Origin of the sequence: Pseudomonas sp. NPDC089743 (assembly GCF_044748785.1) — a bacterium.
Classification (GTDB): domain Bacteria; phylum Pseudomonadota; class Gammaproteobacteria; order Pseudomonadales; family Pseudomonadaceae; genus Aquipseudomonas; species Aquipseudomonas putida_X.
Window position 1 is genome coordinate 55,772 of record NZ_JBIVGS010000001.1, and the last position, 56,288, is coordinate 112,059.

At 59.4% G+C, this 56,288-nt stretch carries 54 protein-coding genes and 2 pseudogenes (2 of these 56 running past the window's edge); 20 read left to right on the forward strand and 36 right to left on the reverse strand.

Going from position 1 to position 56,288, the window contains the following annotated elements:
- Positions 1-13: the 5' end (the start) of a PLP-dependent aminotransferase family protein gene (locus ACIPZC_RS00260; protein WP_400623978.1), read on the reverse strand. Its footprint begins 1,514 nt before the window's first position; 13 of the gene's 1,527 nt are visible here — the first part of the coding sequence; its start codon is at positions 11-13; the stop codon falls past the left edge of the window.
- 89 nt (positions 14-102) lie between these two features.
- On the opposite strand from ACIPZC_RS00260, the gene ACIPZC_RS00265 reads away from it, so the two are divergent.
- From ACIPZC_RS00265 to ACIPZC_RS00275, 3 genes are read left to right on the forward strand one after another with little or no spacing between them, the layout of a single operon-like run.
- The gene (locus ACIPZC_RS00265) at positions 103-732 is read left to right on the forward strand and encodes an FMN-binding negative transcriptional regulator (RefSeq protein ID WP_400623981.1); all 630 of its coding nucleotides are present in this window, start codon (positions 103-105) and stop codon (positions 730-732) included.
- A gap of 12 nt (positions 733-744) precedes the next feature.
- Positions 745-1,191, forward strand: coding sequence for a GNAT family N-acetyltransferase (locus tag ACIPZC_RS00270; RefSeq protein ID WP_241806820.1), 447 nt, complete (start codon positions 745-747; stop codon positions 1,189-1,191).
- A 14-nt stretch (positions 1,192-1,205) separates the two neighbouring features.
- Positions 1,206-1,880, forward strand: coding sequence for a GNAT family N-acetyltransferase (locus tag ACIPZC_RS00275; RefSeq protein ID WP_400623985.1), 675 nt, complete (start codon positions 1,206-1,208; stop codon positions 1,878-1,880).
- Positions 1,881-1,883: 3 nt separating this feature from the next.
- Here the strand turns inward: ACIPZC_RS00275 and ACIPZC_RS00280 are convergent, their stop codons facing one another.
- Positions 1,884-2,783: a homocysteine S-methyltransferase family protein gene (locus ACIPZC_RS00280; RefSeq protein WP_400623987.1), complete on the reverse strand. Its 900-nt coding sequence runs from the start codon at positions 2,781-2,783 to the stop codon at positions 1,884-1,886.
- Between the two features lie 105 nt (positions 2,784-2,888).
- Between ACIPZC_RS00280 and ACIPZC_RS00285 the strand changes: the two genes are divergently transcribed.
- Complete coding sequence (locus ACIPZC_RS00285) at positions 2,889-3,710, forward strand: ABC transporter substrate-binding protein (RefSeq protein WP_241806823.1); 822 nt, start codon at positions 2,889-2,891, stop codon at positions 3,708-3,710.
- Positions 3,707-4,528, forward strand: a complete 822-nt coding sequence (locus ACIPZC_RS00290; protein ID WP_241806824.1) for an amino acid ABC transporter permease — start codon at positions 3,707-3,709, stop codon at positions 4,526-4,528. The genes ACIPZC_RS00285 and ACIPZC_RS00290 overlap by 4 nt, the downstream gene beginning before the upstream one ends.
- A gap of 136 nt (positions 4,529-4,664) precedes the next feature.
- Here ACIPZC_RS00290 and oadA read toward each other — a convergent pair whose 3' ends face one another.
- Positions 4,665-6,473, reverse strand: coding sequence for a sodium-extruding oxaloacetate decarboxylase subunit alpha (gene oadA / locus ACIPZC_RS00295; RefSeq protein WP_241806826.1), 1,809 nt, complete (start codon positions 6,471-6,473; stop codon positions 4,665-4,667).
- A gap of 98 nt (positions 6,474-6,571) precedes the next feature.
- On the reverse strand, positions 6,572-7,987 hold the full coding sequence (locus ACIPZC_RS00300) for an acetyl-CoA carboxylase biotin carboxylase subunit (protein ID WP_012316877.1): 1,416 nt from the start codon (positions 7,985-7,987) through the stop codon (positions 6,572-6,574).
- Between the two features lie 205 nt (positions 7,988-8,192).
- Here ACIPZC_RS00300 and ACIPZC_RS00305 point away from each other — a divergent pair, with 205 nt between their 5' ends.
- Complete coding sequence (locus ACIPZC_RS00305) at positions 8,193-9,140, forward strand: LysR family transcriptional regulator (protein ID WP_400624809.1); 948 nt, start codon at positions 8,193-8,195, stop codon at positions 9,138-9,140.
- Here the strand turns inward: ACIPZC_RS00305 and ACIPZC_RS00310 are convergent.
- Positions 9,082-9,300, reverse strand: a complete 219-nt coding sequence (locus ACIPZC_RS00310) for a PA3496 family putative envelope integrity protein (RefSeq protein WP_349975550.1) — start codon at positions 9,298-9,300, stop codon at positions 9,082-9,084. The genes ACIPZC_RS00305 and ACIPZC_RS00310 overlap by 59 nt on opposite strands.
- Before the next feature lie 112 nt (positions 9,301-9,412).
- Positions 9,413-10,279 carry a transcriptional regulator HexR gene (hexR, locus tag ACIPZC_RS00315; RefSeq protein WP_012316879.1) on the reverse strand — a complete coding sequence of 289 codons (867 nt, stop codon included), beginning with the start codon at positions 10,277-10,279 and terminating at the stop codon, positions 9,413-9,415.
- A gap of 103 nt (positions 10,280-10,382) precedes the next feature.
- On the opposite strand from hexR, the gene zwf reads away from it, so the two are divergent.
- The 5 genes from zwf (at position 10,383) to ACIPZC_RS00340 (ending at position 16,106) form a co-directional block, all read left to right on the forward strand.
- Positions 10,383-11,825 carry a glucose-6-phosphate dehydrogenase gene (zwf, locus tag ACIPZC_RS00320; protein ID WP_400623993.1) on the forward strand — a complete coding sequence of 481 codons (1,443 nt, stop codon included), beginning with the start codon at positions 10,383-10,385 and terminating at the stop codon, positions 11,823-11,825.
- Between the two features lie 141 nt (positions 11,826-11,966).
- Complete coding sequence (locus tag ACIPZC_RS00325) at positions 11,967-12,284, forward strand: hypothetical protein (protein WP_267819708.1); 318 nt, start codon at positions 11,967-11,969, stop codon at positions 12,282-12,284.
- A 135-nt stretch (positions 12,285-12,419) separates the two neighbouring features.
- The gene (uvrD, locus tag ACIPZC_RS00330; RefSeq protein ID WP_267819710.1) at positions 12,420-14,609 is read left to right on the forward strand and encodes a DNA helicase II; all 2,190 of its coding nucleotides are present in this window, start codon (positions 12,420-12,422) and stop codon (positions 14,607-14,609) included.
- Positions 14,610-14,729: 120 nt separating this feature from the next.
- Complete coding sequence (locus ACIPZC_RS00335; RefSeq protein WP_241806833.1) at positions 14,730-15,584, forward strand: Tim44 domain-containing protein; 855 nt, start codon at positions 14,730-14,732, stop codon at positions 15,582-15,584.
- A 114-nt stretch (positions 15,585-15,698) separates the two neighbouring features.
- On the forward strand, positions 15,699-16,106 hold the full coding sequence (locus tag ACIPZC_RS00340) for an SMI1/KNR4 family protein (RefSeq protein WP_012316884.1): 408 nt from the start codon (positions 15,699-15,701) through the stop codon (positions 16,104-16,106).
- 87 nt (positions 16,107-16,193) lie between these two features.
- Here the strand turns inward: ACIPZC_RS00340 and ACIPZC_RS00345 are convergent, their stop codons facing one another.
- Positions 16,194-17,954 (reverse strand): cation:proton antiporter, encoded by a 1,761-nt coding sequence (locus tag ACIPZC_RS00345; protein ID WP_400623998.1) that lies wholly within the window; start codon positions 17,952-17,954, stop codon positions 16,194-16,196.
- A gap of 321 nt (positions 17,955-18,275) precedes the next feature.
- On the opposite strand from ACIPZC_RS00345, the gene ACIPZC_RS00350 reads away from it, so the two are divergent.
- Positions 18,276-18,761 carry an acyl-CoA thioesterase gene (locus ACIPZC_RS00350; protein ID WP_241806836.1) on the forward strand — a complete coding sequence of 162 codons (486 nt, stop codon included), beginning with the start codon at positions 18,276-18,278 and terminating at the stop codon, positions 18,759-18,761.
- On the opposite strand, the gene pdxY is transcribed toward ACIPZC_RS00350, so the two are convergent.
- A complete protein-coding gene (gene pdxY / locus ACIPZC_RS00355; RefSeq protein WP_400624001.1) occupies positions 18,758-19,630 on the reverse strand; it encodes a pyridoxal kinase PdxY in 873 nt (290 codons plus the stop codon). The two genes, ACIPZC_RS00350 and pdxY, sit on opposite strands and share 4 nt — an antisense overlap.
- Before the next feature lie 120 nt (positions 19,631-19,750).
- Between pdxY and ACIPZC_RS00360 the strand changes: the two genes are divergently transcribed.
- On the forward strand, positions 19,751-20,143 hold the full coding sequence (locus ACIPZC_RS00360) for a DUF3301 domain-containing protein (RefSeq protein ID WP_241806838.1): 393 nt from the start codon (positions 19,751-19,753) through the stop codon (positions 20,141-20,143).
- On the opposite strand, the gene ACIPZC_RS00365 is transcribed toward ACIPZC_RS00360, so the two are convergent.
- The 3 genes from ACIPZC_RS00365 to zigA are packed head-to-tail and all read right to left on the reverse strand — an operon-like array spanning position 20,144 to position 22,986.
- A complete protein-coding gene (locus tag ACIPZC_RS00365) occupies positions 20,144-21,115 on the reverse strand; it encodes a CobW family GTP-binding protein (protein ID WP_400624004.1) in 972 nt (323 codons plus the stop codon).
- 39 nt (positions 21,116-21,154) lie between these two features.
- A complete protein-coding gene (locus ACIPZC_RS00370; RefSeq protein ID WP_400624007.1) occupies positions 21,155-21,781 on the reverse strand; it encodes a DUF1826 domain-containing protein in 627 nt (208 codons plus the stop codon).
- A complete protein-coding gene (gene zigA / locus ACIPZC_RS00375; protein ID WP_267819724.1) occupies positions 21,778-22,986 on the reverse strand; it encodes a zinc metallochaperone GTPase ZigA in 1,209 nt (402 codons plus the stop codon). Before zigA ends, ACIPZC_RS00370 begins: the two co-directional genes overlap by 4 nt.
- 111 nt (positions 22,987-23,097) lie before the next feature.
- Between zigA and ACIPZC_RS00380 the strand changes: the two genes are divergently transcribed.
- Positions 23,098-23,478, forward strand: coding sequence for a glutamine synthetase (locus tag ACIPZC_RS00380; protein WP_349975555.1), 381 nt, complete (start codon positions 23,098-23,100; stop codon positions 23,476-23,478).
- Between the two features lie 347 nt (positions 23,479-23,825).
- Here the strand turns inward: ACIPZC_RS00380 and ACIPZC_RS00385 are convergent, their stop codons facing one another.
- Positions 23,826-24,353, reverse strand: coding sequence for a DUF3617 domain-containing protein (locus tag ACIPZC_RS00385; protein ID WP_400624012.1), 528 nt, complete (start codon positions 24,351-24,353; stop codon positions 23,826-23,828).
- A gap of 130 nt (positions 24,354-24,483) precedes the next feature.
- Here ACIPZC_RS00385 and cls point away from each other — a divergent pair, with 130 nt between their 5' ends.
- The gene (gene cls, locus ACIPZC_RS00390) at positions 24,484-25,923 is read left to right on the forward strand and encodes a cardiolipin synthase (protein ID WP_400624015.1); all 1,440 of its coding nucleotides are present in this window, start codon (positions 24,484-24,486) and stop codon (positions 25,921-25,923) included.
- Positions 25,924-25,961: 38 nt separating this feature from the next.
- Here the strand turns inward: cls and cfaB are convergent, their stop codons facing one another.
- A complete protein-coding gene (gene cfaB, locus ACIPZC_RS00395) occupies positions 25,962-27,146 on the reverse strand; it encodes a C17 cyclopropane fatty acid synthase CfaB (RefSeq protein WP_349975558.1) in 1,185 nt (394 codons plus the stop codon).
- A gap of 199 nt (positions 27,147-27,345) precedes the next feature.
- Between cfaB and lpdA the strand changes: the two genes are divergently transcribed.
- Positions 27,346-28,746 carry a dihydrolipoyl dehydrogenase gene (gene lpdA / locus ACIPZC_RS00400; RefSeq protein ID WP_400624019.1) on the forward strand — a complete coding sequence of 467 codons (1,401 nt, stop codon included), beginning with the start codon at positions 27,346-27,348 and terminating at the stop codon, positions 28,744-28,746.
- 523 nt (positions 28,747-29,269) lie between these two features.
- Here lpdA and ACIPZC_RS00405 read toward each other — a convergent pair.
- A complete protein-coding gene (locus tag ACIPZC_RS00405; protein ID WP_400624022.1) occupies positions 29,270-30,109 on the reverse strand; it encodes a DUF3800 domain-containing protein in 840 nt (279 codons plus the stop codon).
- A 1,157-nt stretch (positions 30,110-31,266) separates the two neighbouring features.
- Positions 31,267-31,485, reverse strand: a pseudogene (locus tag ACIPZC_RS00410) (transposase domain-containing protein); the annotation flags it as partial.
- Between ACIPZC_RS00410 and ACIPZC_RS00415 the strand changes: the two are divergent.
- On the forward strand, positions 31,400-31,837 hold the full coding sequence (locus ACIPZC_RS00415) for a hypothetical protein (protein ID WP_400624834.1): 438 nt from the start codon (positions 31,400-31,402) through the stop codon (positions 31,835-31,837). The pseudogene ACIPZC_RS00410 and the gene ACIPZC_RS00415 sit on opposite strands and share 86 nt — an antisense overlap.
- A gap of 209 nt (positions 31,838-32,046) precedes the next feature.
- On the opposite strand, the gene glmS is transcribed toward ACIPZC_RS00415, so the two are convergent.
- From glmS to rpmH, 21 genes and pseudogenes are all read right to left on the reverse strand, one after another.
- Positions 32,047-33,882 carry a glutamine--fructose-6-phosphate transaminase (isomerizing) gene (glmS, locus tag ACIPZC_RS00420; RefSeq protein ID WP_400624025.1) on the reverse strand — a complete coding sequence of 612 codons (1,836 nt, stop codon included), beginning with the start codon at positions 33,880-33,882 and terminating at the stop codon, positions 32,047-32,049.
- A 2-nt stretch (positions 33,883-33,884) separates the two neighbouring features.
- Complete coding sequence (locus ACIPZC_RS00425) at positions 33,885-34,661, reverse strand: DeoR/GlpR family DNA-binding transcription regulator (RefSeq protein WP_241806852.1); 777 nt, start codon at positions 34,659-34,661, stop codon at positions 33,885-33,887.
- A gap of 233 nt (positions 34,662-34,894) precedes the next feature.
- On the reverse strand, positions 34,895-36,262 hold the full coding sequence (gene glmU, locus ACIPZC_RS00430) for a bifunctional UDP-N-acetylglucosamine diphosphorylase/glucosamine-1-phosphate N-acetyltransferase GlmU (RefSeq protein ID WP_400624029.1): 1,368 nt from the start codon (positions 36,260-36,262) through the stop codon (positions 34,895-34,897).
- A 121-nt stretch (positions 36,263-36,383) separates the two neighbouring features.
- Positions 36,384-36,803, reverse strand: a complete 420-nt coding sequence (locus ACIPZC_RS00435; protein WP_012316945.1) for a F0F1 ATP synthase subunit epsilon — start codon at positions 36,801-36,803, stop codon at positions 36,384-36,386.
- Positions 36,804-36,847: 44 nt separating this feature from the next.
- Positions 36,848-38,224 (reverse strand): F0F1 ATP synthase subunit beta, encoded by a 1,377-nt coding sequence (gene atpD, locus ACIPZC_RS00440; RefSeq protein ID WP_400624034.1) that lies wholly within the window; start codon positions 38,222-38,224, stop codon positions 36,848-36,850.
- Positions 38,225-38,251: 27 nt separating this feature from the next.
- Positions 38,252-39,112 carry a F0F1 ATP synthase subunit gamma gene (gene atpG, locus ACIPZC_RS00445; protein WP_012316947.1) on the reverse strand — a complete coding sequence of 287 codons (861 nt, stop codon included), beginning with the start codon at positions 39,110-39,112 and terminating at the stop codon, positions 38,252-38,254.
- A 48-nt stretch (positions 39,113-39,160) separates the two neighbouring features.
- Positions 39,161-40,705: pseudogene (gene atpA / locus ACIPZC_RS00450) on the reverse strand (F0F1 ATP synthase subunit alpha).
- Positions 40,706-40,726: 21 nt separating this feature from the next.
- Complete coding sequence (locus ACIPZC_RS00455; RefSeq protein ID WP_039605254.1) at positions 40,727-41,263, reverse strand: F0F1 ATP synthase subunit delta; 537 nt, start codon at positions 41,261-41,263, stop codon at positions 40,727-40,729.
- A 12-nt stretch (positions 41,264-41,275) separates the two neighbouring features.
- Positions 41,276-41,746, reverse strand: a complete 471-nt coding sequence (locus ACIPZC_RS00460; protein ID WP_003260032.1) for a F0F1 ATP synthase subunit B — start codon at positions 41,744-41,746, stop codon at positions 41,276-41,278.
- Between the two features lie 56 nt (positions 41,747-41,802).
- Positions 41,803-42,060, reverse strand: a complete 258-nt coding sequence (gene atpE, locus ACIPZC_RS00465) for a F0F1 ATP synthase subunit C (protein ID WP_003097235.1) — start codon at positions 42,058-42,060, stop codon at positions 41,803-41,805.
- Between the two features lie 143 nt (positions 42,061-42,203).
- Positions 42,204-43,073, reverse strand: coding sequence for a F0F1 ATP synthase subunit A (gene atpB, locus ACIPZC_RS00470; protein ID WP_241806857.1), 870 nt, complete (start codon positions 43,071-43,073; stop codon positions 42,204-42,206).
- Between the two features lie 16 nt (positions 43,074-43,089).
- On the reverse strand, positions 43,090-43,497 hold the full coding sequence (locus ACIPZC_RS00475; protein WP_241806858.1) for a F0F1 ATP synthase subunit I: 408 nt from the start codon (positions 43,495-43,497) through the stop codon (positions 43,090-43,092).
- Positions 43,498-43,645: 148 nt separating this feature from the next.
- Positions 43,646-44,518 (reverse strand): ParB/RepB/Spo0J family partition protein, encoded by an 873-nt coding sequence (locus ACIPZC_RS00480; protein WP_241806859.1) that lies wholly within the window; start codon positions 44,516-44,518, stop codon positions 43,646-43,648.
- 9 nt (positions 44,519-44,527) lie between these two features.
- Positions 44,528-45,319: a ParA family protein gene (locus ACIPZC_RS00485; protein ID WP_012316952.1), complete on the reverse strand. Its 792-nt coding sequence runs from the start codon at positions 45,317-45,319 to the stop codon at positions 44,528-44,530.
- Between the two features lie 18 nt (positions 45,320-45,337).
- Positions 45,338-45,988 carry a 16S rRNA (guanine(527)-N(7))-methyltransferase RsmG gene (gene rsmG, locus ACIPZC_RS00490; protein WP_241806860.1) on the reverse strand — a complete coding sequence of 217 codons (651 nt, stop codon included), beginning with the start codon at positions 45,986-45,988 and terminating at the stop codon, positions 45,338-45,340.
- Positions 45,985-47,877, reverse strand: a complete 1,893-nt coding sequence (gene mnmG / locus ACIPZC_RS00495; RefSeq protein WP_400624042.1) for a tRNA uridine-5-carboxymethylaminomethyl(34) synthesis enzyme MnmG — start codon at positions 47,875-47,877, stop codon at positions 45,985-45,987. The genes rsmG and mnmG overlap by 4 nt, the downstream gene beginning before the upstream one ends.
- 515 nt (positions 47,878-48,392) lie before the next feature.
- Positions 48,393-49,763, reverse strand: coding sequence for a tRNA uridine-5-carboxymethylaminomethyl(34) synthesis GTPase MnmE (gene mnmE, locus ACIPZC_RS00500; protein WP_241806862.1), 1,371 nt, complete (start codon positions 49,761-49,763; stop codon positions 48,393-48,395).
- Positions 49,764-49,849: 86 nt separating this feature from the next.
- Positions 49,850-51,532: a membrane protein insertase YidC gene (gene yidC / locus ACIPZC_RS00505; protein ID WP_400624045.1), complete on the reverse strand. Its 1,683-nt coding sequence runs from the start codon at positions 51,530-51,532 to the stop codon at positions 49,850-49,852.
- Positions 51,533-51,534: 2 nt separating this feature from the next.
- Positions 51,535-51,780: a membrane protein insertion efficiency factor YidD gene (gene yidD / locus ACIPZC_RS00510; protein WP_241806864.1), complete on the reverse strand. Its 246-nt coding sequence runs from the start codon at positions 51,778-51,780 to the stop codon at positions 51,535-51,537.
- Complete coding sequence (rnpA, locus tag ACIPZC_RS00515; RefSeq protein WP_080516507.1) at positions 51,773-52,177, reverse strand: ribonuclease P protein component; 405 nt, start codon at positions 52,175-52,177, stop codon at positions 51,773-51,775. Before rnpA ends, yidD begins: the two co-directional genes overlap by 8 nt.
- Before the next feature lie 13 nt (positions 52,178-52,190).
- Complete coding sequence (gene rpmH / locus ACIPZC_RS00520; RefSeq protein ID WP_003253163.1) at positions 52,191-52,325, reverse strand: 50S ribosomal protein L34; 135 nt, start codon at positions 52,323-52,325, stop codon at positions 52,191-52,193.
- A 582-nt stretch (positions 52,326-52,907) separates the two neighbouring features.
- Here rpmH and dnaA point away from each other — a divergent pair.
- The 3 genes in view from dnaA to recF are tightly spaced (at most 40 nt apart) and all read left to right on the forward strand, a layout consistent with a single transcriptional unit that may run on beyond the window.
- Positions 52,908-54,443: a chromosomal replication initiator protein DnaA gene (gene dnaA / locus ACIPZC_RS00525; RefSeq protein WP_400624049.1), complete on the forward strand. Its 1,536-nt coding sequence runs from the start codon at positions 52,908-52,910 to the stop codon at positions 54,441-54,443.
- Positions 54,444-54,483: 40 nt separating this feature from the next.
- The gene (dnaN, locus tag ACIPZC_RS00530; protein ID WP_012312006.1) at positions 54,484-55,587 is read left to right on the forward strand and encodes a DNA polymerase III subunit beta; all 1,104 of its coding nucleotides are present in this window, start codon (positions 54,484-54,486) and stop codon (positions 55,585-55,587) included.
- A 15-nt stretch (positions 55,588-55,602) separates the two neighbouring features.
- Positions 55,603-56,288 carry the 5' portion of a DNA replication/repair protein RecF gene (gene recF, locus ACIPZC_RS00535; protein WP_400624054.1) on the forward strand. It continues 418 nt past the right edge of the window, so only the first 686 of its 1,104 coding nucleotides appear in the window; it begins with the start codon at positions 55,603-55,605; the stop codon falls past the right edge of the window.

Sequence of the window (56,288 nt, forward strand, 5' to 3'; positions counted from 1 at the left end):
GGTGCTCGCTCATCGCATTGGACCTATCAAAATCATCGTCAATGGCTCTTAACCTGAACCAATAGCCTGCCTACGATGGAGCCAATCGACAAGGATCGGCTCATGTACAACAGCAAACCGCACCAGGAACACAACCTTGAGCGCCTGCATCAACAGATGCGCGAAACCCGCCTGGCCCTGCTCGTCACCCACGGCGAACACGGCCTGCTGGCCAGTCACATACCCGTGTTGATCGATGCCAGCGAAGGTGAGTTGGGCACCGTTTACGGCCATCTGGCCCGTGCCAACCCTCAGTGGCAGGCCTTGGAGCAAGGTGTAGAAGCCTTGTTGGTATTCACCGGCCCAGACGCTTATGTCAGCCCCAGCTACTACCCGAGCAAGCTCGACAACCCCAAGGTGGTACCCACCTGGAACTACCTGGCGGTGCATGCCTACGGCGCCGCTGAGGTGGTGCAAGGCGGCCCCGACCTGCTGGATATCGTCAGCCGCCTGACCGACCTGCACGAACAAGGGCGCAGCGCCCCATGGAAAGTCACCGATGCACCCAGCGATTACATCGAAGGCATGCTCCGCGCCATCGTCGGCTTCCGTCTGCCCATCGCGCGGCTGCAGGGTGCACGCAAACTCAGCCAGAACCGCTCGGCGCAGGACATGGAAGGTGTGCGCCAAGGCTTGGCCAGCAGTACCGACCCGCTCAACAATCAACTGGCAGCGCAGATGCGTACGCCCTGAAGGAACATCCCCATGCCGAACATCATCCTGCGCCCCGTCAGCGCCAACGACCATGCTGCATGGCTGCACCTGTGGCAGGCCTACCTGCGCTTTTATCAAACCGAACTGGCCGATGAAGTCAGCGCCGTGACATGGCAACGCATCCTCGACCCACAGGAGCCGACCCACTCGGCACTGGCCTGGCTCGATGGCAAGGCGGTAGGCATGGTCAACTGGATCTATCATCGAACCAACTGGAGCATTGGTAACGCCTGCTACCTGCAGGACCTGTACGTTGACAGCGAGCAGCGCGGCCTGGGCGTTGGCCGTCAACTGATCGAACGGGTCAACGCCAGTGCCAAAGCGGCCGGCTGCTGCAAGGTGCACTGGCTGACGCATGAAACCAACACGACCGCCATCGGCTTGTACGAGCAGGTCGCAGAGCGACCCGGCTTCATCCAATTTCGCCAAACGCTGTGAGACGGGAGCAACGCATGAGTCAACCAAGTAACTGGCAACCTGCAGCCCTGCCCCAGGCCGAGCCGCTTGAAGGGCGTTTCATCCGTCTGGAGAAGCTCGACCCGGCGCGGCATGCCGACGATCTCTGGGAGGTGCTGCAAGGTCCGCACTGCGATCCCGCACTGTGGGACTACCTGCCCTATGGCCCGTTCGCCGAGCGTGGTCCGTTCGATCAATGGCTTGCAGACAATGCTGCCAGCCGCGATCCGCTTTTTTACAGCGTCATCGACCGCAGCAGCGGCCAGGTACAAGGCATGCTCAGCCTGATGTCGATCGTGCCTGCCCATGGCCGCATCGAGATCGGGCATATCGCCTTCGGTGCAGCCATGCAACGCTCCCCCAAAGGCACCGAGGCGGTATACCTGCTGGGCAAGCTAGGGTTTGAACTGGGTAATCGCCGGCTGGAATGGAAGTGCAACAACGCCAATACCCGCTCCAAGCGCGCAGCAGAGCGCTTTGGCTTCACCTACGAGGGTGTGTTCCGCAATCACATGGTGATCAAGGGCCAGAACCGCGACACGGCCTGGTACTCGATTATCGATGAGGAGTGGCCTGCCGTGGCGGCGGCTTTCGAGCGCTGGCTGAGTGCCGACAACCAGCGCCCCGAAGGTCAGTCGAAAACGCTGGAAGCCTGTCGCGAGCAGGGCTGAAGTTCAGCTCAGGTTACGCTTGAGCTCAGCGATGTGCTCTGGGCCGATGCCACAGCATCCGCCAAGCAGGCTGGCACCACGCTGGCGCCAGTCCTGGGCCCAGCTCAGGTAACCCGGCGGGTCGAGGTCTTCGCGCAACTCATCCAGGCCATCGTTGGCGGTGGCGTCCTTGGGTTGCGGCGGGAACGCGTTGGCATAGGCGCCGATGGCGATGTCCACACCCTGGCGCTCGAACACTTCGCGCGCGGCGTCGATGGCAGCACCGATCACTTCCGGCTGGCTGCAGTTGAACAGCATGGCTTTGACGCCCAGCCTTACCACCGCTTCGGCAGCTGCGCTCACAGTTTCACCAGAGCGCAGCATCGGTACGTCGCCGACCTCTTCATCCTGCAAGGTGAACGACACCCACAGCGGCTTGCCGTCTGCAGGCAGCTGGGCGGCAATTGCCTGCACTTCTGCGATCGCACTCTGGGTCTCGGCCAGCCACAGATCCACATACGGTGCCAAGCCCACCACCAATGGGAGCAGGACCTCAGCCACACGCTGCGGCTCGAACAGGTCAGGGCGGTAGGAGCCGAACAGCGGTGGCAATGAACCAGCGACTCGCACTGGCCGTGGGCTGGCATCCGCCGCCGTACGCGCCAGCTGACCAGCGGTGGCGGCCAGGGCGAAGCCTTCATCGGCGAAGCGGCCTTCACCAATGTGGAATGGCACCACTGCATAACTGTTGCTGGTGATCACCCCGGCACCGGCTTCGATATAAGCGGCATGCACCGCCACTACGGCGTCCGGCGCTTCGCTCAGTGCAAGTGCCGACCACTCCGGCTGGCGGAACGGCGCGCCTCGGCGCTGCAGCTCCCGACCCATACCGCCATCAAGAATTTCCAACGTCCGGTCGCCCATATAACTTCCGCTTATATTGATATGAATAATATTCACTGGTGGCTTTAAGCTTATAACTATTAAATATCGAAATCTGTTTTTTTAACAACTTTTTCAGGTGTCTTCATGCGTTTGCCCTCCTTGCTTTGCGCAGGCCTTCTGGCCCTCAGCGCCACCTCTGCAGCCTTTGCCGGTGCCACACTGGACCGCGTCGAGTCGCGCAAGGAAGTCGTCAACGTATTGATGGAGAGCTACCCACCGTTCTCCTTCCTCAATGACCAGAACCAGCTCGATGGTTTTGACGTCGATGTCGCCAAGGCGGTCGCGGCCAAGCTCGGCGTAAAGCTGCGGCTGGAAACGCCCTCCTGGGATGTCATTGCTGCGGGCCGCTGGAGTGGTCGCTACGACCTGTGCATCTGTTCGATGACGCCGAGCAAAGCCCGCGCCCAGGTGTTCGATTTCCCGGTCGAGTACTACGCTTCGCCTGCGGTGATCGTGGTCAATGCCAAGGATGAGCGGATTCACTCGGCCAAGGACCTCAACGGCCTCAAGGTCGGCCTGACCAGTGCCTCCAGCTACGAGAGCTACCTGAACAAGAACCTGGTGATCGAAGGCGCGGAAGACAAGAAAATCGAGTACCCCTTCGATTTTGTCCAGATTGCCCCCTATGACACCGACAACGTCGCCTTCCAGGACCTCGGCCTGGGAGCAGGCGTGCGCCTGGATGCGATCCTGACCAACCTGGTGACCGCGCAACCACGCCTGGATCAGGACAAGCGCTTCAAACTGGCAGGCGAGCCGCTGTACGAAGAGCCCAACGCGGTCGCCATCGAGAAAGGCGACCCGGAGTGGGACGCCAAGCTGCGCCAGGTGTTCGCCGAGCTGAAGGCCGATGGCACGCTGGCCAAGCTGTCGCAGAAGTGGATCGGCGCCGACATCAGTAAATGAGCGCCCATCAACCTGCCCCCAAACCCGTCGCCGCCTCGACGGGTTCAAGCCTTTTCGGCTTTCGCACCCGTCTGTACCTGACGTGGCTGGTGTTGCTGCTGCTGTTCGTGGGCTTCTTTCTCAGTTTTGATCTGAAATTCTCGATCATCGTCGAGAAATTCCCCAACCTGGCAGGCTTCAAGCTAGGGCCCAACGGGTTCCTCCAGGGCGCTGCGCTGACCCTGTTCCTGTGCTTGTGCTCCATGGTGATATCGGTGCTGCTGGGCTTTGCCGCCGCCCTGGCGCGGTTATCAAACAGCGCGCTACTGTTCGGCGTGGCGAGCTTCTACACCTCGTTCTTCCGCGGCACGCCACTGCTGATCCAGATCCTGTTGATCTACCTCGGCTTGCCCCAAGTGGGCCTGGTGCCAGGTGCAATCGCAGCGGGCATCATCGCCCTGTCGCTCAACTATGGTGCTTACCTGAGCGAAATCTTCCGGGCCGGCATCATTGGCGTTGCCGTGGGCCAGCGCCAGGCAGCGCTCGCCCTGGGCATGCGCCCGGTGGCGATCTTCTGGCACATCACCCTGCCGCAGGCCATGCGCACCATCATCCCGCCGACCGCCAACCAGTTCATCTCGATGCTCAAGGACTCGTCGCTGATTTCGGTGATGGGTGTCTGGGAAGTGATGTTCCTGGCCCAGTCGTATGGCCGCTCAAGCTATCGCTACCTGGAGATGCTGACGACAGCTGCGGTGATCTACTGGGTGTTGTCGATCCTGCTCGAACTGGCCCAGGCCAGGCTGGAGCGGCATTTTGGCAAGGGCTATCAGCGCTAGGCCCAGCTGCGCCGAGTGATGCGTGAGCTGGCCTTCAGATCGAGCGCCGCGCGCTTCGCCAAGGGCCTGACAGCCACGCAAAAAAAGGGGAGCATCCGCTCCCCAGAGGTTAACCGCTTGTAGATGAGGGCTTATGTCAGCCCTCGATCTCGATCAGGATCTCACCCGGCGTCACGCGATCGCCCTTGGCCACGTGGATGGCTACGACCTTGCCGGCGATGGCCGCCTGCACTTCGGTTTCCATCTTCATCGCTTCGGTGATCAGCACCGCCTGGCCGGCCTTGACGGTGTCGCCTTCCTTGACCAGCACATCGACGATGTTGCCCGGCATGGTCGTGCTGACGTGGCCTGGCGCGCTGGCCTGCTTGCGCTTGCTGCTGCCGCCGCCGACAAATTCGTTGAGGGGCTCGAACACCACTTCTTCCGGCATGCCGTCGATCGACAGGTAGAAGTGGCGTTTGCCTTCTGCCTTGACGCCAACGCCAGTGATGTCGACGCGGTAGGTTTCACCGTGCACGTCGATGACGAACTCGGTCGGCACGCCTTCCCCACCCGGGGCGGCGACTGCACCGGCTTCCGGGATCGGCAGCAGCGCTTCGGGCGTCAGGGTGCCGGCTTCACGCTCCTCGAGGAACTTACGGCCGATATCCGGGAACATGGCGAAGGTAAGCACATCTTCCTCGCTGCGCGCCAAGGCGCCGATATCGGCACGCAGTTTGGTCATTTCCGGCTTGAGAAGATCGGCCGGGCGCACATCGATCACGTCTTCGCTGCCGATCGCCTGGCGGCGCAGTTGCTCGTTGACCACACCCGGCGCTTTGCCATAACCGCCCTGCAGGTACAGCTTCACTTCGTTGGTGATGGTCTTGTAGCGTTCGCCGGCCAGTACGTTGAAGAACGCCTGGGTACCGACGATCTGCGAGGTCGGGGTCACCAGCGGTGGGAAGCCCAGGTCTTCTCGCACCCGTGGGATTTCGGCCAGCACTTCGTTCATGCGGTTGAGCGCGCCCTGCTCCTTGAGCTGGTTGGCAAGGTTGGAAATCATCCCGCCTGGCACCTGGTTGACCTGCACGCGGGTGTCCACCGCAGTGAACTCGCTTTCGAACTGGTGGTACTTCTTGCGCACGGCATAGAAGTACAGGCCGATTTCCTGCAGCAGTTCCAGGTCCAGACCGGTATCGAACTCGCTGCCCTTGAGCGCGGCGACCATCGATTCGGTACCCGGGTGGCTGGTGCCCCAGGCGAAGCTCGAAATGGCGGTGTCGATATGGTCTGCACCGTTTTCCACAGCCTTGAGCTGGCACATGGCGGCCAGGCCTGCAGTATCGTGGGAATGGATGAACACCGGCAGCGACTGCTCGGCCTTCAGCGCCTTGACCAGCTCGCCGGTGGCATACGGGGTCAGAAGGCCAGCCATGTCCTTGATCGCTACCGAGTCGCAACCCATGGCTTCCATCTGCTTGGCCTGGTTCACGAAGGCTTCGATGGTGTGCACGGGGCTGGTGGTGTAAGCGATGGTACCTTGGGCGTGCTTACCAGCAGCCTTGACCGCCTCGATGGCCACGCGCAGGTTGCGCACGTCGTTCATGGCATCGAAGATGCGGAACACATCGATACCGTTGACCGCTGCTTTGGCGACGAACGCCTTGACCACGTCATCGCTGTAGTGGCGGTAGCCCAGCAGGTTCTGCCCGCGCAGCAGCATCTGCAAGCGGGTGTTTGGCAGCGCATTGCGCAGTTTGCGCAGGCGCTCCCACGGGTCTTCCTTGAGGAAACGCACGCAGGCATCGAACGTGGCGCCGCCCCAGACTTCCAGCGACCAGTAGCCGACCTTGTCGAGCTTGTCGCAGATCGGCAGCATGTCTTCGGTACGCATGCGGGTAGCCAGCAGGGACTGGTGGGCGTCACGCAGGATTGTGTCGGTAACAAAGATCTTCTTGGACATTCTTATCTCCTCATGGCGGCAAGCTTCAAGCTACAGGCCGCAAGATAAAGCCGATTCGCTTCAGCTTGCAGCGGGTCGCTCACAGCTTGCAGCTGCATTCATAGGCCTGCGTGGGCGGCGATGGCGGCGGCGATGGCCAGGGCCAGCTCTTCGGGTTTGCGCTTGATCGAGTAGTTGGTCAGTTCAGGGTGGCTTTCGACGAAGCTGGTGTTGAACTGGCCGCTACGGAATTCCGGATTGCGCAGGATTTCCTGGTAGTACGCGGCGGTGGTCTTCACCCCTTGCACGCGCATGTCGTCAAGGGCCCGCAGACCGCGATCCATGGCTTCTTCCCAGGTCAACGCCCATACCACCAGTTTCAGGCACATGGAGTCATAGAACGGTGGGATGGTGTAACCGGTGTAGATCGCTGTATCGGTGCGCACACCCGGGCCGCCTGGGGCGTAGTAGCGGGTGATCTTGCCGAAGCTGGGCAGAAAATTGTTCTTCGGATCTTCAGCGTTGATGCGGAACTGCAACGCGTAGCCGCGGTGCTGAATGTCTTCCTGCTTGACCGACAGCGGCAGGCCCGAGGCGATACGGATCTGCTCGCGAACCACATCGATACCGGTAATTTCTTCGGTAATGGTGTGCTCGACCTGCACGCGAGTGTTCATTTCCATGAAGTACACCTCGCCATCGGCGAGCAGGAACTCCACAGTACCGGCGTTCTCGTAGTTCACAGCCTTGGCTGCACGGACCGCCAGGTCACCGATGTAGGCACGCTGTTCGGGCGTGAGTTGAGGGCTTGGGGCAATTTCGATGAGCTTCTGGTTGCGGCGCTGGATCGAGCAATCACGCTCGAACAGGTGCACCACATTGCCGAAGCTGTCGCCCAGGATCTGCGCCTCGATGTGCTTGGGGTTGACGATGCACTTTTCCAGGAACACTTCCGCTGAACCAAAGGCCTTGGTAGCTTCGGAGATGACGCGGGGGAAATTCTGCTCCAGCTCTTCACGGCTATTGCAACGGCGAATGCCCCGGCCGCCACCGCCGGAGGTGGCCTTGAGCATCACCGGGTAACCGATACGCTCGCCTTCGCTCAGCGCTTCGTGTATGTCGGCAACGTTGCCTTCGGTGCCTGGGGTCACGGGCACGCCGGCCTGAATCATGGTGCGGCGCGCTTCTGTCTTGTCGCCCATCCGGCGAATGACTTCAGCGGCAGGGCCGATGAACTTGATACCGCGCTCGGCGCAGATCTCTGCCAGCTCCGCGTTTTCCGACAGGAAACCGTAGCCCGGGTGCAGGGCATCACAGCCGGTTTCCACAGCGAGGTTCACCAGCTTGCGCGGGTTCAGGTAGCCCGCCAGCGGCTCGGCACCAATGCTGTAGGCCTCGTCAGCGCGCTTGACGTGCAAAGCGTGACGGTCGGCGTCGGAATAGATCGCGACAGAGCGAATGCCCATCTCGGCGCAGGCACGCACGATGCGAACTGCGATTTCACCCCGGTTGGCGATCAGGATTTTTTTTATCACTGGAGTCTTCCCAAAGCCGTAGGAACAATCGAGCCGGTTCTACCGGTCGGCGCGTGACCAAGTGTCGTTGGCCAGTCGCATATTCACCCTAGCGCTGTAGGTCGATAAACAAAAATCAATATTTGTTAGGGGCTGTATTAGCAAAAGCTTATAGTTAGGTAACAAGGTTTTACCGGAGCCCATAATTAAAATGCGTAAGTCCTTGATGCGTATGACATTGCGTCAGCTACAGGTCTTCAATGAGGTGTGCGATTTGCGCTCGTACAGCCGCGCCGCCGAAGAAATGGCGCTGACGCAACCCGCCGTTAGTCTGCAAATCCGTCAGCTGGAAGAGCTGGTGGGGCAGCCGCTGTTCGAATACGTCGGTAAGAAGCTTTACCTGACCGAAGCCGCCGAGGCGCTGCAGCGCGCCAGTCGGGATATTTTCGGGCGCCTGGAAAGCCTCGACATGCAGCTTTCGGACATGCAGGGCTCACTGCAAGGGCAACTGAAACTGGCGATCGAATCCAGCGCCAAATACTTCGTTCCTCACCTGTTCGCCGCCTTCAAGCAACGTCACCCTGAGGTCAACCTGACCCTTACCGTCGTCAACCGCGCCCAAGCGATCCGGCGCCTTTCCGATAACCGTGACGACCTGATCATCATGTCTATGGTGCCGCAGGACATGGGCCTGGAGTTTCTGCCGTTTCTCAACAACCCGATCATCGCCGTGGCGCCGCCGGACCATGCGTTGTGCAAACTCGAGCACTTGCGCCTGCAGGACTTGGAGCCTCATACCCTGCTGGTCCGTGAACAGGGCTCAGGCACCCGCAAAGCCTGTGAAGAGTACTTCAAGGACAAGCGTGTGCACTTCAACCAGACGCTGGAGGTCGCCTCGGCCGATGCCCAGCGCGAATGCGTCATCGCCGGCCTAGGCATTGCCTTGCTGACCCGCCATGCCGTGAACATGGAACTGGCCATGGGCGTGCTGAAAGAGTTGCCGGTGGAGGAACTGCCGCTGTACCGCAGCTGGTGTGTGGTGCAGGCAAAGGCCAAGCGGCAGTCACCGGTAGCCTTGGCCTTTTTGGCATTCATCCGCAGCGAACGTGCGCTGATCAGCGCGCTTGTTGAGCGCTTTTCGGGGAATTTGCCGCTGAAGTCTGCCACACCGTGAGGGCCTGCAACTCCGGGTAATCCGCGAGGTCGCGCAGCAGTTGTCGTTGGTCGCAGTAGCTTTCGATCGCACGGCGGTACTCCATGCGGCGCTGATCTTTTTCCTGCTGTTTGCGAGCCTTGGCGCTAGGTAGGTAAGAGCCATCGAAATCACGAGCCATGTCTGTCTCCCTGATCGAGTGCGGGGAGTTCAGACTCGCTTGAATGCTTTACCGTTCTGCTGAGGATTGGTGACAAATCGATGAAATTTGCAGCACCTTGCGCAAGGGTCGATCAGTCATCCATCGCCTTGATCGACTTGGGTGATAAACGCAGGCTGCGCAAGCTGCGCTTCACACTCTTGAGGTGATTGACCAGGCTTGGCCCACGGGCCATGGCCACGCCCATGGCCAGCACATCGATCACTACCAGGTGGGCGATACGCGAGGTCAGCGGGGTGTAGATTTCCGTGTCTTCGTGCACATCGATCGCCAGGTTGACGGTCGAAAGCTCGGCCAGCGGGGTCTGGCTGGGGCACAGGGTGATCAGGTTGGCGCCGCTCTCACGCACGAGGTTGGCGGTGATCAAAAGGTCTTTGGAACGCCCGGACTGGGAAATGCACACCGCCACGTCACCCGGCTTGAGGGTCACCGCCGACATGGCCTGCATGTGCGGGTCGGAGTAGGCGGCGGCACTGAGCAACAGGCGGAAAAACTTGTGCTGCGCGTCGGCAGCAACCGCGCCGGATGCACCAAAACCATAGAACTCCACACGTTGCGCCTGCGCCATGGCACTCACCGCCTGCTGCAACGCGTGCGGGTCGAGGTGCTCTCGCACTTCCATCAGGGTGTGCAAGGTCGTGTCGAAAATCTTCAGGCTGTAATCGGCAACCGAGTCGTCCTCATGGATGGCGAACTGCCCGAAGCTGGCGCCGGCAGCCAGGCTCTGCGCCAGCTTGAGCTTGAGGTCCTGAAAACCTGAACAGCCGATCGCCCGGCAAAACCGCACGATGGTCGGCTCGCTGATACCCACGCTGTGTGCAAGGTCCGCCATCGAACTGTGCATGACGGCGGCCGGGTCCAGCAGCACGTGGTCGGCCACTTTCAGTTCCGATTTGCGCAGCAGGTGGCGCGATTGGGCGATATGTTGCAACAGATTCACGGGCTGGACTCGGTTATGATCGGCTGGCCGGGATGTAGCTTTCTTGTAGTTATACTACATGGACGCCAACCCGCCCAGTTAAACGAACGTGGAGAGTGGTGGTTTGACTATTCCTTGCGACATTCTGGTATTCGGTGGCACTGGCGATCTGGCCCTGCACAAACTGCTACCGGCGCTCTATCACCTGTATCGCGAGGCACGTCTGAACATTGCCGTGCGCATCATTGCCCTGGCCCGTCGCAACCTGTCGCGCAACGACTATTTGAAGCTCGCCGAACGCCATTGCCGGGCGCAGATCGCCCGGAGTGAGTTCGACGAAGAGGTGTGGCAACGTTTTTGTGCACGCCTTGACTACTTTCCCATGGACGCCGCGCAAAGCGCCGACTTCGGGCGCCTGGCGCGCTACCTCGGCGAGCCCGGCGGGCTGACCCGCATCTATTACCTGGCCACAGCGCCCAATCTGTTCGTGCCGATTGCCAACCACCTGCGGGTGGCGGGGCTGGCCGACCACGAGGCACGCATCGTGCTGGAGAAGCCGATCGGCCATTCGCTTGAGTCAGCCACCGCCATCAACGAAGCGATCGGCGCGGTGTTCGAGGAATCGCAGGTGTTTCGCATCGATCACTACCTGGGCAAGGAGACCGTGCAGAACCTCATGGCCCTGCGGTTCGCCAACGCGTTGCTGGAGCCGGTGTGGCGCAACGGGCAGGTCGATCATGTGCAGATCAGCGTGTGTGAAACCCTCGGCGTAGAAAACAGAGGCGGCTACTACGACCGGGCCGGTGCCACCCGCGACATGCTGCAGAACCACCTGTTGCAGCTGCTGTGCCTGGTAGCCATGGAGCCGCCCGCGCAGTTCGAGGCCGAGGCGGTCCGCGACGAGAAGGTCAAGATTCTGCGCGCCCTCAAGCCGATCAGCGGCCAGGACGTTCAGGACAAGACCGTGCGCGGTCAGTACGGTGCCGGGCACATCGGCGGCCAGGAGGTGCCCGCCTACTACTTCGAGAAGGACGTGGACAATGACAGCGACACTGAAACATTCGTCGCCGTCCACGCCCACATCGACAATTGGCGCTGGGCTGGCGTGCCTTTCTATCTGCGCACCGGTAAACGCATGGCACGGCGCTCGTCGCAGATCGTCATCCAGTTCAAGCCCGTGCCGCATGAGCTGTTCAGCGGTGGCCAGGTCAACCAGCTACTGATCCAGTTGCAGCCAGACGAGCGTATCAGCCTGCGCATGATGACCAAGAGCCCGGGCAAAGGCATGCGCCTGGAGCCGGTCGACCTCGACCTGAACCTGGCGCAAGTCTTCGGCCAGACCCGTCGCTGGGAGGCCTACGAGCGCTTGCTGCTGGATGTACTCGAGGGGGACTCTACCCTGTTCATGCGGCGCGACGAAGTTGAAGCGGCATGGGCCTGGATAGACCCTATCATCCAGGGTTGGGAGGATCATTTTCAAGCACCCCGCCACTATGCCGCAGGTAGCACAGGCCCGGATCAAGCCAACAGCCTGCTGGCACACCAGGGCAGAACCTGGCACAGCTGAAGCCATTGCCGATTTCACCCAAGCATGAAGGTGGCGGCAAACGTTGGCACAGAAGAACGCCGTCCCCGTTCAACTGCTCCCCTGCAGCGGAGAAAGTTGCATTGCGCCATTGGGCGCAAACTCAACTGACAAGGATCCATCATGAGCAAAATCGAAAACCTGCAAGCGTACAACATTGAAGCGCCAGGCCAACCAGCCTGCTTTGAAGTGCGGGGAACGGTGACCGTTGGCCACCCGGGTATTGTGCCTGTGCTGATAGAACCCAGGGTACGTCACCGAGGTGGCTGGGAAGTGCTTGAGCTGCATCTGGTGGACAACGGGGAGATCAACCTGCAGGTCCTTACCGAGAAACCAGTATTTTTCCGGCGCGAACGTGCGAGCTCGTGGACAAGGCTGGAAATCATCAAGGACGACGGTCCGCAAATGTTCGAGATCGGGCACCGTGTAGTCAACGACTGAGCCTGACAATGCCAGACCGCTGCGAGCGGTTTGGCATTGTGCTGTAGCCAGAACCCGATGAGCGACAGCCCTCGAAGGTGAACATTTATACAGTAGGCGTTTGCCCCGTAACCGGCCTGCCCCTAGAATGGCCGGATGCACACAGATGACCTCTCCCTCCTGCTGAACTCCCTCAACGATGCCCAACGCCAGGCCGTCGCGGCCTCGCTCGGGCGTCAGCTGGTGCTTGCTGGCGCCGGCTCCGGTAAAACCCGCGTGCTGGTGCATCGCATCGCCTGGCTGATCCAGGTCGAGCAGGCCTCACCGCACTCGATCCTGTCGGTGACCTTCACCAACAAGGCCGCCGCTGAAATGCGCCAGCGCATCGAGCAATTGCTGGGCATCAACCCGGCCGGCATGTGGGTGGGGACCTTCCACGGCCTGGCGCACCGCTTGTTACGCGCCCATTGGCAGGAAGCGCGCCTGGTACAGAACTTCCAGATCCTCGACAGTGACGACCAGCAGCGCCTGGTCAAGCGGGTGATCCGCGAGCTGGGTCTGGACGAGCAGCGCTGGCCCGCGCGCCAGGCACAGTGGTTCATCAACGGGCAGAAGGACGAAGGCCTGCGGCCGCAGCATATCCAGGCCGGCGGCGATCTGTTCCTGGGGACCATGCGTAGCATCTATGAAGCCTACGAACAGGCCTGCGAACGCGCCGGGGTGATCGACTTCTCCGAACTGCTGCTGCGTGCCTTGGACTTGTGGCGCGACCACCCGAGCCTGCTCGAACACTACCAGCGGCGCTTCCGCCACCTGCTGGTGGACGAGTTCCAGGACACCAACGCCGTGCAGTACGCCTGGCTACGACTGCTGGCTGGCAAGGACGGCGGCAGCTTGATGGCGGTGGGCGACGACGACCAGTCGATTTACGGCTGGCGCGGCGCCAAGATTGAAAACATCCATCAGTACACGGCTGACTTCCCTGACGCCGAGATGATCCGCCTGGAGCAGAACTACCGCTCCACAGGGGGCATTCTCAAAGCTGCCAACGCGCTGATCGCCAACAACAGCGGCCGCTTGGGCAAAGAGCTGTGGACCGACCTGGGCGAGGGAGAACCTCTGACCCTCTATGCGGCTTACAACGAGCATGACGAAGCGCGCTACGTGGTCGAGACCATCGAGAGCCTGATCAAGCAAGGCCATTCGCGTAGCGAGATCGCCATCCTGTATCGCTCCAACGCCCAGTCGCGAGTGCTGGAAGAAGCCTTGTTGCGCGAGCGCATCCCCTACCGCATCTATGGTGGCCAGCGCTTCTTCGAGCGCGCCGAGATCAAGAACGCCATGGCCTACCTGCGCTTGATAGAAGGCCGTGGCAACGACGCCGCCCTCGAAAGGGTCATCAATGTGCCACCGCGTGGCATCGGCGAAAAAACTGTCGAGGCCATTCGTGAACATGCTCGCCACAGTCAACTGTCGATGTGGGGAGCCATGTGCCAACTGCTCGCCGCCAAGGCCCTCAAAGGCCGGGCGGCCAGTGCGCTGGGCGCGTTCATCGAGCTGATTGAAAGCCTGGCTGGAAAAGTCGCGGACATGCCCCTGCATACCATGACGCAGACAGTCGTCGAGCAGTCCGGTCTGATCATCTACCACCAGGAAGAAAAGGGTGAAAAGGGCCAGGCACGGGTAGAAAACCTTGAGGAGCTGGTAAGCGCCGCTCGCAACTTCGAAGCCACTGACGATGACGCCGACCTTTCGCCTCTGTCGGCCTTCCTCGGTCATGCTTCGCTTGAAGCCGGCGAGGCCCAGGCTGACGAGCACGAAGACAGCATTCAGCTGATGACATTGCACAGCGCCAAAGGCCTGGAGTTCCCCTACGTGTTCCTGGTGGGCATGGAAGAAGGCCTGTTCCCGCACAAGATGAGCCTGGAAGAGCCAGGCCGCCTGGAAGAAGAACGCCGCCTGGCGTACGTGGGCATTACCCGTGCCATGCGCCAGCTCTTCATGACCTATGCCGAAACGCGTCGGCTGTATGGCAGTGAGACCTACAACAAAGTGTCACGATTCGTCCGGGAGATTCCACCAGGCCTGGTTCAGGAAGTGCGTCTTTCGAACAGCGTCAGCCGCCCGTTCGGCGGTGCCAAGAGCACCAGCGCCAGCAGCATGTTCGCCAATGCCAACATTCCACAGACCGCTTTCAATCTAGGCCAGCGGGTACAGCATTCGGTATTCGGTGAAGGCGTTATCCTCAACTTCGAGGGTTCCGGCGCCCAGGCCCGTGTGCAGGTGAACTTTGCCGAGGGCAGCAAGTGGCTGATGCTCGGCTATGCCAAGCTCGAAGCTATCTGAGGCCTTCAGGGCGCGCTGAAATATTTAGGCAAAAGCTGGAAACATTATGTCGCTGGTCATGTGCACAGGAACCTGTGCAACATGACGCGCGTGCAATCCACAACAGGGGAAATCCCATTTATGCAACGTTTTCTTAGCATCGCACTGGCGCTTTGCGTCGGCCTGACGCTGAGCCTGGACGCCAACGCCAAGCGCTTCGGCGGCGGCAAGAGCTCGGGCTCCGCGCCAATCCACCAGACCCGCCAGGCTACGCCAACCACGCCTGCCGCCGCACCGACCGCTCCTGGCCGTGCTCCGGCCGCCGCCAGCGGTGCTTCGCGCTGGCTGGGCCCATTGGCCGGCCTTGCCGCCGGTGGCCTGCTGGCCTCCATGTTCATGGGTGACGGCTTCGAGGGCCTGCAGATCATGGACTTCCTGATCGTCGCCCTGATCGCGTTCCTGGTGTTCCGCTTCATCGCCGCACGGCGCCGCCAGCAGCAGCCGCAAATGGCCGCTCCGGGCCATGCGCCGTTCCAGCGTGAAGCCCATGGCCAGCCTGCCCAGCCGTCGATCTTCGGTGGCTCGGCTGCACCTGCAGCGCCAGCCGCACCGGCCATCAATGCCCCGGCCTGGTTCAACGAGCAGAGCTTCCTGGCTGCAGCCCGTAGCCACTTCCAGGCGCTGCAGCAGCACTGGGATGCCAACGAGATGGACAAGATCGCCGAGTTCGTCACGCCGCAGATGCTGGAGTTCCTCAAGCGTGAGCGTGCTGACCTGGGTGATGGTTTCCAGGCGACCTACATCGATAACCTCGATGTGCAACTGGACGGTGTCGACGATCGCGCCGACCGTACCGACGCCACCCTGACCTTCCGTGGCGTGTCGAAGACCTCGCGCTTCGACCAGGGCGAACCGTTCAGCGAAAGCTGGCACATGGTTCGTGCCCAGGGCGAGAACCAGCCTTGGCTGGTCGCCGGTATCCGCCAAAACGGTTAACCGTCGCACGTTGCACAAAAAACCCCGGGCTAGCCCCGGGGTTTTTGCTTTTGCCAGACCGCCCTACTAGGGTATAACGCGCAGCGATGACATCAAGGTTGGAGGAAATGAACCGTGGAAGAAGTGATCGAACAACTCCGTGAAGCCAATGAACCGGTGCCGGTACCCTTGGAGCTTCCCGACGAGGACCAACTGGTCGAGATCGAGGAACAACTGTTCATCAACATTCCGTTCGTGTTCAAAGAGTTCCTCTTGACCGTCAGTGACGTGGTGTACGGCTCTCTGGAGCCGGTGACCGTCACCGATCCCCAGTCCCATACCTACCTGCCCGATGTGGCGGCCAATGCCTGGGACGCCGGCGTACCGCGGGACCTGATCCCGCTATGCCAGGACGGTGACAACTTCTACTGCGTCGAGGAAGACGGCACGGTAGTGCTGTGGGATGGCGACGAGGAAGGGGTTGGCGAAGACAGCTGGGAATCGGTCTGGCACTGGGCACGGGACGTCTGGCTGGAAAGCTGATCAGTCACACAGTCGCCAGGCTTCGTGGCCTGGCGACATCGTTACCGCTCCTTTGCGCAGGTTGCCGCAATCCCGCGCACAGAGCCCTCAGTGCGTATTTTCCCGGCTGTTTTCCAGCGTCTCCAGCAAGGCGATCTGCATCCGCGAATGCACACGGATGAACCATCGCCACAGCACCGCCACTACCATCGCGGCCACCACGGCGATGATCAGCAGTAATTCACTGGTCGGCAGGATGCTTGCCGACAACGCCGACAGCAGCATGAAGATGACCAGCAGTGACAGCAGCGGGATCACTTCGGCCACTACACGGCGAACGCGCTGGGTGTGGCGCCCTGCCATTTCCGGCTTGACGCCCATCTCCGCCAACAACATCGACAACGCCTTGAGCTTGCGATAGGCAGCGATAAGGAAGGGCAGCGACAACAACAGCGCGGCCCCCCAGATTAGCGCCTTTTGCTGGCTGACATCACTGACCCACTCATTGAGCCAGGCACCGATGCGTACGGCGAAATACCCGCCGCTGAAGAAAATCGCGATCACCAGTGCCAGGTTCACACCAACCTGCAGCAGGATGCGCCGGATCATCGCAGCCAGCATCGCGCTCTCACCTTGCGGCTGGATACTGCGCAGCCACTCGCCATACAGTGAAAGCACGCGTGACAGCCGGCTGGGCATGACGTTGCCAAGCTTCAGCGACAACGGGTCGGCCGCGCGGATCAGATACGGTGTAAGCAGCGTGGTGATGGCCGAAACCGCCACCGCAACCGGATAAAGGAAGTCGCTGGTAACTTGCAGCGTCATACCCAAAGCCGCAATGATGAAAGAGAACTCGCCGATCTGGGATAGCCCCATGCCCACCCGCAGCGAGGTACGGCCATCGTTGCCGGCAATGAACGCACCCATACCGCAAGACAGCATCTTGCCCAGCACCACGGCAACGGTGATGACCATGATCGGCCAGGCATAGTCGAGCAGCACGTTCGGGTCGATCATCAGGCCGATGGCGACGAAGAAAATGGCGCTGAACAAATCACGCACCGGCTCTATCAGCCGTTCGATCTTCATCAACTGGCGGGATTCGGCCATGATCGCACCGATCAGGAACGCCCCCAGCACCATGCTGTACTCGAGTTTGACCACCAGCAGGCAGAAGCCGAAACACAGGCCCAGCACGGTGATCAGCAACATCTCGTTGCTCTCGAATTTCGCAACGTAGGCCAGCAATCGTGGTACCAGCAAAATGCCGATAACCAGCGCCACGATCATGAACAGCGAAAGCTTGCCGACGGTGGAAAAGACTTCCCCGGAACTGACCGTACCGCTGACCGCAATGCCAGACAGCAGGGCGATGATGCCGATGCCGAGAATATCCTCGACGATCAGCACGCCAAAGATGAGTTGGGCGAAACGCTCGTTTTTCATCTTCAGGTCATTGAGTGCCTTGACGATGATGGTGGTCGAGGAAATCGCCAGGATCGCGCCGAGGAACAGCGAATCCATGGTGCTCCACCCAAACCAGCGGCCGATCTCGAAACCGATCCAGATCATCAGGACGATTTCCAGGAACGCTGCAATGAACGCCGTGGCCCCCACCTTGAACAGCTTGCGCAGGCTGAACTCAAGGCCCAGGCAGAACATCAGGAAGATAACGCCCAGTTCGGCGAGGGTCTTGATGGTGTCTTCATCGTGAATCAGGCCGAACGGCGGGGTGTGTGGGCCGATGATGAAACCGGCGACGATGTAGCCCAGCACCACTGGCTGTTTGAAGCGATGAAAGAGAATCGTCACTACCCCGGCGACCAGCATGATCACTGCCAGATCCTGGATGAAGCTGATGGCATGCATGGCGCGATACTCCTTTTCGATGCCCGGGCAAACCGCCCCTCTGCCAAGGCATACCCGAGCGAGCGGCAAGTACACGCTGTATTGAATGCAGCAATGCCCATGTTGCATGGGCGTACTCAGGTTAACATCGCACCCCGCCGCATATTGCTGATGCAATATGTAGAAACAGATCGGCCGGTCAACGGCCGCTGATGGCATGATCGGCGTGACGACGGAGCGTCAGTCAACGTCCCGTATCAGGAAGGCAAACTTCAAGAGGGGAAACAGAAAGTGTCAGCAGATACCCGCCCCGATTCAGCGCAACCTCACCGTGAGCACACTATGGAACCTGGAAACGCCCAGCTGAGCATGACCGTACTGATGACCCCGGACATGGCCAACTTTTCGGGCAACGTACATGGCGGCACCTTGCTCAAGTATCTCGATGAAGTGGCCTACGCCTGCGCTAGCCGCTATGCCGGCAGCTATGTGGTAACCCTGTCGGTCGATCAGGTGATTTTCCGCGAGCCGGTGCACGTGGGCGAGCTCGTCACGTTCCTGGCATCGGTGAACTACACCGGCACTACCTCCATGGAGGTGGGCATCAAGGTCGTCACCGAGAACATTCGCGAACGCTCGGTGCGTCATTCCAACAGCTGTTTTTTCACCATGGTCGCGGTCGACGACAACCGCCGCCCGGTCCCGGTCCCTGCGCGTCAGCCGCAGTCCAGTGAAGAAAAGCGCCGCTTCCTCCAGGGCCAGCAACGCCGGCAGATCCGTCAGGAACTGGAAAAGCGTTACCAGGATTTGAAGACCGACGCCCTTTAAAGCGCCAGGCGTTGCGCCTCGAAGCGCACACGCGGGTGAGCGATGCGGTCCTGGGCCCGCACCAGCTGCAGTTCGTAACTGGCGCAGGCCTGGGTTTCCAGCAGCACCTCATGCACAGCTGCCGCTGTGTACTCAAAGGCTTGTACCCAGCTGTCGCCCAACAGCACTCGGGCCAGGAACAGCCCTGAGGTCAAGTCCCCCACCCCGACCGGCTGGCGAGGGAAAGCCAGCAGCGGGCGGCGCAGGTGCCAGCTGTGATCACGGGTGACCAACAACATTTCGAACGTGTCTGGGCAACGCCCCGGGTAGGCCAGGTGCTTGACCAGCACAGCCTGCGGGCCGCGCTCAAGAAGGCCGCGTGCCATGTGCACGCAATCTTCCAGGCTTTGCGCGCGCCGGCCACAAAAACTGTCCAGCTCCAGCTGGTTGGGGCACAGAATGTCAGCCTGGGCAACCGCATCGTCCAGCAGGAACTCGCTCACCTCCTGTGGCACGATGCACCCTTTCTCCGAATGCCCCATGACCGGGTCGCACAGATACAGCGCCTTTGGGTTGACGGCCTTGATCCGCTCGACACCCGCCAGTATCGCCCGCCCCTGCTCGGCGCTACCCAGATAGCCCGAGAGGACGGCATCGCAATGCCCCAGTTCACCGATGTTGGAAATGCCTTCCACCAACGCAGGAATTTGCGCTGGAGCAAGCACTTCGCCCGCCCACTGGCCATACTGAGTGTGGTTGGAGAACTGCACGGTATTGAGCGGCCAGACATTGACCCCGATACGCTGCATTGGAAACACCGCGGCGCTGTTGCCGGCGTGGCCGAACACCACGTGGGACTGAATGGCGAGCAGGTGCGGGGTACGTTTCATGCGGGCGTTTTCCAAAGCTGTTTCAGGGATTGTGCGTCGCGCAGTATGAACTCGATTGCCACCTGTACGACAGACCAGGGACGCAGTTAAGCTGGATCGACCTGTTTGGAGCATACGTAAATGTTGACCCTGGAGAATCTCTTCGTCCTGATGCTGGTGGCCACGGCAGGCGCTTGGTTATGGCACAACCACGGGCTACGCGAGAAAGCCTTGGAACGGGTCAAACAGCATTGTGCAAAGCTGGATCTGGAGCTGCTCGACGACGCCGTCGCGCTCAAGCGCATTGCATTTTTGCGCGATGCCAAGGGCAGAAAGCGCCTGGCCCGTGTGTATGCCTTCGAGTTCACAGTCACCGGCGAACAGCGCCACCCAGGCACGGTGACTCAGTTTGGCGCTCATAGCGTGCAGATCGAACTGGCGCCCTACCCATTCGAGATCAATACGCCGCCACGGGCCGACAACGTGATCGAAATGAAGCAATGGCGCCAGGAACATAATCGCTGGCACAACTGATCACCTCACCCGACAGCCCTCCAGCGCGGCCTGCAGCGCTGGCAGGTCTTGGGGCTGGTCGAAAATCAGTTCGATGCGCGTATCCTTGCGCCACTCACTCGGCTGCCAAGCCGGCAGGTTGCCGTCAAGGCCGTTGAAAGACTGCCAACCCTCCGGGCTGTGGATAACACCCTTGGCCCGGCGCCATGAATAAGCGTCGAGCATGCCACGCAAGGCTTGTGGATCGAATTGCTGGCTGGGGTGCCAACGCCAGCCGACACTCCAGCCACCTTCGCCTTGCTGTGCATGACAGATGGGTTGACGAGGGTCTATCCACAGGGTGCCGAGGGCCGGCTGGCGATTATCCACAATGGCCTTATCCACAGAACGCTCGCCCACTGCATCTATGGGAGAACGAGGAAGGCTGGATACAGCCAGCAGCCCCTGCTCTGTCCAAACGCCCTGTTTCGCTGATATTGCCTTACTTATCAACAACCTGCGATTTTCATCCACAGCCGCGCTCTTGTTGAAAACCACCAGGCCGGCCGCTTGCAGAGCCTGCAATTGCGCATCGGGTAACGGCTCACCTCGCGCCAGCGCTTGAGCATCCAAGACCATCACCATCGGCTGCAGCGCCAGAACCCCAACCCAAGGTGCCTGATTAAGTTGGGTCATCAACTGCAGGGGGTGACCAAGCCCAGAGGGTTCAATGAACAACCGGTCGGGTTGGGCCTTGCGCAATAGACGCCCCAGCCCGACCTGGAACGGTGTGCCATTGACGCAGCACAGGCACCCACCCGCCACTTCGGCAATGGCAACACCATCTTCATCACAGCTGAGCAGCGCTGCATCCAGGCCGACTTGGCCAAACTCGTTGACCAGCACCGCCCAACGCTCGTCGGCAGGGCGCTGAGCCATCAGCTGGCGGATGAGGCTGGTCTTGCCTGCACCCAAGGGGCCAGCGATAACGTGAGTAGGAATATTCTGCAGCATGCGCTTACTTCAGGTCGGAATTCACCCCACTATGCCCCGTCACGCCAACCAGTCAAGGCTGAGCAACAAGCGCGGGCCAGGGCCAGCGGGCGAGCGATGGATCAGGCCTGCTCCTTCGTTGCCTGACCATTTTTCGCCCTTCAGCAGCGCGACATCACCCGCTTGCAACCGCTGGATGTTATCCACAGGTGCCGGTGCGAGCTGCAACCCCGCTCGTTCGATGGCACCTTCGGGCAGCCATTCGCTGCCACAGCCCACATAGGTCGTGAGCAGGCGCACAGGCACGTTATCCACATGGAAGCGCGGGCACATCGCATTGTGCAGCACCCGCAGGCGCAGACCGACGCGCCGGGCACCCACCAGACATGTATATGCCGAAACCAGCCAGCACACATCCGCAACGAAACTCTCATAGCCCTGCAGATCGGCCGCTTCCCGCAACAGATCTGGTAGCACTGGCGGCTCATGCTCATTCACATCGACGACCCGCTGGTCCGCGAACGGTTGGCCGAGGCTGACTACCAATGCCGCGAAGTCTTCAACCTGGGCAGGCAAGCGTCGCTGCCAGACTGCCAGGTTGACACCGTCTTGCAGAATGTCGGTGAGCACCCGAGGCGATTCACCATGGACTTGGCGGATATCCACACGCTGAGCCGCGGGCGTCATGCTGCCTCCTCGGCGTGCCAGGGCCCGAAGGGATCCGGCAAGTCCCGCCAGGCCGCCTGGCCCATTTCCATTTCATCATCGGTCAACAAACAGGCATCCAGGTCTGTGGATAACTGGACGAAGTCGATGTTCTGCCCAATGAACACCAGTTCCTGGCGGCAGTCGCCACTCTCAGGCACCCAGTGTTTGAGAATTTCTGCAGAGCTCTGTTCGTCCTGCGGCCAATGTTCTTTTGGCACGAATCGCCACCACCGGCCGGCCAACCCATAGCGCATCATGCCGCCAGCCTGCGACCAGCTGCCGGCCTCCTGAAACCTGCTGGCCAGCCAGAAAAAGCCTTTGGAGCGCAGTAGCCGGCCATTGGTCCATTGCTTGTGGATGAAATCAAAAAAGCGTTGCGGGTGCAGCGGCCTGCGAGCTTGCCAGGTGGTAGCGGCAATGCCGTATTCCTCGGTTTCTGGCACATGCTCACCGCGCAATTCCTGAAGCCATCCAGGTGCCTGCGCAGCCTGTTCGAAATCGAAAAGGCCGGTATCCAGGATCTGTGCCAGCGGCACTTGGCCCATGACCATCGGCAAAATCTTCGCTCGGGCATTGAGGCTGCGCAAAATCGCGATGAGCTCCTCGCGCTCATGCTGGCTGATCAGGTCGATCTTGCTCAGCAGCAGCACATCCGCGAACTCCACCTGTTCGATCAACAGGTCGCTGATGGAACGCTCATCGTCATCGCCCAAGGTTTCACCACGGCTGGCCAGGCTATCGGCGGCCTGGTAATCGCGCAGGAAGTTCAAGCCGTCGACAACCGTCACCATGGTGTCCAACCGTGCCATGTCGCTAAGGCTACGGCCCTGCTCATCGCGGAAGGTGAACGTCTCTGCAACGGGCAGCGGCTCGGAGATGCCCGTCGACTCGATCAGCAGATAATCGAACCGGCCTTCATCCGCCAACCGTGCGACTTCCTCCAACAGGTCCTCGCGCAGGGTGCAGCAGATGCAGCCGTTGCTCATCTCAACCAGCTTTTCTTCCGCCCGGTTTAGGCTGACATTACGCTGGACCTCACTGGCATCAATGTTGATTTCGCTCATGTCATTGACGATGACGGCGACACGCAGGTTGTCGCGATTACGCAGCACATGGTTGAGCAAGGTGCTTTTACCGGCACCCAAAAAGCCGGAAAGTACAGTGACAGGAAGTCGATTGGTCATGGCGGATCCTCTACAGGCGGACGCATTCGAAACGATGCATTGCACAACGTTATAAAGTAACAATACAATTTCGCCAAGCCGTTCTCGTCGGACGGTTACCCGGGAAGGAAAATGAACCTGTCACCCGCAGTACTGTTATTGCTGCTCGCTGCGCCAACACCGTTGCTTGCGATACCTCAGCAGAACGCGCAGGCGTCATGCACGAGGAGCGCGACGCTGGTGGCCTGTAAAGACGCCACTGGCAGTTACTACAGCGTGCGTACCGAGGGCAGCCACATCTACCTACGCGGCTTCGATAGTGCGACGCACCGCGTATGGGCGCAAACCAACAGCCGCTATGGAGCGCTGACATTCTTCACCGGCCTGGCCAGCGATGGTGAAGCCTGGGTTGGCTATAGCCGCCGAGTTGGTTGGACCTCCCTGACCCGCGTTTCCAGCTCCAACGGCGAACGTTTCAGTCTGCGTTGCAGCCTGGTCGGTGGCTGCCAGTGATCGTTCGTTTGCCTGACATTGACGCTGATCTAGCCCGACGCTAGCGATTTCCGCACAGAGACACAGCACGCCACTGGCCTGTGTGGGCATCATCGATCACTTATAGAGAAGGCAGGCGCTCCTCAGCCCACCATTCGCGGCATGGAGGGGTAAGCGATAAGCGTGGCTGCCAGGATTGGAGTGGAATGTTCCACGTGGAACTATCAGTTCGCTTGGCTTATAGGGCGACCTGCTAGTGCGGCGGGCAATTCACTGAACCCAGCCGGTATCGAGCTGCCCGTGGTACATGCAGAAAGCCTGCATGCCCACGACGCAGTAGCCGACAACGATCGACACGAGGGAGCGCGTCAGGTGCGCGGCTTTACTGTTCCACAGTCATTGCCCAGCCATACCGCCCGGGTATTCATACTGCCGCGCTGTTGCACACCCGACGCATTGAATGTCCCATTGACTTGGGTAGTGAACTCCTTGTCACTAAGGAAGGTTGCCTGGCCGGTACCTTGGGCTTTGGGGCAGCTGAACTGAAACTTCCAGACATTGCCGGTCCGCTCGGTAATCTTTTGCGTGCAGCCTGACTGAGGGTCCTGCAAGGGAATATCGTTGGTTTTCACCTGCTCCGGCGTCAGGCATGAACGCACGCCATTACCTGCTACCGCGATGCCCTGCTTGGCCAGTGCCCCTTCCATCATGGCCCTCTGCTCGGGCGGCAGGTTCTTCAGTTGGCCGAGCATGAACTGCATGTCCGGCAATGGCTTACCGTCGACCTGCATGTTGCTGGTGGTGAGCTCCCACAGGCCAGGCTGCAACATCTGCGCATGCACAAGTGGGCTGGCCAGGCCAAAAGCCAGAGCCAGCAGTGGCAGACGAATCTTCATGGACGAACGCTCCTCAAAATAACCGACTCGATGGCCGGGCACAGGCTTAGACGGCAAATCCGCTTTCAGGTTGCAAGGCGGCCCTGGAAGTGTTCTGTTATCTGCTGTGTATTTGCCAAGCAGGATGCGTATGGATTACCACAGCCCCTACTTCTTCGGCTATGTGCTCGGGCTCGTTCACTTGCTTGGCATAATCGCCGCGCTGCATGCGGTGTTTACCGTGCGTACGGCCCAAGGGGCAATTGCCTGGGCCATGTCGCTGTTCTTCATTCCCTACCTCACACTCATTCCCTACCTGGTGTTCGGTGCCCGCTCCTTCAACGCCTACATCAAGGCTCGGCGCCAGGCCAATCAGGAAATGCACGTGGCGATGGCCAACCTCAACTGGCGGCCTTGGGTAGAGGAAGCGCTCACAGCTCGGGAGTCGCAGAGCTACGCCGCCTTGCGAGCCATGCCAAAACTTGGGCGAATGCCGTGCCTGGCCAATAACCAAGTAAAGCTGCTGATCGATGGCCAGGCCACCTTCGACGCCATCTTCGCTGCTATCGAACAAGCACGAGAAGTGGTGTTGGTACAGTTCTTCATCATCCACAACGACACCATCGGCCAAGCATTGCAGCAACTGTTGCTGCGCAAAGCGGCCGAGGGCGTGAAGGTGTTCGTGCTGTATGACAGGGTTGGCAGCCATGCCTTGCCCGCCAGCTATAGCCAGAGCCTCAGAGACGGTGGGGTGCAGATCCACGCCTTCGCCACCCGCCGCGGCTGGTTCAATCGCTTCCAGGTGAACTTCCGTAACCACCGCAAGATTGTCGTGGTCGATGGGGTTACCGGCTTCATCGGCGGGCACAACGTCGGTGATGAATACCTGGGCGGCAACCCTCACCTCTCGCCGTGGCGTGATACCCATGTGCAGATCGGCGGCCCGGTGCTGGCTTGCCTACAGGAGTCCTTCGCCGAAGACTGGTACTGGGCAACGCGTCAGCTACCGCCACTGATCCTGCCCGACACCTATCCGGACAACGGTGTGCTTTGCCAGGCGCTGGCCAGCGGGCCGGCAGATCCGCAAGAGACCTGCGCGCTGTTTTTCATCGAAGCCATCCATTCCGCGACTCGCCGCGTGTGGATCACAAGCCCCTACTTCATTCCCGACGAGGCCGTGTTCGCCGCGCTGCGCCTGGCCGTGCTGCGCGGTGTAGATGTGCGCATCCTGATCCCAGCTCGCCCCGACCATCGGGTCGTTTACGCCGCCTCCAGCCTGTTCGCCTTCGAGGCGGTGCGCGCGGGGGTACGCATGTACCGCTATCAGCCAGGGTTCCTTCATCAGAAGGTGGTGTTGGTGGACGATGAGGTCAGTGCTATCGGTAGTGCCAACCTGGACAACCGCTCATTCCGACTGAACTTCGAAATCACCCTGCTGACGGTGGATCGGGATTTCGCCGATCAGGTAGAGAAGATGTTGACCACTGACTTCGAGCAGGCCAGGGAAATTACGGCTGAGGACAGCAGCAAAACCCACCGTCTTCAACAGCTGGGGATGCGTGTAGCGCGGTTGATTTCACCGATCCTCTGATGGGTGACCGGGGCCGCCTGAAGCGCGCCCCGGGTGAATCAGCGATACAAGTCTTCACGTGTCCAGGGCAGGTCATGATGCCCATCGGCGTAAGGCTTGACGGCAAGGATCTGGTGCAGGTTTATCCAGCCCTTCTGGAATGCATAGGCGCAGCCAGCGAGATACAGGCGCCAAATGCGCAGGGTTTTTTCCGGTACCAGTGCAGCAGCCTTGTGCAGCTGGTTCTCCAGGTTATCGCTCCAATGATGCAAGGTCTTGGCGTAATGCATGCGCAAGCTCTCGACATCGACGACCTCCAGCCCCGCAGCACACAGGCTCGCGCTGATCATCGACAGGTGCGGCAGCTCACCGTTGGGGAACACATAATGGTCGATGAATTCACCCGCCCCTCGCCCCACCGGACGACCATCGACGTGCTTGGCGGTGATGCCATGGTTCATCACCAGGCCACCCTCGCGCACAGCGCCGAACAGCTTCTGGCTGTACAGCGCCAGGTTGGCGTGCCCGACATGCTCGAACATGCCGACGCTGACGACCTTGTCGAAGCGGCCATCCTGAGGGAGGTCGCGGTAGTCGAGGATCTGCAGCTCGACCTTGTCAGCCAGGCCTTCAGCCTTGACGCGCTGCCGCGCCAGCTTGAGCTGTTCCTTGCTCAAGGTGATGCCGAACACCTTCGCACCGTACTCGCGTGCGGCGAAGCGTGACAGCCCACCCCAACCGCAGCCGACATCCAGCAGGTAGTCATCGGCCTGCAGCCGCAGCTTGCGGCATAGATGGTCAAACTTGTCCTGCTGTGCCTGATCGAGGGTATTGTCCGGCTCACGGAAGTAGGCGCACGAATACGCCATGTCCTGATCGAGCCAGAGCTGATAGAACGCGTTGGACACGTCGTAGTGGTAGGAGATGGACTCGGCGTCTGTGCGCTTGTCGTGAGCCACACGTGGTGGCGGTGCCTCATCGTCCTCCGTCAGCAAGGCTTCGCTCAGCTCATCGCACACCCGAATGGCTTCCCCGATGTCGCCCTCCAACTCCAGCTTGCCTTCCACGAAAGCAGCACCCAGCTGGTGCATGCTTGGATGGGTCAGCTGGGCGATCAGCTGAGGCTCCTTGACCAGGATAGTGACCTGCGGACTGGGCCCCAGATCGAACTGGTTGCCGTCCCACAGCTTCAGACGAAGTGGCAAGTGCAGGCTCTGCAGCGCCGGCGGAAGTTGCGCAAGCATGAACGACCCTCCTTCTGGGCTCGATACATGAAATTTCGAACACCACCGAAACAGGGTAGTTCAACCGTGCGAAATTTCCGCTGAACGAGACCAAGGTCTACAACTAACTGATCTATGAATATTTCAGATTGTATACAATTTGCCGTTCTCAGCTTAACCTTGTGTCCCTCTCGCGCTTCCTCATCTGGAGTAGAAACCCATGAAATCCTATGACGTGGTGATCATCGGCGGTGGCCCCGGCGGCTACAACGCGGCGATTCGTGCTGGGCAACTGGGCTTGAGTGTCGCCTGTGTGGAAGGCCGCTCGACCCTTGGCGGCACCTGCCTCAATGTGGGCTGCATGCCGTCCAAGGCATTGCTGCATGCCTCCGAATTGTATGAGGCCGCCAGCGGTGACGAGTTTGCCCACCTGGGCATCGAGGTGACGCCAACCCTGAACCTCGCCCAGATGATGAAACAGAAGGACGAGAGCGTGACTGGCCTGACCAAGGGCATCGAGTACCTGTTTCGCAAGAACAAGGTCGAGTGGATCAAAGGCTGGGGCCGCCTGGATGGCGTCGGCAAGGTTATCGTCAAAGCCGAGGACGGCAGCGAGACCGCGGTGCAGGCCAAGGACATCGTCATCGCTACCGGCTCCGAGCCCACTCCCCTGCCCGGCGTGACTATCGATAACCAACGCATCATCGACTCCACGGGCGCCCTGGCCCTCCCCGAGGTGCCCAAGCACCTGATCGTGATCGGCGCTGGTGTGATCGGCCTGGAGCTGGGTTCGGTGTGGCGCCGCCTGGGCAGCCAGGTCACCGTCATCGAATACCTGGACCGCATCTGCCCCGGTACTGATGAGGAAACGGCAAAGACCCTGCAAAAGGCACTGGCCAAGCAAGGCATGGCCTTCAAGCTCGGCAGCAAGGTGACCCAAGCGACGGCCTCACCCGACGGCGTGAGCCTGACGCTGGAGCCGGCCGCAGGCGGTACTGCAGAAACGCTGCAAGCCGACTACGTGCTGGTTGCCATCGGCCGTCGTCCTTATACCCAAGGCCTGAATCTGGAAAGCGTCGGGCTGCAAACCGATAAACGCGGCATGCTCACCAACGAGCACCATCGCACCTCGGTGCCGGGGGTGTGGGTGATTGGCGACGTCACCTCCGGCCCGATGCTGGCGCACAAGGCCGAAGACGAAGCCGCCGCCTGCATCGAGCGCATCGCCGGCAAACCCCACGAGGTCAATTACAACCTGATCCCCGGCGTGATCTATACCCGCCCCGAGTTGGCCAGCGTCGGCAAGACCGAAGAGCAGCTCAAGGCAGAAGGCCGCGCCTACAAAGTGGGCAAGTTCCCCTTCACCGCCAACAGCCGCGCGAAGATCAACCATGAAACCGAAGGCTTCGCCAAAGTCATCGCCGATGCCAACACCGATGAAGTACTGGGCGTGCATCTGGTCGGCCCAAGCGTCAGCGAGATGATCGGCGAATTCTGCGTGGCAATGGAGTTCTCCGCCTCCGCTGAAGACATCGCCCTCACCTGCCACCCGCACCCCACCCGCTCCGAGGCCTTGCGCCAGGCGGCGATGAACGTGGATGGGATGGCGATGCAGATCTGAGGTTCGACACTCCGCAACAACCGCCTCCGCACTGGGGTTGTCACTGTGAATTCAGTGAACTGAAGAGCGTTTGCGGGAATTGGTGTAAATCATCAGGGGCTGCCTAATACAGCATGACTGAAAATACTCATCAGGCTGAATCAGGAGCCTGACGCTGAGGGCGGGTGAGCCGCCGGTAGAGGGAAGTGTGCCCTTCCCTCAACCGGATTAAGCAGCTGATCGGCCAACCAGCCCGCGGCTACGAGGAACGATTTGCCCAGGCGTTGAAGCGCAGCAAAAGCTGGGGCTTGGCACCCTCAGGTTTCAGGCGCACCGACCAGCGCTTTGTCAGCGAGCACAACCTCCAAATCTTTCAGCAAGTGGCGGCAGCGCATCTATCCAATTTCCATGCTGAAGATGTTTCTCAGCTGTGCTTTGCCGTAACCGCAATGCTGAAGTTTACGGTGATATGCACGTCAGCGCGGATCTCACCCGGGAACAGCAAAAAGCCCTTGGTTTGCCCATGAGCTTTTGCATGTAGGGTTTACTCGCCAACCAGCTCGCCTTCGGCGTCTGGAATGGCCTCGCCGGCATATTCGGCTGGGATCTCGGCGGTCTTTTGGTGCTCGAGTCCGCTGCTGTCCAGTAGAACCTCTGCGAGGCGTGCCGAGAAAAACTTGTCGAACGGCTCCAGCTCTTGGTACTCATCCGGCGCTACCATCAGGGCAATCAGGCGCCCGAGAAGGCCGCAGATCCAGTCCGCTGCCTGGATCGTCTGGAACAGGTGGCTTTCTGCCTGGATGGGCGGCTCGATCAGCGTCCGGCACTTCTCGGAGGCGTCCTCAAACATGGCCAGCGTGCAGACCTCGACGTTTTTCTCCCGCCACTCGTTGCCGACGCGCTGCTCATCGAGCATAAGCATGAAGGTGGAGTCGGACTGGGCACAGAAACGGTCGATTTTGCGCACCGACTGCAGGAGCTGCCGCTTGAACGTCTCGGTTGAGTTGTGTGCATCAGGATCGGTGACCTTGTGCATGCCCGTGTAGAAGACGTAGCCGCCGACCTTCTTGATGTGGTTCAGGATCCGGAACGTAGCCCGGCGCAGCTCCGGGTATTTGACAACGTTGCGCAGGGCGTAAAGCTGGGACCCCTTCTTTTCCCACTGGTACGCCGGCAGGCCTCGGGGGTTGTCGTTTTCGAGGTCGAACTTCAGAAGCTGGCATTTCAGCTTGAAGAAAAAAATAGCGAACTCGCGGATTTCGGTGGCCGGGAGTATCAAGCCAGCGAACCCAAAGGCGGGGTGTGTTTTGTACTGCGGGTGGTTGCGCGAGACGTATTGGCCGACGTGCCCGAATTCGTCCAGGTACGCGACGTAATGCGTCATATCTACCGGATTCCTTGCCCCAGATACACGAAAACCCGCTGCTTTCGCTAGGCGGGTCTCGGAAGGTAGGCACGAGAGTCGCCCCTCATGCGTTGAGAAAAAATATATGGATAGATGGCACGTATGTCAATCAAATTTGATTAACCGCCGTGATCTGGCGTGACCTTTCCTGATGCAGCGTGAGCTCTCTCCAGGCCGCGTACCTCTACGTAGCCTCATGAAGGCTTGACCTGCAGCTCGGCCCTCATCAAGCAGCGGCGTTCAATGGTCTCGGAGCTCGTTGCAGCGGCCTGAATCGCCCCTGGTTTCCTAGACATTCTCCAAGCTCAGGAAATAGCGTCTCCCATAGTCGACTAACAGCTGCATGCCACCTCCTGTTAGGGCCTCATCAGGAGGGTAGGAGGTGCCTACAAGACTAGGGGCAATTCAGGCCGCTTCCCATTCGGTGAACCGCTCGCCCTCGGAGATATACTTGCCCGAGTTAGAGTGGTCCCAATCACCTTTAAAGACTTGCGTCGCAGCCATCATCGTATGGCCTTGAAGCAGCCGGTTGAAGCCGTAACACCCAGGCCACCCAAGCGCCTCTGAGAGACTCTTTACCTCAACCGTTTTGAGCACATGACCTGTCGCGAGCTTATCGGTAAGTGTCCGGCTAACACACCTTGCGTAGTCGAACGGACGCAAGCCCGGTAGGCTTCACCCCAATTACAGTTACCGACTCTGAGGGTGCATTTTGGCAATATCCATCTATTACACTGCTAGGCGAAAGGCCTCGCTCAGCTCGCACGAGGTAAGCGTTATTGAGGAGATTGTTTGTCGCTACTGTGTAGATGATCAAATCGAAAGCCCCCCTCCCTCGGCTCTGGCCTGAATTGGGAGTCATTCGATTTCTTAACCAACCTGGAGCCAAGTCGTTTTCTAAAGAAGGGCCTCGTGTTTTCGGGCGCCACCAAGCTCCCTGATAACCAAGAAGACGCATCATGGGTCGGCATACAATATTGGTGTAAGTGCTTATTGGACATTCGTATCGCGGTGTCAGGTTGCGAATGGAATGTTGCGGTCGAAGACCATGAAATGCAGTGGGATGCGGTACTCAACTCGTATGACCCGACACGGTAAGAAAGGGCGTTCCGTAGCGCACACCAACTCAGCGTGATTCAGGCCGACACCCACTGATGCGGCAGCAATTGCCCGATATCACTGGCCCCCTGCGTCGGCAGCCGCATCAGCACATCTTTGAGATCGGCATACGCATCATGCCCATTCATACGCGCTGACTGAATCAGACTCATGATCGCCGCCGCCCGTTTGCCACTGCGCAGCGATCCGGCAAATAACCAGTTCGAGCGGCCCAGTGCCCAGGGTCGAAAAAAATTCCAGTCGAAATTTGGGAGTGATGCAATGACTAAACAACATAAAGCTGCATTTATAGTCCCGATCAGGGCCAGCAGGATTCTCGGAGAGGATGGCTGGGAGTTTGAAAGCTCTGAGCGTCTGTCTAAAAATATTTGCAATTACTTAATAGAAAACCTAGGAGTTAAGTTTTTAGAAAAGTATTGCGGAATAAGTAAATATACAGGCAAAGGCATAGGAATGTCTCTACTACTCGACGACAATCAAGAGGTAGAGATTATATATTTACAGTTATCAGCCGAGGCATTAGCATCCCTGTCCAAGATATGCCAAAGCATTGATATCTCTTCTGAAGCAGAGTTTTTTGTGCCTTGAAAAATCTAATCTCTAGAGTTATTGGAGACTAGGTTCTATGAGGCGTAATTTTAAGGCGGGACAATGGGGTGCATCACTGCACCCCGCCAACCCGGATTGGTCCCGAATAGGGTTACCTGCGACAGCTTTAATTCTCGTGCGACAGCTTTAATTCTCGTGCGACAGATTTAATTCCCTAAATCGACCACCATGGCCGGTCGCTGTCGCCCTCATTCCACCGTCACCGACTTAGCCAGGTTACGCGGTTGGTCGACATCCGTACCCTTGAGCACCGCCACGTAATACGACAGCAACTGCAGCGGGATGGTGTACAGGATCGGTGCCAGTGCGTCAGCGATGTGCGGCACCTTGATCACATGAGTACCTTCGCCGTTGCTCATACCAGCGTGCTCATCGGCGAACACCACCAGCTCACCACCCCGGGCGCGGACTTCCTGCAGGTTCGACTTGAGCTTCTCCAGCAGCTCGTTGTTCGGCGCCACAGTCACCACCGGCATGTCGTTATCCACAAGCGCCAGCGGGCCATGCTTGAGCTCACCTGCCGGGTACGCTTCGGCGTGGATGTAGGAAATCTCTTTGAGCTTGAGCGCACCCTCCATCGCAACTGGGTACTGCGCCCCCCGGCCCAGGAACAGCGTGTGGTGCTTGTCGGCGAACAGCTCGGCGATCTTTTCGACGGTGTGGTCCATGGCCAGTGCTTCGCCCAGGCGTGCCGGCAGGCGACGCAGCTCTTCGACCAGCTCCGCTTCCACACCAGCCTCGAGGGTGCCACGCACCTGGCCCAGGGCCAGGGTCAGCAGCATCAGCGATACCAGCTGGGTCGTGAACGCCTTGGTCGATGCCACGCCGATTTCCGGGCCGGCCAGTGTCAGCAGGGTCAGGTCGGATTCGCGTACCAGCGAGCTGATACCCACGTTGCAGATGGCCAGGCTGCCGAGGAAGCCCAGTTCCTTGGCATTACGCAGGGCCGCGAGGGTGTCGGCAGTTTCGCCAGATTGGGAAATCGAAACGAACAGGGTGTCCGGCTGGACCACCACCTTGCGGTAGCGGAACTCACTGGCGACTTCGACCTGGCAAGGGATACCGGCCAGGCTTTCCAGCCAATAACGGGCAACCATACCGGCGTGGTAGCTGGTACCACAGGCTACGATCTGCACGTTGCGCACCTTGGCGAACAGCTCCGCGGCCTGTGGGCCAAAGGCCTGGACCAGCACATGGTCCTTGCCCAGGCGGCCTTCCAGCGTACGCTGAACCACGCTTGGCTGCTCGTGAATCTCCTTGAGCATGAAGTGGCGGTATGCGCCCTTGTCGGCGGCTTCGGCGCCTTCGTGATACTGCACGGTTTCGCGCTGTACCGCGTTGCCGGCCTGGTCCCAGACCTTGACCTGGTCACGGCGGATTTCGGCGATGTCGCCCTCTTCCAGGTACATGAAGCGGTCAGTGACCTGGCGCAGCGCCAACTGGTCGGACGCCAGGAAATTCTCACCATGGCCGAGGCCAATTACCAAGGGGCTGCCACTGCGCGCAGCAACCAGGCGATCAGGTTGTTTCACGCTGATCAGTGCCAGGCCATAGGCCCCATGCAGGCGCTTGACCGCAGACTTCAGTGCATCCGCCAGGTCCGGGATGGCCTGGAGGGTGTGGTGGATCAGGTGGACGATGACCTCGGTATCGGTTTGCGAATTGAACACATAACCCAGGCCTTTGAGCTCCTCGCGCAGCTCTTCATGGTTCTCGATGATACCGTTGTGTACAACCGCCACTTCTTCACCCGAGAAATGCGGGTGGGCATTGCCTTCGGTCGGCGCGCCGTGGGTGGCCCAACGGGTGTGTGCAATGCCCAACTGGCCGATCAACGGGTCGGCAGTGTTGGCAGCTTCCAGTTCAGCCACTTTGCCGATGCGGCGTCGGCGCTGCAGTTCACCCTGCTGGGTATAAACGGCAAGGCCGGCGCTATCGTACCCGCGGTACTCAAGCCGTTTCAGGCCCTCGATGAGAATGGCGGTGATGTTGCGTTCGGCGACGGCGCCAACGATTCCACACATGATTATTTCTCCTGGCTGATCGCGGCGCAGATCAGGTTGACGCCGCGGGCTTGAATCTGTTCGCGTGCCACAGCTGGCAGGCGTTCGTCTGTAATGAGGGTGCTGACACTGCCCCAGGGCAGTTCAAGATTAGGGATCTTGCGCCCGACCTTGTCCGATTCGACCATCACGATCACCTCGCGGGCCACCTCGGCCATGACTCGGCTCAGGCCCAGCAGCTCATTGAACGTCGTGGTACCGCGGTTGAGGTCGATGCCATCGGCGCCGATGAACAACTGGTCGAAATCGTATGAGCGCAGGACCTGCTCGGCGACCTGGCCCTGGAAAGACTCGGAATGCGGGTCCCAGGTGCCGCCGGTCATCAACAGCACGGGTTCATGCTCAAGCTCGCTGATGGCGCGGGCCACGTTCAACGAGTTGGTCATCACCACCAGGCCTGGCTGGCGACCGAGCTCCGGGATCATCGCGGCGGTGGTACTGCCACTGTCGATGATGATCCGAGCGTGTTCACGAATACGGCCGACAGCAGCGCGGGCGATGGCTTTCTTATAAGCCGACACCGGCTGCGCAGTTTCACCAAGCATTTCCTGCGGAACCGGTACCGCGCCGCCGTAGCGACGCAGCAGCAAGCCATTGGCCTCAAGGGCAGCGAGGTCCTTGCGAATAGTGACTTCCGAGGTTTCAAAGCGCTTGGCCAATGCGTCCACACTAACCTCGCCTTGCTCACTGAGCATGGCCAGGATGTTGTGACGGCGCTGGGGGGTGTTTCGTTTCGACATGGGCGCTTAAGTTTCGATTCGAAAGATAATGATTGCAATCAAAACCTATCGAAGAGGATTCGTCAAGGCTGCCAATCCGAAAAAATACTGGCTTGTGGATAAATGATTGCGGCCTTGGTTTTCGAGCGCCGACCACCGCGCCCCGGTATGCCCCTCTGATGTCATTTATGCAGCAAAAAAAAAAGCCGACTTATCCACATAAGTCGGCTTTCGATCGAAAGAGCTGTGGATAATCAGCTCTTCTTGATCTTCTCCGGCCGCTTCCAGCCATCGATGTTGCGTTGGCGCGCACGTCCCACGGCAAGTTGGCCAGCCTCGACGGTCTGGGTAATCGTCGAACCCGCCGCGGTCGTGGCCCCCGCCTCGATATCCACAGGCGCAACCAACGAGTTGTTCGAGCCGATGAATACATCCTCGCCCATCACGGTCTTGAACTTGTTGGCGCCATCGTAGTTGCACGTGATGGTGCCGGCTCCGATGTTGGTTCGTGCACCGATCTCGGCATCACCCAGATAGCTCAAATGACCCGCCTTGGCGCCTTCACCCAGGTGGGCATTCTTCAGCTCGACAAAGTTACCCACATGGGCCTTGGCATCCAGCACGCTGCCTGGGCGCAGACGCGCGAACGGGCCAGCATCGCTACCCTCGCCCATCACGGCGCCTTCGATATGGCTGTTGGCCTTGACCACCACGCCTTTGCGCAGGGTGCTGTCCTTGATCACGCAGTTAGGGCCAATCTGAACATCGTCCTCGATCACGACCTTGCCTTCGAGGATGACGTTGATGTCGATCAGCACATCGCGGCCAACGGTCACTTCACCACGCACGTCGAAGCGAGCCGGGTCACGCAGGGTCACACCCTGAGCCATCAGTCGACGGCCTTCGCGCAATTGATAGTGGCGCTCGAGTTCGGACAGCTGGCGCCGGTCGTTGGCACCTTGCACTTCCATGGGGTCGTGCGGTTGCTCGGTAGCCACCACGAGGCCATCAGCGACCGCCATGGCGATGACGTCGGTCAGGTAGTATTCGCCTTGGGCGTTGTTGTTCGACAACCGTCCCATCCAGTCGGCAAGACGAGCGGCTGGCAGGGCCAGAATACCGGTATTACCTTCTTTGATCGCTTTATGCGCATCGCTGGCGTCCTTGTGCTCGACGATCGCAGTCACCTTGCCTTGGGCATCACGCACAATGCGCCCGTAACCGGTCGGGTCTTGCAGGTTAACGGTGAGCAAGCCCAGCTGCTGGTCTGTGGCCTTGGCCAGCAGGCGTTGCAGGGTTTCCACTTCAATCAGCGGTACGTCCCCATACAACACCAGTACCGTGTCGGCTGTGATCGCCGGCAGGGCTTGGGCAACGGCATGCCCGGTACCCAGTTGCTTGTCCTGCATAACGAAATTCAGATCGTCGGCTGCCAGGCGCTCACGCACCTGCTCCGCACCATGGCCAATCACTACGTGAATGCCTTGAGGCTCAAGCTGCCGTGCGCTGTGGATAACATGACCGAGCATGGAGTTGCCGGCCACCGGATGCAGCACCTTGGGCAGCGCCGAGCGCATGCGGGTACCTTGGCCGGCGGCGAGAATAACGATATCGAGTGACATTGACTGGCTACCAATCCTGGGCGGTCAGAAAAATGACCGAGAGGGGAATTCGGAAAAAGAAAAAGGGTAGCCGAGGCTACCCTTTTACTCAATCGCAACAGCAGTGATCAGCCGGGGCCGATTACTTGCCTTTGCGCATTTGCTGGACGGTACGCAGCTGAGCTGCGGCCTCGGCCAGACGTGCGGCGGCGGCGCCGTAATCGAAGTCCGCGCCTTTCAGACTCAGGGCATTCTCGGCAGCCTTGAGGGCTTCCTGTGCCTGAGCTTCATCCAGGTCTGTAGCACGTTGCACGGTATCGGCAAGCACCTTGACCATGTTCGGCTGAACCTCGAGGAAACCACCAGAGATGTAATACACCTCTTGGGCGCCACCCTGCTTGGTCAGCGTGATCGGACCTGGCTTCAGATTGGTGATCAGCGGCGCGTGGCCTGGAGCGATACCAAGATCACCCAGGTTACCGTGCGCAACCACCATCTCGACCAGACCGGAGAAAATCTCTCCTTCCGCGCTGACGATATCGCAATGGACTGTCATAGCCATCTGCTTGCCTCAACCTGATTAGCGCCCCTCTCGGGGCGCCGGGATTACAGTTTCTTGGCTTTCTCGACGGCTTCTTCGATGCTGCCGACCATGTAGAACGCTTGTTCTGGCAGGTGGTCGTAGTCACCTTTGAGGATGCCGCTGAAGCCAGCAATGGTGTCTTTCAGGGAAACGTATTTACCTGGGGAACCAGTGAAGACTTCTGCCACGAAGAACGGCTGGGACAGGAAGCGCTGAATCTTACGAGCGCGGGATACCAGCTGCTTGTCGGATTCGGACAGTTCGTCCATACCCAGGATCGCAATGATGTCCTTCAGCTCTTTGTAACGCTGCAGCACGTACTGAACACCGCGAGCGGTTTCGTAGTGCTCGTTGCCGATGACGTTCGGGTCCAGCTGGCGCGAAGTCGAGTCCAGTGGGTCGACCGCTGGGTAGATACCCAGGGAGGCGATGTCACGGGACAGAACGACGGTGGCGTCCAAGTGGGCGAAGGTGGTCGCTGGCGACGGGTCGGTCAAGTCGTCCGCAGGCACGTATACGGCCTGGATCGAGGTGATCGAACCTTCCTTGGTGGAGGTGATGCGCTCTTGCAGAACGCCCATCTCTTCAGCCAGGGTCGGCTGGTAACCTACTGCCGAAGGCATACGGCCCAGCAGTGCGGATACTTCGGTACCGGCCAGGGTGTAACGATAGATGTTGTCGACGAACAGCAGATCTTCTTTAACTTCGTCACGGAACTTCTCAGCCATGGTCAGGCCGGTCAGCGCTACGCGCAGACGGTTTCCTGGTGGCTCGTTCATCTGACCGTAGACCAAGGCTACTTTGTCGAGAACGTTGGAGTCCTTCATCTCGTGGTAGAAGTCGTTACCCTCACGAGTACGCTCACCCACACCAGCGAACACGGAATAACCGCTGTGCTCGATGGCGATGTTACGGATCAGTTCCATCATGTTTACGGTCTTGCCGACGCCGGCACCACCGAACAGACCCACCTTACCACCCTTGGCGAACGGGCAAACCAGGTCGATAACCTTGATGCCGGTTTCCAGCAGGTCGTTGCCGCCTGCCTGGTCAGCGAAGGAAGGTGCGTCGCGGTGAATGCCCCAACGCTCTTCTTCGCCGATCGGGCCAGCTTCGTCGATCGGGTTGCCGAGCACGTCCATGATACGGCCCAGGGTCGCTTTACCGACCGGGACGGAAATGGCCGCGCCGCTGTCGATGACGTTCAGACCGCGCTTCAAGCCTTCGGTCGAGCCCATCGCAATAGTACGAACCACGCCGTCGCCCAGCTGCTGCTGAACTTCCAGAGTGGTTTCCGCGCCTTCCACTTTCAGCGCGTTGTAAACACTCGGTACGCCGTCACGTGGGAATTCCACGTCGATGACGGCGCCGATGATTTGCACGATACGTCCGCTACTCATAGCTGGATCCTCTGAATATTTGAACCGTTAAACCGCGGCAGCGCCGCCGACGATTTCCGAGATCTCCTGGGTGATCGCAGCCTGACGCGCCTTGTTGTAGATCAGCTGGAGTTCGCTGATCAGGTCACCGGCGTTGTCTGTGGCGTTCTTCATGGCGATCATCCGGGCTGCTTGTTCAGCAGCGTTGTTCTCGACCACCGCCTGGTACACCTGCGACTCCACGTAACGCACCATCAAGCCGTCCAGCAGCTCTTTGGCGTCGGGTTCGTACAGGTAATCCCAGTGGTGCTTGAGTTCCTGATCCGGGGTTGCCACCAACGGTACCAACTGCTCGACCGTCGGAGTTTGGGTCATGGTATTGACGAACTTGTTCGACACCACGGAGAGGCGATCGATACGGCCGTCCAGGTAGGCGTCCAGCATCACTTTGACGGAGCCGATCAGATCATTGATCGATGGCTCTTCGCCCAGGTGGCTGATCGCTGCTACGACGTTGCCGCCAAAGATGCGGAAGAAAGTCGCACCTTTGCTGCCGATCACGCACAGGTCGATTTCCACGCCCTGTTCGCGGTTGACGTTCATGTCCTTGACCAAGGCCTTGAACAGGTTGGTGTTCAAGCCACCGCACAGACCACGGTCACTGCTCACCACGATATAACCGGCACGCTTTACAGGGCGCTCGATCATGAAGGGGTGGCGGTACTCCGGGTTGGCGTTGGCCAGATGACCGATCACCTGGCGGATACGCTCCGCATAAGGACGGCTAGCAGCCATGCGCATTTGAGCCTTGCGCATTTTGCTGACCGCCACTTTTTCCATGGCGCTGGTAATCTTTTGCGTGCTTTTGATGCTCGCAATCTTACTGCGAATCTCTTTTGCGCCTGCCATGTATCACCTATCAGGTTAGCAAGCGGGGGCCAAAGCCCCCGCCGCGGCTTACCAGGTTTGGGTGGCCTTGAACTTCTCGATACCGGCTTTGATACCAGCGTCGATTTCGTCGTTGAAGTCACCCTTCACATTGATCTTGGCCATCAGTTCGGCGTGATCACGGTTGAAGTAGGCAATCAGCGCTTGTTCGAAGCTACCGATCTTGGCGATTTCAATGTCGGTCAGGAACCCACGCTCAGCGGCATACAGCGACAGCGCCATGTCCGCGATGGACATCGGAGCGTATTGCTTCTGCTTCATCAACTCGGTAACACGTTGACCGTGCTCGAGCTGCTTACGGGTGGCTTCGTCCAGGTCAGAAGCGAACTGGGCGAATGCCGCCAGTTCACGGTACTGAGCCAGAGCGGTACGGATACCACCGGAGAGCTTCTTGAAGATCTTGGTCTGAGCGGCACCACCTACGCGGGATACCGAAACACCGGCGATCACTTCAGGGCGGATGACCTAGATGAACATGGCCGATTCCAGGAAGATCTGAACGTCGGTGATGGAAATCACGTTGGTCGGAACGAACGCGGAAACGTCGCCAGCCTGGGTTTCGATGATCGGCAGCGCGGTCAGGGAACCGGTTTTGCCAGTTACAGCACCGTTGGTGAACTTCTCGACGTACTCTTCCGAAACGCGCGATGCACGCTCCAGCAGACGGGAGTGGAGATAGAACACGTCGCCTGGGTACGCTTCACGTCCTGGTGGACGGCGCAGCAGCAGGGAGATCTGACGGTAGGCAACAGCCTGCTTGGACAGGTCATCGTAAACGATCAGTGCGTCTTCGCCGCGGTCACGGAAGAACTCGCCCATGGTGCAACCGGCGTATGGCGCCAGGAATTGCAGTGCGGCGGATTCCGAAGCACTGGCAACCACCACGATGGTGTTGGCCAGGGCGCCGTTTTCTTCCAGCTTGCGAACGATGTTGGCAACGGTGGAACGCTTCTGGCCGACAGCAACATAAACGCAGAAAATACCGGAGTCTTTCTGGTTGATGATGGCGTCGATGGCCATGGCGGTCTTACCGATCTGACGGTCACCGATGATCAGCTCACGCTGGCCACGGCCGACCGGGATCATGGCGTCGACGGACTTGTAGCCAGTCTGTACAGGCTGGTCTACCGACTTACGCCAGATCACGCCTGGAGCCACTTTCTCGACCGCGTCGGTCTCGGTGTTGCCCAGAGGACCTTTGCCGTCGATCGGGTTGCCCAGTGCGTCGACGACGCGACCCAGCAGTTCCTTACCAACTGGAACTTCCAGGATGCGGCCGGTGCACTTGGCGCTCATGCCTTCGGCGAGGGTGTCATAGGCACCCAGGACCACTGCACCTACGGAGTCTTGCTCCAGGTTCAGGGCCATACCGTAGACGCCGCCAGGGAACTCGATCATTTCGCCGTACATGACGTCGGCCAGACCGTGGATCCGCACGATACCGTCGGAAACCGAAACGACGGTACCTTCGTTACGGGCTTGGGAGCTCACATCGAGGTTGTCGATGCGGCCCTTGATGATTTCACTAATTTCGGAAGGATTGAGTTGCTGCATTGCTCTGCTGCCCCTTCAAACTCAAGATTTCAAGGCTTCGGCCAGTTTCGCGATTTTGCCGCGAACAGAGCCATCGATTACCAGGTCACCAGCGCGGATGACGACGCCACCAATCAGGCTGGCATCCTCCGACGCGTGCAGGCGCACTTCCTGGCCTAACCGTGCACTGAGAACCTTGGCGAGTTTGTCTTGCTGTTCTTGGTTCAACGCAAAAGCACTGGTGACTTCCACGTCCACGGATTTCTCTTGCTCGGCCTTGTACAGGTCGAACAGAGCTGCAATCTCCGGCAGAAGCAGGAGACGGTCGTTTTCCGCGGCAACACGAATGAAATTCTGTGCCTGTGCATTGAACTTGTCACCGCACACGTCAATGAACGTGGCGGCCTTTTCTGCGCTCGTCAGTCGCGGGGCCTTGAGCAGGCGCTGCATGGTGTCGTCTTGCGACACCGCAGCAGCCAGGCCGAGCATGGCTGACCAATTGGCCAGTTGCTGATGGGCCTGGGCATGCTCGAAGGCAGCCTTAGCGTAAGGTCGGGCCAACGTGGTCAGTTCTGCCATGATCGCCCTCGCTTAAATTTCAGCGGCCAGTTTGTTAACCAGCTCCGCATGCGCGTTTTGATCGATTGTGGCGCCAAGGATCTTTTCAGCACCGCCAACGGCCAGGGCACCCACTTGGGCACGCAGGGCGTCTTTGGCACTGTTCAGTTCCTGCTCGATCTCGGCCAGAGCCTGAGCCTTCACACGGTCAGCTTCGACGCGGGCCTGGTCACGGGCTTCCTCGACAAGCTGAGCAGCGCGTTTCTTGCTTTGCTCAATGATTTCGGCTGCCTGTGCTTTAGCTTCACGCAGTTGCTGACCCGCTTTCTCTTGGGCCAGCTCCAGGTCGCGAGCTGCGCGGTTGGCAGCGTCCAAGCCGTCGGCAATCTTCTTTTGACGCTCTTGCAGAGCAGTGATGACCGGAGGCCATACATACTTCATGCAGAAGAGTACAAAAATCAGGAAAGCAACGGATTGGCCAATCAGGGTTGCATTAATGTTCACGCCAACACCTCGCTCGGTCTTAATTCATACAGCCATCAACTCGTGAATACGAGTGATTAGCCGGCGATCTGACCAACGAACGGATTCGCGAAGGTGAAGAACAGAGCGATACCAACACCGATCATGGTTACGGCGTCGAGCAGACCGGCAACGATGAACATTTTGACCTGCAGCATCGGAACCATCTCAGGCTGACGAGCAGCACCTTCCAGGAATTTGCCGCCCAGCAGGCCGAAACCAATGGCGGTACCCAGAGCACCCAGGCCGATCAGCAGAGCAACAGCGATAGCGGTCAGACCAACTACAGTTTCCATCTTTCCTCCCGACTTTTACGTCGTATTGGTTAGGTTTTTAGTTTGAAGCGGTAAAACGAATCGTTTGGAACAGCTGCCCTTGCGGACTTTTAAAGCCCTCCCCCCAAACGAGCGGGGAAGGCTATCAGACACGCCAGGCGGTCTTAATGGTTATCTTCGTGAGCCATCGACAGGTAGACGATGGTGAGCATCATGAAGATGAAAGCTTGCAGGGTGATGATCAGGATGTGGAACACAGCCCACGCCCACTGCAGCACCACACCCAGGCCGCTCAGCCACAGCAGGCCGGAGCCGAACATCACGGCGATCAGGATGAACACCAGCTCACCGGCGTACATGTTGCCGAACAGTCGCAGCGCCAGCGAGATCGGCTTGGCGATCAGGGTGACGAATTCGAGCAGGAAGTTGACCGGAATCAGCAGGATCTGCACGAAGATGTTCTTGCTGCCGAACGGGTGCAGGGTCAGCTCACCGATGAAGCCGCCCAGGCCCTTGACCTTGATGCTGTAGAAGATGATCAGGGCGAACACGCAGAAGGCCATGGCCAGCGTCGCGTTCGGGTCGGTGGTCGACACGGCGCGGAACGGAATGTGCGGATCACCGGAGATCATGATGGCCAGCTGAGGAATCCAGTCGACCGGTACCAGGTCGACGGCGTTCATCAGGAATACCCAGACGAAGATGGTCAGTGCCAGCGGCGCAATCACCGGGCTGCGGCCGTGGAAGGAGTCCTTCACGCTGCCGTTGACGAAATCGACCATCACTTCGACGAAGTTCTGCAGACCGCCAGGCTGGCCGGAGGTCGCCTTCTTCGCCGCCATGCGGAAGATGAACAGGAAGATCAGACCCAGCGCGACGGACCAACCCAGGGTGTCCAGGTGGAATGCCCAGAAGCCCATTGCCTTGGCTTCTGCAGCCGAATGGGCGAAGCCCCAGCTGCCGTCTGGTAGTTGACCGTAGGTCAGGTTCTGCAAGTGGTGCTGGATATAGCCCGAAGCGGTTTCTGCTGCCATGGTTGCCTCAAACGCCCTAAGGTCTCGAAAGTCTTTTATTCATCAGCAGGGGCGCAAACCAGCTGACCAAAAGGGTCAACACGAAGACGCCGAAGACTGCTAACGGCGCCAGTGGCTTCACTCCTGCGAAGGTCAGTGCGAATAGCACTGCCGTCAAAATCATCTTGCCGGCCTCGCCTGCGTAAAACGACTTGACGATGGCCTGCGCCGCCCGGGCTCCGCTAAAGCGAAAAGCCTTCCAGGCGAAATACATATTGGGTAGCCAGGCAATCAAACCTCCGCAGAGACCTGAATATCCACTGACTGCCCCTTTCCACTGCCACAACACCAATGTTGCCAGCAGAAGCACTACACATTGAGCCAGCAGTACCGGAAAAACCGCCCAGCGATGGAAAGGCAGGCGGTTTGGCGTGCGTATTTCCATCACAACTGCTCCTCGAAGTCGACCAACAAGTCAGTAACGACTTGGCATAAATTGTGCCGACAAAATGCGCGCAGAGTATAGGGGTGGATTAACCCCTATTCAACTCTTGGGTAGTGATTTCCGACTGCGCGCTACAACTGGAATTGTTTCAGCGGATGTGAGCAAGGACGCCCTGCAACTCGTCAAGCGAGTTATAGCGAATAACCAACTGGCCTTTTCCCTTGTTTCCGTGACGAATCTGCACCGGGGAGCCCAGGCGCTCTGCAAGCCGCTGTTCAAGGCGCTCGATATCCGGATCAGGTTTGCTCGGCTCTACCGGGTCAGGTTTGCCGTTGAGCCACTGGCGCACCAGTGCCTCAGTTTGGCGCACAGTGAGCCCGCGTGCGACAACATGACGCGCCCCCTCTTCCTGGCGATCTTGCTCAAGACCGAGCAGCGCACGTGCGTGCCCCATCTCCAGATCACCATGGGCAAGCATGGTCTTGATCGCTTCAGGCAGCGAGATCAGGCGCAGCAGGTTGGCCACGGTCACCCGCGACTTGCCGACGGCATCGGCCACCTGCTGCTGGGTCAGCTCGAACTCCTGTTGCAGGCGTTGCAGGGCCAGGGCCTCTTCCAACGGGTTGAGGTCCTCTCGCTGGATGTTCTCGATGAGGGCCATGGCGATGGCAGCTTCATCAGGCACTTCGCGCACCATCGCCGGGATGGTGTCCAGGCCGGCCTGCTGCGTGGCGCGCCAGCGGCGCTCACCCGCGATGATCTCGTAGCGGTTGCCCTCGATCGGGCGCACCACGATGGGCTGCATCACGCCGTGCGTGCGAATCGAGTGCGCCAGTTCTTCCAGCGCCTGCGGATCCATGTCACGACGCGGCTGGTATTTGCCGCGCTGGATCAACTCGACCGGCAGGTGTTGCAGTTCTTTCTGGTCGATCTTGACAGCCTGCTCTTCGAGCGCGCTGACGGAAGGACCACTGAGCAGTGCATCCAACCCACGTCCGAGACCTCGTTTCTTAACGGCCATGCGGATTCCTTAAGTTGTTTGTGCAGTGCGTGATTGACGGCGTTGACGGCGAACCAGTTCACCGGCCAGGGCCAGATAGGCCAATGCGCCACGCGATTGCTTGTCGTAGGCCAGCGCCGGCATGCCAAAACTCGGTGCCTCGGCCAAGCGGATGTTGCGCGGAATGACGGTATCGTAGAGCTGCTCGCCGAAGTGCTCCTTGAGCTGCGCCGATACATCGTTGTTCAGGCTCAGACGCGGGTCGTACATGGTACGCAGCAACCCTTCGATCTTCAGCTCGGGGTTCAGACGGGCAGCGATACGCTTGATGTTATCCACAAGATCGCTGAGGCCTTCCAGTGCGTAATACTCACACTGCATGGGTATGATCACGCCATCGGAGGCCACCAGGGCGTTGAGCGTCAGCATCGACAGCGACGGGGGGCAATCGATGAGGATGAAGTCGTAATTCTCGCGGATCGGCGCCAAGGCATTGCGCAGGCGGCTCTCCTTGACCTGCATTTCCAGCAGCACCACTTCCGCGGCAGTCAGGTCGCGGTTGGCCGGCAGCAATTGGAAGCCACCATGCTCGGAGTAGTGCATGGCCTGGGCAAGGTCGCATTCCCCGATCAGCAGGTCGTAGACCGAGTGTTCGAGTTCGTGTTTGTCCACACCGCTGCCCATGGTGGCGTTGCCCTGCGGATCGAGGTCGATCAGCAGCACACGACGCTTGGTCGCAGCCAGCGATGCGGCGAGATTGATACAGGTGGTGGTCTTACCCACTCCACCTTTCTGGTTCGCGATTGCGAATACCTTAGCCATTGTTGCGTGTGTTCCCAGTCATGCCTTGCGGCGCAGTATCAGCAGATGGCGCTGGCCCTGGCAACCTGGAACGGTCAGGGCCTGCTCGCTTTCCACTGTGAAGTCTGCGGGCAATGCTACCAGTTCATCGGCAGGATGCAGCCCCTTCATTGCAAGCCATTGCGTCCCGGTGTCGCCCAAGTGGCGGGTCCAGTTGGTGAAGTTCTCCATGCTGCTGAAGGCGCGAGAGATGATACCGCTGAACGGCTGTGCTGGCTGGAAGGCCTCGACCCGGCTGTGGATAACCGTCAGGTTGTCCAGTTTCAGCTCCATCTTCACCTGGGTGAGGAAGCGGGTTTTCTTGCCATTGGCGTCCAGCACCGTTACGCGTTTGTGCGGATGCAGGATAGCCAATGGAATCCCTGGCATGCCACCGCCGCTGCCGACATCAAGCCAGGTATCGCGATCACTGTGGATAAAACCCATGACGCTGAGGCTGTCCAGCAGATGCCGCGAAACCATCTCGTCAGGGTCGCGCACGGCGGTCAGGTTGTAGGCTTTGTTCCATTTGATCAACAGGGCCAGGTAGCCAAGCAGCCGTTCGTGCTGTTCGGCGCTCAGCTCGACACCAAGCTGGCGTGCACCTGTGGACAACTCTTCAGCGTGTTGCGGGGTGACCAGGGAACTCAAGCGCTTTGCTCCAATTCGCGGCCAGCGCCGCGTTTTTTCAGATGAATCAACAACAGGGAAATGGCCGCTGGTGTCACGCCAGGGATGCGCGAAGCCTGGCCGAGCGTCTGCGGGCGAGTCTGGCCGAGCTTGCCCTGGATTTCCTTGGACAGGCCGGAAATCGAGGTGTAGTCGATATCCACAGGCAGGCGGGTGTCCTCGCTGGCGCGCAGGCGAGCGATCTCGTCCTGTTGGCGATCGATGTAACCGGCGTATTTGGTCTTGATTTCGACCTGTTCGGCAACCTGTGGATCGATTTGTTCGCCGCCGGTCGCTTCGATCAGCCCAGCGTAATCCACCTCTGGCCGCGCAAGCAGGTTGAGCAGGCTGTATTCGTGGCTCAGCGGAGTACCGAACTTATCCACAACGGCCTGGCCCTGTGGGGTGTTCGGACGCACCCAGGTTGTTTTCAAGCGCTGTTCCTCACGCTCGATGCCATCACGCTTGGCACAGAACGCAGCCCAGCGCTCGTCGTCGATCAAGCCAAGCTCACGGCCTTGCTCGGTCAGGCGCAGGTCGGCGTTGTCTTCTCGCAGGATCAGGCGGTATTCGGCCCGCGAGGTGAACATGCGGTACGGCTCTTGGGTACCCAGGGTAATCAGGTCGTCGACCAGCACCCCGATGTAGGCCTCGTCACGGCGCGGGCACCAGCTTTCGCGGCCCTGCGCGCGCAGCGCGGCATTGGTACCGGCCAGCAGGCCCTGGGCGCCGGCTTCTTCGTAACCAGTGGTGCCGTTGATCTGGCCAGCGAAGAACAGGCCGCCGATCACCTTGGTTTCGAGGCTGTACTTGAGATCACGCGGGTCGAAGTAGTCGTACTCGATGGCGTAGCCCGGGCGCACGATGTGCGCGTTTTCCATGCCGCGAATCGAGCGCACCAGCTCCAGCTGCACGTCGAACGGCAGAGAAGTGGAGATACCGTTGGGGTAAAGCTCGTGGGTGTTCAGCCCTTCCGGCTCGATGAACACCTGATGGCTTTCCTTGTCGGCAAAGCGATGGATCTTGTCCTCGATCGACGGGCAGTAACGTGGGCCGACACCTTCGATGACACCCGAGTACATTGGCGAACGGTCGAGGTTCGAAGCGATGATTTCGTGGGTCCGCGCATTGGTATGGGTAATCCAGCAGCTGACCTGACGCGGGTGCATCGCGGCATTGCCCATGAACGACATGACCGGGATTGGTGTGTCACCCGGCTGCTCGGTCATCACCGAAAAATCCACCGAACGACCGTCGATGCGCGGAGGCGTGCCGGTTTTCAGTCGACCGACGCGCAGCGGTAGTTCACGCATGCGGTGGGCCAAGGCGATCGAAGGTGGATCACCAGCGCGGCCGCCGGAATGATTCTGCAGGCCGATGTGGATAAGGCCACCCAGGAAAGTACCGGTAGTGAGCACCACGGAATCGGCGAAGAACCGCACGCCCATTTGCGTAACCACGCCTTTGACCTGGTCTTGCTCGACGATCAGGTCGTCACAGGACTGCTGGAATATCCACAGATTCGGCTGGTTTTCCAGGATTTCGCGAACCACAGCCTTGTAGATGGCGCGGTCGGCCTGTGCACGCGTGGCGCGAACAGCCGGGCCCTTGCGGTTGTTCAACACGCGGAACTGAATGCCGCTCTTGTCAGTGGCCAGTGCCATGGCACCGCCGAGCGCATCGATCTCTTTGACCAGATGGCTTTTGCCAATGCCACCGATGGCTGGGTTGCAGCTCATGTGACCGAGGGTTTCCACGTTATGGGTCAGCAGCAGGGTTTTTACACCCATGCGTGCAGACGCAAGCGCAGCCTCGGTACCGGCATGGCCGCCGCCGATGACGATCACTTCAAAACGGGAAGGGAAATCCACCACGCACCTCGTGCCTGTTTTTGCGAATAGAGAAGGTAAGCGGACAAGTATAGGGACTTCACCCCCCCTAAAGAAACCTTTTGCGCAAATTTTGACCAGGCTGTGGATGAATGGCTGATAACAGAAACTAGAGAGAAGAAATTTAAAAAAGCTTTGTTTTTATGTTTATTCTTATGCACGCACCTATCTGTGGATAACGTTATGCAGGCCACTAGATACGCTGTGTAGAGCAAAATTGAACCCTGTGGCTGAAGTACCATGAGGGCTATGGATAAGCCGATTTAGCCTGTGGATGAAATGCCTATTTACCCACAGGGTAGATTGTCCTCAGAAAAAAAGCAGGGTTATCAACGGAGCTGAAGGCGACTTTTCCACAGGGCTCATGCGTGTGTTTTTCAGGCTGTTGATTAAAAATCTGCATCTCTCATTCGTGTCCCTAAGGCCCGGTGATCAAATCTCGGGCAAAAAAAAGCCGCTCCAAGGAGAGCGGCCTCATGAAAGGTGTGGTTGAAAAGCTACTTACCGATGCAGAAACTCGAGAAGATCCGCCCCAGCAGGTCATCCGAGCTGAAGGCGCCCGTGATCTCACCCAGCGCATGCTGTGCCTGACGCAGGTCCTCAGCCAACAACTCACCGGCCCCGGCCAAGGTCAACTGCGCACGACCGTGCTCCAGGTGAGCACTGGCTTGGCGCAGGGCATCGAGGTGGCGCCGGCGTGCGCTGAAGCCGCTCTCTGCAGTCTGTTCATAACCCATGCAGGCTTTCAGGTGGTCGCGTAGCAGCTGCAGGCCGTGATCGGAACCTTTGGCGCTCAGGGTGATGGTTACATGACCGTCATCGCACTGCTCCAGCCCTACAGGTTCGCCACTGAGATCGGCTTTGTTACGAATCAGTGTGACCTTGCCCGGATCAGGCCGTTGATCAAGAAACTCCGGCCACAAGGCGAACGGATCACTGGCCTCAGGGGCGGTGGAGTCGACCACCAGCAACACCCTATCGGCCTCCCCTATGGCCTTGAGCGCGCGCTCGACGCCAATCTTTTCCACATGGTCGTCGGTAGTGCGCAGACCGGCCGTATCGACGACGTGCAGCGGCATGCCATCGATGTGGATATGTTCACGCAGGATATCCCGCGTGGTACCCGCGATGTCGGTGACGATTGCCGCTTCACGACCGGCCAATTGATTCAACAGGCTCGATTTACCTGCATTGGGCCTGCCGGCGATCACCACCGTCATGCCATCACGAAGCAGCGCACCCTGCCCCGCCTCACGCTGCACTGTGGACAACACGCCACGCACTGCGTCGAGCATCGACAGGACGTGGCCATCGGCAAGGAAGTCGATCTCTTCCTCTGGGAAGTCGATCGCTGCCTCGACATAGATCCGCAGCGCGATCAGTGCTTCAGTCAAGCTATGCACACGTTTGGAGAATTCGCCTTGCAGCGATCGGAGGGCGTTGCGTGCTGCCTGGCTGGAACTGGCTTCGATCAGGTCGGCAATCGCTTCGGCCTGTGCCAGGTCGAGCTTGTCGTTGAGGAACGCCCGCTCACTGAACTCACCCGGCCGCGCCAAGCGGCAACCCGCCTGCACACAGCGTTGCAAGAGCATGTCCAGAACCACCGGGCCACCATGCCCCTGCAACTCGAGGACGTCCTCACCGGTGAACGAGTGGGGGCCGGGGAAGAACAGCGCAATGCCTTCATCCAGTACCAGCCCTTCCTGGTCGCGGAATGGCCCGTAGTGGGCATGGCGCGGCGTCAGTGTGCGGCCGGTGATGAGCTGGCCAGCCTTGGCCGCCAGTGGGCCGGACAGCCTGACGATGCCCACCCCTCCGCGTCCTTGTGCGGTTGCGATGGCAGCGATGGTTTCACGCACAGTGTTCATGCTCGAAAGCCTCTACGACAAAAACGACAGATAGCAAAAACGCCCCCGAGGGGGCGTTTTTATTCACAGGCTAGCGCAGTAGCCCGTCAAGCAGCAGCTTTTTTGGTGGCTGCCTCAATACGGCGGGTGATGTACCACTGCTGCGAAATCGACAGGCAGTTGTTCACAACCCAGTACAGCACCAGGCCAGCTGGGAACCACAGGAAGAAGAAGGTGAAGATGATCGGCATCATTTTCATCACCTTGGCCTGCATTGGATCCGGCGGCGTCGGGTTCAGGCGCTGCTGGATGAACATGGTCGCGCCCATGATGATCGGCAGGATGAAGAACGGGTCCTTGATCGACAGGTCAGTGATCCACAGCATCCATGGCGCCTGGCGCATCTCGACGCTTTCCAGCAACACCCAGTACAGGGCCAGGAACACCGGCATCTGTACCAGGATCGGCAAGCATCCGCCCAGCGGGTTGATCTTCTCTTTCTTGTACAGCTCCATCATCGCCTGGGACATCTTCTGGCGATCGTCACCGAAGCGTTCCTTCAGTGCGGCAAGCTTCGGCGCCACGGCACGCATGCGCGCCATCGAGCGGTAGCTGGCGGCCGACAGTGGGAAGAACAAGCCTTTGATGAGCATGGTCAGCACAATGATCGACCAGCCCCAGTTACCCAGCAGGCTGTGGATATGTTGCAGCAACCAGAAGATCGGCTGGGCGATGAACCACAGGAAGCCGTAATCGACAGTCAGTTCCAGGCCTGGGGACAGTTCCTTGAGCTTGGACTGGATCTTCGGGCCGGCGTACAGCATGGCGCTGGTTTCGACCTTGCCGCCAGCAGGTACGCTAATGGCCGGGCCGGTATAACCGATGATGTAGTTGCCCTGGCTGTCTTTGCGGGTCTGGACGACGTTGTTGTCCGACTTGGCAGGGATCCAGGCAGTCACGAAGTAGTGCTGCAGCCAGGCAACCCAGCCACCAGACACATTTTCTTTCAAACTACCTTTGTCGATGTCCTTCATCGACACTTTCTTGTACGGCTCGCCAGCTGTCCACAGGGCAGCACCCAGGTAGGTGGCGGTACCGGTGGCGGTGCTCGAGGACGGATCACCACTGGCGTCACGCTTGAGCTGGGCAAACATGTTGCCGCTCCAGGCCTGGCCGCTCTGGTTGTCGATCAGGTAGCTGACGGTCAGGTCGTACTCACCGCGTTTGAAGCTGAAGCGCTTGATGTAGTTCACACCGTTGTCGCTGAACTTCAGGTCGACTACCAATTGTTGCTGGCCATCAGCCAGTTGGTAGGCCTTCTGCTCGGCGGCGTACAGTGGACGGCCGGTGCTGCGGGCATCCGGACCATCGGTACCGGTCAAGCCGCTTTGGGCCAGGTACAGGCGCTCGCCGCCGTTGTCGAACAGCTGGAACGGAATGTCCGGATGGTCCTGGCGGCGTGGGTACTTCGGCAGGTTCAGCTGGACGATGTCGCCGCCGACTGGATCGATAGCCAGTTCCAGGACATCGGTCTTGACCCGGATCAGATCCTTGCTGAGTGCAACGGGTGCCAGTTCGGCAGCGTTCGACTCGGCGTTGGCGCTCGGTACATCGGCGCTGGCGCCGTTGTTAGCGGCCGGTACGCCATCGGGCAGGCCCGGAGCAACGGTGCTGGCAGCAGTATTCTGAGTCGGCAAGGCAGCCTGGCCGTAGTCATCGTTCCACTTCAGGACCATGACGTAGGACACGATTGCCAGGGCGGCGATCAGGATCGTGCGTTTAATATCCATGATTACTCGGCTATCGAAGAAGTTCGGGAGGAAGGAGCGGGGGGAACGGGATCGAAACCGCCGTCGTTCCACGGATGACAACGCCCCAGGCGACGAACGGTCAGCCACCCGCCACGCAAGACGCCATGGGTTTCAATGGCTTCTAACGCATAACAGGAGCAACTGGGGTAAAAACGACAGTGGCTGGCCATCAGAGGACTGATGGCATAACGGTAAAACTGGATCGGAACGAGTACCAGTTTACGCATCTTGACTGTCTACCCCTGCGGAATCGGCGTTAGCCGCTGGAGTGGGCCGGCTGCGCGCCAGGCGTTTCCAGAGCTTGCCAAAGTGTTGGTGCAATTCCGGGTTTTCTATCTCACCCAATCCCTTGCGCGCGACGATCACTATGTCCAGGCCAGCGAGCATTTGCTGGTGCAGACGGAAGGAATCGCGCATCAAGCGCTTGAGGCGATTGCGTTGAACGGCAAGCTTGACGCTCTTCTTGCCGATCACCAAGCCAAGGCGTGGATGATCGAGACCGTTCTCGCGAGCAAGGATCAGCAGGTTTTTCCCTGGAACCTTGCCGGTTGGGGAGTCGAAGACCGCTTTGAAATGCCGGGGTGTAAGCAGTCGCTTTTCCCGACTGAAGTCCTGACTCACCACCTTTGCCGAAAGATCAAATGGCCAGACGCTTACGGCCTTTGGCACGACGACGCGACAGAACAGCACGGCCGTTCTTGGTAGCCATACGGGCACGGAAGCCGTGGGTGCGAGCGCGCTTGATGGTGCTTGGTTGGAAAGTACGTTTCATGGCGTGTTACCTGGTTTGTCGACAACGGGCCGGAATGGCCCCCTTTTTAAGAGATCGGCGATTCTAGAGAAAGCAAGCCAATAGGTCAATTTCCAACCAGCCTTTCCTTATGGAAGGTGCTTTGAGCGATCGGGTGGGTGGTGCCGGGTCGGTAAGCCAAACGGATGACAAAAGTAAAAAAAAGAAGAGACATATAAAAAGCTTTTCTGAATAACTTATAGATCTTAGGTGGATAAAGATCTGTGGATAACCTTCTGGAGGCCCTTGATCACGCGTCATCCAGCGTCCTGAAACGTTGTCCACAACCCGTGCTGCGCTTGTGCCACGCCTGAGTACAGCCTGTGGATGAAAAGCCATGTTATGCACAGGCGACTTATCAACAGATTTCAGGTCAGGGTTGTGCATAGCCCTCAGGGTGGGTTATCCACAGAGCTTATTCACAGTCCGTGCGTGGCTTTTTGGTCGCTAAATGGCTGTTTTGCCATGGATCATAATGTTTCCACATGTGGATAACTGATCGCTTGACCGGTACAATGGCCGTTTGTTTTAGCCTCATCCGGCTTTCAAACTCAGGGGATATCCGTGTCAGTGGAACTTTGGCAGCAGTGCGTGGAGCTTCTGCGCGATGAACTGCCTGCCCAGCAATTCAACACCTGGATCCGTCCGCTACAGGTCGAAGCCCAAGGCGACGAGTTGCGCGTGTATGCGCCTAACCGTTTCGTTCTCGATTGGGTGAATGAAAAGTACCTCGGCCGTCTGCTCGAACTGTTGGGTGAAAACGGTAGCGGCATCGCGCCTGCCCTTTCCTTATTAATAGGCAGCCGTCGCAGCTCCGCACCGCGGGCCGCGCCTAACGCCCCGGTCAGCGCTGCAGTGGCTGCATCCCTTGCGCAGACCCACGCGCAGCCAGCAGCCGCGCCAGTCATGGCTGTTGCTGACCCGGTCTCGGTGCCTTCGGCGGAGCCTGCGCAGGCCTCGGATATGGCCGAGGCGCCGTCGCGGGACAGCTATGATTCGATGGCCGACAGCGCTCCGGCACCTGTCGCACCAGGTCGTACCGAACAGCGCAACGTTCAGGTGGAGGGTGCGCTCAAGCACACCAGCTATCTGAACCGTACGTTCACCTTCGAAACCTTTGTAGAGGGTAAGTCCAACCAATTGGCCCGGGCCGCCGCCTGGCAGGTTGCCGACAACCCGAAGCATGGCTACAACCCACTGTTCCTTTACGGTGGTGTGGGCCTGGGTAAAACCCACTTGATGCATGCTGTGGGTAACCACCTGCTGAAAAAGAACCCGAATGCCAAGGTGGTGTACCTGCATTCCGAGCGCTTCGTCGCGGACATGGTCAAGGCGTTGCAGCTCAACGCGATCAACGAATTCAAGCGCTTCTACCGTTCGGTCGATGCGTTGCTGATCGACGATATCCAGTTCTTCGCCCGTAAGGAGCGTTCTCAGGAAGAGTTTTTCCACACCTTCAACGCCTTGCTGGAGGGTGGTCAGCAGGTGATTCTCACCAGCGACCGCTATCCGAAGGAAATCGAAGGTCTGGAGGAGCGGTTGAAGTCGCGTTTCGGCTGGGGCCTCACAGTGGCTGTCGAGCCGCCGGAGCTCGAGACCCGCGTGGCGATCCTGATGAAAAAGGCCGACCAGGCCAAAGTCGAGCTGCCGCACGATGCCGCGTTCTTCATCGCTCAGCGTATTCGCTCCAACGTGCGTGAGCTTGAGGGGGCACTGAAGCGTGTCATCGCTCACTCGCACTTCATGGGCCGCGACATCACCATCGAGCTGATTCGCGAGTCGCTGAAGGACCTGCTGGCGCTGCAAGACAAACTGGTGAGTGTGGATAACATTCAGCGCACCGTGGCCGAGTACTACAAGATCAAGATCTCCGATCTGCTGTCCAAGCGCCGTTCGCGCTCGGTAGCGCGCCCGCGTCAGGTGGCCATGGCGTTGTCCAAAGAGCTGACCAACCACAGTCTGCCAGAGATCGGCGACATGTTTGGCGGTCGTGACCACACCACGGTGCTGCACGCTTGCCGCAAGATCAACGAACTGAAGGAATCCGACGCGGACATCCGCGAGGACTACAAGAACCTCCTGCGCACGCTCACCACCTAATGGCCGCCAGCGCAGCTAATTGAAGGCAAGGGACTAGACCATGCATTTCACCATTCAACGCGAAGCCCTGTTGAAACCCCTGCAACTGGTCGCCGGTGTCGTCGAGCGCCGTCAGACCTTGCCGGTCCTGTCCAACGTACTGCTGGTCGTGCAAGGCCAGCAACTGTCGTTGACGGGTACCGATCTGGAAGTCGAACTGGTAGGCCGCGTACAACTGGAAGAGCCGGCTGAGCCAGGCGAAATCACTGTCCCGGCGCGCAAGCTGATGGACATCTGCAAAAGCCTGCCGAACGACGTGCTGATCGATATCAAGGTCGATGAACAGAAGTTGTTGGTCAAGGCCGGCCGTAGCCGTTTCACCCTGTCGACCCTGCCTGCCAACGACTTCCCCACCGTGGAAGAAGGCCCAGGTTCGCTGACCTGCAACCTTGAACAGAGCAAACTGCGTCGGTTGATCGAGCGCACCAGCTTTGCCATGGCTCAGCAGGATGTACGTTACTACCTCAACGGTATGCTGCTTGAAGTGTCGCGCAATACCCTGCGTGCCGTGTCTACCGATGGCCACCGCCTTGCACTGTGCTCCATGAGCGCAGCCATCGAGCAGGATGAGCGTCATCAGGTCATCGTGCCACGCAAAGGTATCCTCGAACTGGCGCGCCTGCTCACCGACCCCGAAGGCATGGTCAGCATTGTCCTGGGCCAGCATCACATCCGTGCGAACACAGGCGAGTTCACCTTCACTTCCAAGCTCGTCGATGGCAAATTCCCGGACTATGAGCGTGTACTGCCCAAGGGTGGTGACAAGCTGGTCATTGGCGATCGTCAGGCCTTGCGCGAAGCGTTCAGCCGTACCGCGATTCTTTCTAACGAGAAGTACCGTGGTATCCGTCTGCAGTTGGCTGCCGGGCAGTTGAAAATCCAGGCGAACAACCCGGAACAGGAAGAGGCGGAAGAAGAGATCAGCGTCGACTATGACGGGGCATCGCTGGAGATCGGCTTCAACGTCAGTTACCTGCTGGACGTCTTGGGTGTGATGACAACCGAACAGGTTCGCCTGATTCTCTCCGATTCCAATAGCAGTGCTCTGCTGCAAGAAGCAGGCAATGACGACTCGTCTTATGTTGTCATGCCAATGCGCCTGTAACCTGTAGCAGGCCAGATGTCCCTTCGACGTATCATGGTCACCGCGGTGCGCAACCTGCACCCGGTGACCCTCTCACCCTCCCCCCGCATCAATATCCTCTACGGCGCAAACGGCAGCGGCAAGACCAGTGTGCTTGAAGCGGTGCATTTGCTCGGCTTGGCCAGGTCGTTCCGCAGTACCCGACTGAACCCGGTCATTCAGTACGAGCAGTCAGCGTGTACGGTTTTTGGCGAAGTGCAGTCAGGCCAAGGCGGCATCAGCAACCTGGGTGTGTCGCGCGAGCGCGGGGGCGATTTCACTATCCGTATTGATGGGCAGAATGCCAAGAGCGCTGCGCAGCTCGCAGAATTGCTGCCCCTGCAGCTCATCAACCCAGACAGTTTCAGGTTGCTTGAAGGCGCACCGAAGATCCGCCGCCAGTTTCTCGATTGGGGAGTGTTCCACGTGGAACCTCGCTTCATGCCAGCGTGGCAGCGTCTGCAGAAGGCGTTGCGGCAGCGGAACTCATGGTTGCGGCATGGTACACTTGACCCAGCTTCGCAAGCCGCCTGGGACCGGGAATTGTGCCTGGCCAGCGCGGAAATAGATGAATACCGTCGCAACTACATCAAGGCCTTGAAGCCCGTCTTCGAGCAAACCCTGAGCGAACTGGTCGAGCTGGACGGGTTGACCCTTAGCTACTACCGAGGCTGGGACAAGGA

Bases quoted from the DNA above. Each gene is read 5' to 3' on its own strand.
- ACIPZC_RS00265 (WP_400623981.1), top strand. From the start codon at position 103: ATGTACAACAGCAAACCGCACCAGGAACACAACCTTGAGCGCCTGCAT.
- ACIPZC_RS00270 (WP_241806820.1), top strand. From the start codon at position 745: ATGCCGAACATCATCCTGCGCCCCGTCAGCGCCAACGACCATGCTGCA.
- ACIPZC_RS00275 (WP_400623985.1), top strand. From the start codon at position 1,206: ATGAGTCAACCAAGTAACTGGCAACCTGCAGCCCTGCCCCAGGCCGAG.
- ACIPZC_RS00280 (WP_400623987.1), bottom strand. From the start codon at position 2,783: ATGGGCGACCGGACGTTGGAAATTCTTGATGGCGGTATGGGTCGGGAG.
- ACIPZC_RS00285 (WP_241806823.1), top strand. From the start codon at position 2,889: ATGCGTTTGCCCTCCTTGCTTTGCGCAGGCCTTCTGGCCCTCAGCGCC.
- ACIPZC_RS00290 (WP_241806824.1), top strand. From the start codon at position 3,707: ATGAGCGCCCATCAACCTGCCCCCAAACCCGTCGCCGCCTCGACGGGT.
- oadA (WP_241806826.1), bottom strand. From the start codon at position 6,473: ATGTCCAAGAAGATCTTTGTTACCGACACAATCCTGCGTGACGCCCAC.
- ACIPZC_RS00305 (WP_400624809.1), top strand. From the start codon at position 8,193: ATGCGTATGACATTGCGTCAGCTACAGGTCTTCAATGAGGTGTGCGAT.
- ACIPZC_RS00310 (WP_349975550.1), bottom strand. From the start codon at position 9,300: ATGGCTCGTGATTTCGATGGCTCTTACCTACCTAGCGCCAAGGCTCGC.
- ACIPZC_RS00325 (WP_267819708.1), top strand. From the start codon at position 11,967: ATGAGCAAAATCGAAAACCTGCAAGCGTACAACATTGAAGCGCCAGGC.
- uvrD (WP_267819710.1), top strand. From the start codon at position 12,420: ATGCACACAGATGACCTCTCCCTCCTGCTGAACTCCCTCAACGATGCC.
- ACIPZC_RS00335 (WP_241806833.1), top strand. From the start codon at position 14,730: ATGCAACGTTTTCTTAGCATCGCACTGGCGCTTTGCGTCGGCCTGACG.
- ACIPZC_RS00345 (WP_400623998.1), bottom strand. From the start codon at position 17,954: ATGCATGCCATCAGCTTCATCCAGGATCTGGCAGTGATCATGCTGGTC.
- ACIPZC_RS00350 (WP_241806836.1), top strand. From the start codon at position 18,276: ATGGAACCTGGAAACGCCCAGCTGAGCATGACCGTACTGATGACCCCG.
- pdxY (WP_400624001.1), bottom strand. From the start codon at position 19,630: ATGAAACGTACCCCGCACCTGCTCGCCATTCAGTCCCACGTGGTGTTC.
- ACIPZC_RS00360 (WP_241806838.1), top strand. From the start codon at position 19,751: ATGTTGACCCTGGAGAATCTCTTCGTCCTGATGCTGGTGGCCACGGCA.
- ACIPZC_RS00365 (WP_400624004.1), bottom strand. From the start codon at position 21,115: ATGCTGCAGAATATTCCTACTCACGTTATCGCTGGCCCCTTGGGTGCA.
- ACIPZC_RS00370 (WP_400624007.1), bottom strand. From the start codon at position 21,781: ATGACGCCCGCGGCTCAGCGTGTGGATATCCGCCAAGTCCATGGTGAA.
- zigA (WP_267819724.1), bottom strand. From the start codon at position 22,986: ATGACCAATCGACTTCCTGTCACTGTACTTTCCGGCTTTTTGGGTGCC.
- ACIPZC_RS00380 (WP_349975555.1), top strand. From the start codon at position 23,098: ATGAACCTGTCACCCGCAGTACTGTTATTGCTGCTCGCTGCGCCAACA.
- ACIPZC_RS00385 (WP_400624012.1), bottom strand. From the start codon at position 24,353: ATGAAGATTCGTCTGCCACTGCTGGCTCTGGCTTTTGGCCTGGCCAGC.
- cls (WP_400624015.1), top strand. From the start codon at position 24,484: ATGGATTACCACAGCCCCTACTTCTTCGGCTATGTGCTCGGGCTCGTT.
- cfaB (WP_349975558.1), bottom strand. From the start codon at position 27,146: ATGCTTGCGCAACTTCCGCCGGCGCTGCAGAGCCTGCACTTGCCACTT.
- lpdA (WP_400624019.1), top strand. From the start codon at position 27,346: ATGAAATCCTATGACGTGGTGATCATCGGCGGTGGCCCCGGCGGCTAC.
- ACIPZC_RS00405 (WP_400624022.1), bottom strand. From the start codon at position 30,109: ATGACGCATTACGTCGCGTACCTGGACGAATTCGGGCACGTCGGCCAA.
- ACIPZC_RS00415 (WP_400624834.1), top strand. From the start codon at position 31,400: ATGATCGCCGCCGCCCGTTTGCCACTGCGCAGCGATCCGGCAAATAAC.
- glmS (WP_400624025.1), bottom strand. From the start codon at position 33,882: ATGTGTGGAATCGTTGGCGCCGTCGCCGAACGCAACATCACCGCCATT.
- ACIPZC_RS00425 (WP_241806852.1), bottom strand. From the start codon at position 34,661: ATGTCGAAACGAAACACCCCCCAGCGCCGTCACAACATCCTGGCCATG.
- glmU (WP_400624029.1), bottom strand. From the start codon at position 36,262: ATGTCACTCGATATCGTTATTCTCGCCGCCGGCCAAGGTACCCGCATG.
- ACIPZC_RS00435 (WP_012316945.1), bottom strand. From the start codon at position 36,803: ATGGCTATGACAGTCCATTGCGATATCGTCAGCGCGGAAGGAGAGATT.
- atpD (WP_400624034.1), bottom strand. From the start codon at position 38,224: ATGAGTAGCGGACGTATCGTGCAAATCATCGGCGCCGTCATCGACGTG.
- atpG (WP_012316947.1), bottom strand. From the start codon at position 39,112: ATGGCAGGCGCAAAAGAGATTCGCAGTAAGATTGCGAGCATCAAAAGC.
- ACIPZC_RS00455 (WP_039605254.1), bottom strand. From the start codon at position 41,263: ATGGCAGAACTGACCACGTTGGCCCGACCTTACGCTAAGGCTGCCTTC.
- atpE (WP_003097235.1), bottom strand. From the start codon at position 42,060: ATGGAAACTGTAGTTGGTCTGACCGCTATCGCTGTTGCTCTGCTGATC.
- atpB (WP_241806857.1), bottom strand. From the start codon at position 43,073: ATGGCAGCAGAAACCGCTTCGGGCTATATCCAGCACCACTTGCAGAAC.
- ACIPZC_RS00475 (WP_241806858.1), bottom strand. From the start codon at position 43,497: ATGGAAATACGCACGCCAAACCGCCTGCCTTTCCATCGCTGGGCGGTT.
- ACIPZC_RS00480 (WP_241806859.1), bottom strand. From the start codon at position 44,518: ATGGCCGTTAAGAAACGAGGTCTCGGACGTGGGTTGGATGCACTGCTC.
- ACIPZC_RS00485 (WP_012316952.1), bottom strand. From the start codon at position 45,319: ATGGCTAAGGTATTCGCAATCGCGAACCAGAAAGGTGGAGTGGGTAAG.
- mnmE (WP_241806862.1), bottom strand. From the start codon at position 49,763: ATGAACACTGTGCGTGAAACCATCGCTGCCATCGCAACCGCACAAGGA.
- yidC (WP_400624045.1), bottom strand. From the start codon at position 51,532: ATGGATATTAAACGCACGATCCTGATCGCCGCCCTGGCAATCGTGTCC.
- yidD (WP_241806864.1), bottom strand. From the start codon at position 51,780: ATGCGTAAACTGGTACTCGTTCCGATCCAGTTTTACCGTTATGCCATC.
- rpmH (WP_003253163.1), bottom strand. From the start codon at position 52,325: ATGAAACGTACTTTCCAACCAAGCACCATCAAGCGCGCTCGCACCCAC.
- dnaN (WP_012312006.1), top strand. From the start codon at position 54,484: ATGCATTTCACCATTCAACGCGAAGCCCTGTTGAAACCCCTGCAACTG.